Raw genomic sequence first — 53,501 nt, forward strand, 5'->3', positions numbered from 1 at the left:
GTGGTTCGCGGGTTTTTGGGGGGGGGGGGCGTGTGCGCGCGGGGGGGCGCGGCGGGCCCCCCCCGCCCGCGGGCGGGGGGGGGGCCCCCCCCCGCTTGCGGGGGGGCCCCCCGGGCCTCCACCACTTCTCCCCCCGTCGCAGGGCACCCTGAAGGCCGGGCGGCACGACAGGACCGCCGCCCGGCCCGACCGCCGACCACGGCCCGCCCGACCGCCGACCGCCCAACGGGGAGACCAGAGTGCCCAAGTCCCATCAGGCGCACAACTGGTGGCCCCCGCACCCCCGGCGCACCCCCCGCCCCCGCCGCGGCGGCCGCCACTACGCGAGCGCGCTCCGCCGCATCCCCCTCGCCCTGTGGCGTGAGGACGCCACCGACTGGGCCGCCGCCCTCACGTACTACACCGTCCTCGCGATCATCCCGGCCCTCCTGGTGACCGTCGCCGCCATCGGTCTCGCCGGCTCCCAGGCGACCAACGAACTCTCCGACGAGATCACCTCGCTCGTCCCGGCCCAGTCCCGGCACCTGATCCGCCAGGCACTGCGCGAGATGGCGCACCAGCGCACCGCGGCCTGGCTGCTGCTGATCTTCGGCGCGGTCGGCGCGCTCTGGTCCTCCTCCAGCTACCTCGGTGTCTTCCGCCGGGCGCTGCATCGGATGAACGGCGCCGTCGACCACCGCCCTCCGTGGCGCAAGGCCCCGCGCCTCGTGATCACGGCGATCGTCCTGCTCACGCTGCTCGTCACGACCGCGTTCACGCTGGTCCTGACCGGCGACGTGGTCCACGAGGTCGGTCCGGTGCTGGGCGTCGGGAGTACGGCGACCGTGGTGTGGACGGTGGCGAAGTGGCCGCTGCTGCTGGCGCTCGCGGCGGTCCTGGTCCTCATCGTCTTCCGTACGGGCCCGCCCGATACCCGCCATCTGCGGCGCGCGCTGCCGGGCGGGGTGCTCGCGGTGCTGCTGTGGCTGCTGGTGTCGGCGCTGTTCGCGGTGTACGCGTCCCACTCGGGGACGTACAGCCGGGTCTACGGCTCGCTCGCGGGCAGCGTCGTCTTTCTGGTCTGGGTGTGGCTGTCGAACCTGTCGCTGGTGGCGGGCGCCCAGTTCAACGCGGAGCTGGCCGCGGAGCGGGCGGGCCTAGGCTCTGCCCCTATGTCAGTCCAAGAAGCACTCCGGATGCGCTGGCTGCGTACCCTCGAAACGGCGCGGAACGGGAAGACCACCCCCGACGCGCTCCCCTACGCCGACAACCTCCTCGCCCGCTGGGCCGAGGACCAGCGCCGCTACCACACCACCGATCACCTCGTCGCGGTCCTGGACCACATCGACACCCTCGCGGACCACGCCGCCGACCCGCAGGCCGTACGCCTCGCGGCCTGGTTCCACGACGCCGTCTACCACCCCGAGCGCTCCGAGAACGAGGAACGCAGCGCAGCGGTCGCGGTGCGCGCGCTCACCGACGCGGGCGTACCGGCCGATCTCACGGAAGAGGTCGCCCGCCTCGTCCGCCTCACCGTCACCCACGACCCGGCTCCGGGCGACACCAACGGCGAGGTGCTGTGCGACGCGGATCTCGCGATCCTGGCGAGCGATCCGGAGGCGTACGAGGCGTACACACGCGCGGTCCGGGAGGAGTACGACTTCGTCCCGGACGACGCCTTCCGGGCGGGCCGGGCGGCGGTACTGCGCCAACTCCTGGACCTGGAAAGGCTGTTCCGCACACCGTACGGCGCGGCCCACTGGGAGCAGCGGGCCCGCACCAACCTCAACGGCGAGCTGACGCGCCTCTCCCACTGACGGGGTGGCGGAGCCGGGCGCGGACGTGTGGCCCTTGCCCCGGACTGTCCGGGGCAAGGGCCACACATCTATCCGGAAGGGACAACTCCGCTAGTGGCTGACCCGCTGAAAGCGGAGGGAGGTGAAGCCGTTGACGTCGGAGTAGATCTGACCGACGGTCGCCGTCCCCGTGGCGTCGGTCCGCTGGGCCTGCAGCCGGATCTTCGTCGGCTTCTTCACCTTGATCAGCTCGCTGATCGGTGCGGTCTGGTTGCTCCCCGTCTCGGCGTCACCCGTGTTGGAGTCGATGATCTGGTTGACGAGTCGCTCGCTCTCCGGCACGGCCGTGCCGGACGTGACGTTCCACAGCCGGGCGGTGATGAACGTGTTGATCGGTGGAACACCCGAGAGACGCCCGCGGACGTCTGCGTCGAGTTCGTAGGTACCGGCTCTGGGGAGGGTGACCTCCAGGGGAGTGCTGGTCCAGATGCCGGCGGGCAGGTCGACCTGGGTGTGCAGGTGCTTGATTCCTGTGACCGTTGACGCGTGCCCACCCGTGCTGGTGTCGCTCTGCGCAGCTACCGCCGCGGTGGCGCCCACAAGCAGTGTTGCCACTGCGACGGTGGTGAAGCCGGTACGCATGGTCGGCATGGTTCCTCCTCGATATAGACCGATGCGATATGCCTCCGTCAAGGTAGAAACCAACACATGAAGGTCATAGCCACTGAAAGGGTGATACCAGCTCCCGAGGCATCCCCTCACAAGCGGGCGCACGCCCCTGCGCCCCGTCGGCCCATGCGGTGGTCCACGGTGTGGCAGATGACCCGCCTGGGCCGGCCGCCCGTCATCTGACGCGCGGGGCAGCGGGGTCAGCGCGCCCGGCCCTCCCACCTCTTCCGGCGGCGCAGGCCCGCTCCCGTCAGCCTGCTGACCAGTTCGCGCGACCCCACCTCCACCGCGCCCGCGCGGACCGCGGCGCCGTAGTGGTGGGACGGCACGTCGTAGTGGTCGCGTTCGAACGCGCGGGGCGGGCAGCCGATGGAGGCCGCGAACGTGTGCAGTTCGTCGTACGACTCATCGCTCACCAGGTGCGACCACATCCGCCCGTGCCCCGCCCACGTCGGCGGGTCGATGTAGACCGTCACGTCACCCGGCCCCCAGCACCGCGCCCAGCGACCCCACCGGAGCCACCACGACCGCCGCCTTCCCGCACACCCAGTGCGGATCCGGGCCCAGCTCCGGCTCGATCTCCAGCGCGTGCGGGCCGCCCTCCGCCGCCAGTTCGGTCCGGGACTCGCCGCAGACGGGGCAGAGCGGCCACCGCCCGTGGCTCTCCAGGAGGGCGTCCTGTACGTCCTGGGCGATCAGCCCCGCGACGTACTCGGCCCCCTCCGGCCACTGCTCCACCCACCAGCGTCGATGCGACACGGCGTCTTCCACCAGTGAGACGATCTCGGGCCGCGCTACGTCACCCGCCGCGAGGTCGGCGAGGACCAGGGCGCGTGCGGTGTGCAGCGCCTGTTCCAGGGGGTTCATGTCTTCCATGCCCCCATTGTCGTACGCCGCCCCCGCGCCCCACCGCAAGCGACCGCGGCAACCCTTGACGCCCCCGCGCACTGAAATTATCTTTCAGTGGTGACCAGTGACGTGAAGGAAATTTACAGCGGCGGCGCCCCGCCGGCCCCCGCCGCCCTCGCGGCGAAGGTCCGCACCCTCGCGCCCTCCATGACCCGCTCCATGCAGCGCGTCGCCGAAGCCGTGGCCGCCGACCCCGCCGGCACCGCCGCCCTCACCGTCACCGGTCTCGCCGAGCTCACCGGCACGAGCGAGGCCACCGTCGTCAGGACCGCCCGCCTCCTCGGCTACCCCGGCTACCGCGATCTGCGTCTCGCCCTCGCCGGCCTTGCCGCCCACCAGGAGTCGGGCGCCGCCCCCGCGGTCACCGCCGACATCGCCGTCGACGACCCGATCGCCGACGTCGTCGCCAAGCTGGCCTACGACGAGCAGCAGACCCTCGCCGACACGGCCGCCGCGCTCGACACCGTCCAGCTCGGCGCCGTCATCACCGCCGCCGCGTCCGCCCGCCGTATCGACATCTACGGCATCGGCGCCAGCGGCCTCGTCGGCATGGACCTCGCGCAGAAGCTCCTGCGCATCGGCCTGATAGCCCACGCGCACAGCGATCCGCACCTCGCCGTCACCAACGCCGTCCAGCTCCGCGCGGGCGACGTCGCCATCGCGATCACGCACTCCGGCTCGACGGGAGACGTCATAGAACCGCTGCGCGTCGCCTTCGACCGGGGCGCGACGACGGTCGCCATCACCGGCCGCCCGGACGGCGCGGTGTCCCAGTACGCGGACCACGTCCTCACCACGTCCACGGCCCGCGAAAGCGAGCTGCGACCGGCGGCGATGTCCAGCCGTACGAGCCAACTCCTCGTCGTGGACTGCCTGTTCGTGGGCGTCGCGCAGCGGACGTACGAGACGGCCGCACCCGCGCTCGCCGCGTCCTACGAGGCGCTGGCGCACCGCCACGCGCCGCGCACGCGCTGACCCGCGCATCGCTGTACCGCGTCACCGCACATCAACGGGGCTTCCTCAGGTTTCTGCCAGCTCGCCAGAAAGAGCCGCTTCTCCATGACCTCCATGCCTTCGTACGGCGAACTCCGCGCCGAGCTCGCCACCCTCACCACCGAGGCGTTCCGCCCCGAACTCGCCGAGATCGACCGCCGCTCCACCGAGGACATCGCCCGCGTCATGAACGGCGAGGACCAGACCGTCCCCGCCGCCGTCGCCGCGCAGCTCCCCCGTATCGCCCACGCCATCGACGCCACGGCCGAGCGGATGGCCCGTGGCGGCCGGCTCATCTACGCGGGCGCGGGCACGGCCGGCCGCCTCGGCATCCTGGACGCGAGCGAGTGCCCTCCCACCTTCAACACCGACCCGTCGGAGGTCGTCGGCCTGATCGCGGGCGGCCCCGGCGCGATGGTCAAGTCCGTCGAGGGCGCGGAGGACTCGAAGGAGCTGGCGGCGGCGGACCTGGACGAGCTGAAGGTGGACGTGAACGACACGGTCGTCGGCATCTCGGCGTCCGGCCGCACGCCGTACGCGGTGGGCGCCGTCGAGCACGCGCACGCGTTGGGCGCGCTCACCATCGGCCTCTCCTGCAACGCGGACAGCCCGCTCGCGGCTGCCGCCGAGCACGGTCTGGAGATCGTCGTGGGGCCCGAACTGCTCACGGGATCAACGCGGTTGAAGGCCGGTACGGCGCAGAAGCTCGTCCTCAACATGATCTCCACGATCACGATGATCCGCCTCGGCAAGACGTACGGAAACCTGATGGTCGACGTCCGCGCGTCCAACGACAAACTGCGGGCCCGCTCCCGCCGCATCGTCGCGCTCGCGACGGGCGCGCCGGACGACGAGATCGAGGCGGCACTGGCGGCGACGGACGGCGAGGTGAAGAACGCGATCCTCACCATCCTGGGCGCGGTGGACGGCCCCCGGGCGGCGGAACTGCTGTCGGCGTCGCACGGGCACCTGCGGGTGGCGCTTGAGGCGTCGCGGGGCCAGGCCCCTGGGTACGGTGGGGTACGTAAGGAGACCGGTGAAACACTCGCGAATGCCCTCGTAGTTGAAGAGGCGCACGCTCTGGCCGCCTACCGGGAGCGGCAAGCTCGCGGCGAATCGCTCGGCGTCCCGCACGACGAGGCGTTCCGCCGCGTCTTCGGCGAGGACGACGCGGGCAACGCGTGATCCACCCCGGTCGCCTGCTCCGAGCGGCGTTCACGCGGGAAAGGCGGCGGTATCCAGCGTCGTCCCGAACGGCTCCGGCAGGGCAATGGACTTCCCGAACGGCACCTGCTCGGAGTGCTTGTACGTACCGTCCTCGTTGGGCTCGGTGAAGAGCGTGACGACGGGTCCGCGTGTGTCGAACCGGTCGATCAGCAGGTAGAGCGAGACCAGCGCGCGGGCATAGGCCCGGTACTTCTTGGTCCGGTCGTCCCGCGCGTTGCCCTTCGAGGTGATCTCCACGATGAGCAGGGCTTCGGAGGCGTCGACCGGGCCCTCCTCATCTGACTCTTCCGTGTTGATCATTTCTCGCGGCATTACCACCAGATCCGGGATGTAAAGCTTGTCGAGCGGTGCGATGTGCACGCCCTGGGTCTGGTAGATGCCGAGGTCGTCAGGAAGACCCCGATACAGGCGGGACTGGACGAGTTCCACGATGCCGTTGTGATGCCTGTGCGGCGGCGGTACCAAGACGATCTGCCCTTCGTCGATCTCGGCGCGCCACCCGTCGGGCACGTCCAGTTCACGCCATGTCTCCAGCAGGTACTCCCACGGGCGGAACTCAGATGACGGGTCCTTCTCGACCATCGCGGCGGTCATCGCGGGTCCCTTCTCTGTGGCCTGAGTAAGGCGAGCGTAGATCGACAGGTGGGCAGCCTCGCCCACCCCCGTCCAGCGTCCCACGATCGAGTGACGAACGCAGCGACCTGCCGTCCCCGCTCCCCCGGGCGGCCGACCCGCCCGGGGAAGCGCCCCCCACGCCGGCCTCACGGCAAGCGGCGGGCGCGGTTCAGTTCCGTGACCTTCGCGCGCAGCAGCTCGTTCGGCGGGGCCGGATGGATCCAGCCCGGTGGAACGTCCCATTCCACACCACCGCCCGGCGGCCGTAGCTGTACGCAGTCGTCCTCCAGCGCCATCACCTGCCCGACACGTCCGTCCCGGGAATCCACCGCGTACGTCCCGACCACCGGCACGAACCCACCGCCCGCGCAGCCGCTCATGGCCGGGCCCCTTCCTCCAGCGCCGCCGCCATCTGCCGCGCGGTCGCCAGGTTGCAACGCCCCAGCTCCACCAGCGGATTGGCCGGCTCGTTGCCCGCGCACGAGACCGGGTCGACCCGCAGCGACGGGAGCTTGATCCCGGCCGCCGCGAGCCCGGACTTCAGCTGCGCGACGGCTTCCTCGGCCGCCTTTACCTGATCCGCGGCCACTTTGCGCCGCTCTTTCGCAGTCTTGTCCACTGAACGCCAACCTCCACTCTGAGTGCCCTCTTTCACCACACAGCGTGGTTGGCTGTGGTTAGCCTGAACAGAGACATTCGGCCAACAAGCCCACGTGATTAACGTGCCGTTGATGGGAGTTGCCATGCCCGGCCCCAAGAAGCTCGACCCGTCGTCCTCACCACGAGCGCTGCTGGGAGCGGAGCTGCGGCACGCACGCGAGAGGGCGGGGATGACCCAGGAGGCGCTGGGCGCACCGCTGTTCGTGAGTGGGGCGTTCATCGGCCAACTTGAGGGGGGTACGCGGCGGATGCAACTGGAGTACGCGGTCAAGTTCGACGAGATCCTGGGCACGGCGGGGTTCTTCGAGCGGAACTGCGACGCGGCGACGAAGTCGAAGTACCCGGACCACTTCGCCGACGCGGCGGAGGCTGAGGCGATCGCGACGGCGATCAAGGAGTACGCACCGCTGCTGATTCCGGGGCTGTTGCAGACGGAGGCGTATGCGCGAGAGGTGTTCCGTGCGGGTCGTCCGACTGCCACGCAGGACGTGATTGACGAACTGGTCGAAGCTCGACTGGAGCGAGCCAAGCTGCTGTCGGATCCAACGACCCCACTGTTTTGGGGAGTTCTGGACGAGGCGACGCTGCGACGGCAGGTGGGCGACGCCACTGTAATGGCGGAGGCACTACGCCGGGTGGTGAGCCTGGCACGCCGTCACCGAGTCATTGTGCAAGTGCTGTCATTCAGCGCTGGCGCTCACATGGCTCTTGAGGGCGCACTGAAGCTGATGTCCTTCTCTGATGCCCCTCCGCTCGCCTACCTCCAGAGCATGGGCTCAGGCCAACTACTGGACGATCCAGCCTCGGTGGCGCAGTACGAGCTGGCATACGATCTGGTCGGGGCCAGCGCGCTGTCACCGCGCGAGTCCCTGGCCCTCATCGAACAGTTGGCGGAGGATTACGACCATGAAGCGCAGCAGCCTTGAGTACGACCTGAGCGCAGCGACCTGGCACAAGTCCACCTACAGCGGTGCAAGCGGCGGCGACTGCCTGGAGATGGCGACCTGGCGCAAGTCCACGTACAGCGGCGGCGACGGCGGCAATTGCCTTGAGGTCGGCGCCTGGCGCAAGTCGACCCACAGCGACGGCAGCGGCGGCAACTGCCTCGAAGTCGCAGATGGTCTCGCCGACATAGTCCCCGTACGCGACTCCAAGTCCCCCGAACTCCCCGGCGTCGTCTTCCCGGCCCAGGCCTGGTCCGCCTTCGTAACGAGCCTCAAGACAGGTACCGACGCCGCCGTGTGAAGACGCGGCAAGGCTCCGGTGCCGTCCAGCACCGGAGCTCCGCGCGACCTGGGCTCAGATACTCGATCCACCGTCGACGGTCAGCAGCGCGCCCGTGATGAACGCGGCCTCCTCGCTCGCCAGGAAGGCGACCGCCTTTGCGATGTCCTCGGTCCTGCCGAAGCGCCCGAGCGGCGTCATGGCCACCTGGGTGGCCGCGAACGGACCGTCCGCGGGGTTCATGTCCGTGTCGGTCGCGCCGGGCCGCACCACGTTCACGGTGATGCCGCGCGGGCCGAAGTCGCGCGCCCACCCGCGACCGAGCTGGTCGATCGCCGCCTTGCTCGCCGCGTATGCGGCGACGCCAGGGGTGGGAATCCGCTCAGCGACCGTGCTTCCCACCAGAATGACGCGCCCGCCGTCGGGCAGATACCGCGTCGCGGAATGGGTGGTGACGACCGTCCCCATCACATTGGTGGCGAACATGTTCTGGACCCCGTCGAGAAGGTCCAGGTCCAGTTGGTCGACCGTGCCCATCACGGCGACTCCGGCTGAGTTCACCAGCACGTCGATACGGCCGCCCAGGAACTCGGCGGCCTGTTCCACCGCGGTCGACGCCTTGTGGGGATCGGCCTGGTCCGCCCGCACGGCGACCGCCTTCGCCCCGAGGGCGGCCAGCTCGGCGACGACCTCTTCCGCCTTCTCACGCGACTTCCGGTAGGTGATGGCGACGCTCGCACCCTCGCGTGCCAGTTCACGGGCGATCCCCACACCGATGCCCCGTGACCCTCCGGTCACGAGCGCGGTCTTTCCTGTCAAGGCATTGGGGATGCAGTGTCTCCCTGCGCTGTTCAGCGGATTGCTCTACCCAGCCGAAGCTAAAGATTGACACTAGTGTGAAGGTCAAGCCCGGCTGCCATGCCGGCCGTCAGGGGACGTTCGCGCGCGGGACCTCATCGGCCGGCTGAGGCGTACCGGCCATGGCGTGCTCCCAGGTGCGCAGATAGACCTCGATCGCGCGCTGGTTGCGCTGGAGCACGTCAATGCGTCGCTTGACGTTGCTGAGTTGACGTCGCAGCCCGTCCAGGTCCTTGGCCGCCGGGCAGTCCTCGGGCGGCGGTTCGTCCTTCGCCTTCCCGAGACAGGGCAGCACCTCGCGGATCATCTCCGTCGTCAGGCCGACTTCGAGGAGTTCGCGGATCTGCAGGACACGGTCGATGGCCGGCTCGCCGTAGCCGCGGTAGCCGTTGGCGCTCCGGTACGGGGTCAGGATGCCGACCTCTTCGTAGTAACGAAGCAACCGCGTCGAGACACCCGTCTTCTCGGACAGCTCTCCGATCTTCATGCCGCTCTCCCTCAGCAGGAAATCGCGCGGACGGCGGCCCACGCCGGAACCTTCACATTACTGGAAAGGTTTAGCGTTCTGGAGCGGGGAAGCACGTTCGTATACTTCGCGACCGAGTCACGGCCGGGGGTGCGGTCATGGCCGCACTCGGGCTCCTGGGCCGGGCCCAGAACCGCGCCCTCGAAGCGCAGGCGCGGGCCGCGCGGCCCCTGTCCAACCCGCTCGGCGGACCGCCGCCCGCCCCCGCCTACGAGGACGCCGACGAGGGGGCCGAACAGTACGTCGCGCTCGCGGAGTTGTACGGCGGCGACCGGCCGGACCCGGGCGCGCCGGTACGCGAGTTCCCGCCGAAGTCGCGGCCGTACAAGGCGTATACGGACGGACTCGTACTCGTCACGCATGAGGGGAGGCTCGTGATCCCCTGGGATGCCGTACGAGTCGTCTGGCACCGCCAGGAGTTCACCACCCCCGGGGCCGCTCTCCCCGGCGTCGGCGCGAAGACCCACCCCGCTCTCTGCGAGCTGGCCCTGGCGGGCACAGGGGAGCGGTTGCCGCTCCTCGGGTCGCCCCGGCAGGAGGAGCTGTCGACCCTGATAGTCGACCGCACCCGGGAGGGGATCACCCGGCGTATCCGCGCCATGTACGAGCGGGAGGGCAAGGTGCGGCTGGGTGAGCTGACGCTGACGCGCGAGGGAATCTACGACGCGGACGGCGGCCATCTGCCCTGGAGCGCCGACTGGCGGGTCGCCGGGCTGCCGTTCCCGAGGGGCGGAACCGATGGTCCCTGCTACAACACGGTGTACGTACACACCCCGGACGGACAGACACTGGCCGCGCTGGTGCCGGAACTGACCGTGACGACGCGGGTGCTCAGGGACCTGTCGGGTTCCGCCGCGTCCTAGCGGCCGGTGTTCCTGCGGCCCCGGACGGTCAGGGCGATGACGGAGACGAGGAACCAGAAGGCGCCGAAGGCCGAGTATCCGGCGACGGTGGACAGGCTGCTCGTCTCCGACGCGGACATGGCGGCGATGCCGGCACCGGCGAGAACGGACTGTCCGCCACTGATGGCCATCGGCCACTGGGCACCGACGGTGCGCCAGCGGCGGATCGCCACGATGAGCTGGAGGGCTCCGGCGAGAAGGGCCCAGACGCCGAAGACGAGAAGCGCTGTCCCGATGGTGGAGAAGGCGGCGACGACCATTCCGGCGGTGGCGGCGAGGCCGAGTCCCAGGTTGATCGTACTGACGCTGTCCGTGGAGCCTGTGCTGGCCATACGGCGCTCAAGGAGCGTGGCGATGGCGTCCCACAGGGGGTAGACGAAGAGCAGCACGGCCGCGATCACGGTGGGTTCGTCCGCCGACACGAGCTTGGCGGAGGTCGAGAAGACGAGTGCCACCCAGATCAGGGAGAAGGCGACCCGGATCAGGTGGAGCGAGCGGAGCCCGGAGGGCGTCGCCGTTGCCAGGGTCGGAGTTACGGTGGTCTGAGTCATCAGGTGTCCCGTTGTGATGGTGACGGAGTGAGACGGTCGCCTCGACGACGAGTCTCAGCGGCCTCGGGAGGGGCCGCGTACTTCGAACGAAGTACTTCCGCGTCTACATCGTTCGAAGTACACGGCCACCGCTCACGCGAACGAGAATCGGCTCATGGTCACGTCGCAGAACAGTCAGGACGGGCCCGCGGCACCGCTGTGGGTCCGCCGCCCCGAGGTGCTGCACCGGGTCGCCTACGCGGTGGCCGCGCTGGTGTTCACCGGGCAGATCGTGGCGGCGATCGTGCGGGGGTCGGACTGGCCGACGGCCCTGTCCGTGCTCCTCGCCGGCGGCGGGGTGACCCTCTCGTGGTGGAAGCCGTGGGCGGGACTGGTCGTGACGAGCGGCGCGTCCTTCGCCGTGACGGCGGTGGGGCACGACCCCCTGTCGGTGTGGATGATGGCCGTGCTGGTGCTGTTCTCGGTCACCCTCAGGGGCAAGCAGCCGCTGGTCGGAACCGCCATCGTGGCGGCGTTCTTCCTGGGGGCGTTCATGACGCTCGGAGGATTCCGCGGTGGCGCGGTCGTGGGAGCCGCCGCCCTCTTCTCGGCTGTGGCGGGAGGTGCGACGGGGGCCGCGCTCCGTATCCACCGGGAGCACTGGTGGACGCTGGACGAACGGGCCGAGATCGCCATCGCCACCCGCGAGATCGAAGCCACCCGGCGGGTGACCGAGGAACGGCTCCGTATCGCCCGGGACCTCCACGACGTCATCGGCCACCAGGTCGCGATGCTGAGCCTGCACCTCGGTGCGGCGGAGATCGGGCTGCCCGATGACGCCGATTCCTCCCGGCAGGCCCTCGTGTCGGCCAGGGCCAGCGCCCGTACCGTCGTCGTGGAGACGCAGCGCATCCTCGCGCTTCTGCGCCTCGGGGACGACGCCTCCGGCGAGGAGGCGCTCCGGCCGACACCGGCGCTGAGCGGCCTGGAAGGACTCATCGCCTCTTTCGAGAGCATCGGCCTCGACGTGCGGCCGTCCCTCGACATCCCGGCCGGTTTCGTGGAGCCGAGCGTCGGTGTGACGGTCTACCGGGTCGTTCAGGAAGCGCTCACCAATGCCTACCGGCACGGGGAGGGGACGGCGACAGTGGATGTGCGGGAGCAGGACGGCAGGATCCGCGTCACCGTGGAGAACGGCGTGGGTCGCTCACCCCGTGGCGCCGACCCGGGCAGCGGGCTCGGGCTCGTGGGGATGCGGGAACGCGTCGAGTCCTCCAGCGGGCGGCTGACGATCGACAGCGACGACGGGCGGTTCCGGGTGCACGCGGAGTTCAGCCCGCTGGGGGCCGTCGTCCGATGACACGGATTCTGATCGTCGACGACCAGGCCGAGATCAGGGCCGGGATCCGGACGATGCTCCGGCTCGACCCGAGTCTCGTCGTCGCGGCTGATCTCTCGGACGGGCTCCAGGTGGTCCCCTATCTCCGGAACCACCCCGTCGACCTGGTGCTGATGGACATCCGGATGCCCGGCATCGACGGTGTCGAGGCCACGCGCCGGATCCGCGCGGAGCATCCGCCGGAGAAGACGCGGGTGATCGTGCTGACCACGTTCGACCAGGACGACATCGTTCTGGCCGCCCTGCGCGCGGGCGCCAACGGCTTCCTGAGCAAGACCGTGAGCCCTGCCGAACTCGTCGCTGGAATCACCGAGGTCGTGGCGGGCGGCGGCGCGCTGTCGGCCGCCGCGACGGCCGCGCTCATCGGTCACATGACGGACAGCCCGCCGCCGGTGATCGACAAGGAACTGCTCCGCCGCTTCGGCGCTCTGACGCCCAGGGAACGGGACGTGGTGATCCTGGTCGCGAGCGGCCTCGGCAACGACGAGATCGCGGCGCAGATGTCGGTGTCCCCGTTCACGGTGAAGACGCACGCGGTCCGAGCGATGACCAAGGTAGGCGCCCGCGACCGCGCCCAACTGGTCTCCTTCACCTTCCGGGCGGGCCTCTACCCGTGAGCCCGCCGGCCGGCGACGGGTGTCAACGCGCCGTGTCCGGGCGGGTGTTGAGGGACCAGGTGTGGGTGCAGTGGGGGCACTGGAGGTGGAGTACCGGGCCGTTGTTGGATATCAGGTAGCGCCAGTGGTCGCCGCAGTTGCGGCGGGACGCGCACGTTTCGCAGTGGCGGGCGTCGTCGCAGACCGGGCAGGGGAGCCAGGCGCGGCGGGAGGGGTCCGCCTGGGGGTCAATGGGTAGCCGCACGGCCCGGCTCGTCCCCTGGGAGGACACCGGCCGCCACGAGCCGGTCGTAGATGCGCTGCTGCTCGTCGTCCAGCCCCGAGTAGAGGAGCGCGTACGCCTCGTCCTCGCCGCGGAGGGCTTCCACCGGGTCCCAGTCGGGCCCCAGCGCGGCCAGGACCTCGGCCCGCCGCCGGGCTTCGTCGGGGGTCAGGTCGAACGTGAAAGGGGTGAGGTCGTTGTCGGGCTTTTCCTGGTTCATGGCAAGACTTCCGATGTGCCGATGGAACACTTCCATATGTACCAGGCATCCCCCGCAAGAGGAAAGGGTGCCCTAAGTAACCCCCGGTGACCTGGGGTGACGAGCCGCTCTCCGATGGCTAGGGTGCACCCTCATGGACGCTGCTGTTCTTGACCAACGGGCCCGGACCCAGTCCGGCTGCATTCCTCCGCTCCTCGTCGCACGGCTTCTGGAACTCGGTCATGAGGACGAGGTGGAGTACCAGGCCGGCCGCGGCGAATGGTTCTGCGCGCGTGAATGGGCGCGGCTGCTCGGGGACCGGGGCCGGCAGGCGGAGGCGTTGGACGTACTCGCTCCGTACGTCACCACCGGCTGGTGGCCCGCCGCCCGCGCCAAGGCGGAGTCGCTGGAGAGCTGGGGGCGCGCGGAGGAGGCCATCGAGCTGGCGCGGCCGTACGCCGCGGTCGGGGGGACCGCGCTGGAGTTCTTCGCGCGACTGCTGGCCCGGCACGGACGCGAGGACGAGGCGGTCACGTTGCTGAGCGCCGGGATCGAGGACTGGGTCCTCGCCACCGCCCTGGTCGACATCGCCGGGGGAACGGCCCACGACGAGGCCGTCGCCGCCCTCCTGACCGCCCGGATCCCGGCCGGGCACCGGTGCGACAGCCCTTGGTGCTGCCATGGCCTCCAACCCGACACGGCGATCGGGCTGCTCGCCACGATCCGTGAACGCCAGGGCCGCGTGGACGAGGCGATATCTCTGCTGCGCACCCGGCAGGAGATCACCTCCGTCAACAACCACGACCAACTGGCCGATCTGCTGGCCAGGCACGACCGGATCGGGGAACTGCGCGCGTACGCGGCGTCCGCGCCCCTCGATGACGCCGCACGGCGCCTCGCCGAGGTGCTGGAGGAGCGCGGCGACGTGGAAGGCGCGATCACCGTGTACCGGGAATCGGCCGACTCACCGCTCCGCCGGCATCACGCCGGGGTAGGACTGGCGCGGCTCCTGGCCCGGCACGGCCGGGGCGACGAGGCGATCGAGGTGATGGCCGCGCTCGTGGACTCCCCCGGCGGCGGCGCGGACGACTGGCTGGTCGACACGCTGTGCACCCTGTACGCCGACCACGGCCGCGCCCAGGACGGCTTGGCCCACCTGGACGCGCTGAACGCACGCCGGACTCTTCAAGACGGCGAAGAGGAATGGGAGTTGTTCCGGCTGCGGCTTCAGCTCATGGCCGACTGCGGCCGGATCGACGAGGCGATCGAGCGGGCGCGAACGCACCCCGAGCGCGACTCCCCGTACGCGGCGTGGACCATCTCCGACCTGCTCGCCGAGGCCGGCCGCACCGAGGAGGCCGTCGCCGTCCTCGAACCGTACGCCCCCGCCAACCCGGCCCCACATGCCGGCCACCTCATCACCCTCGGCCGGATCAAGGACGCCGTAACGCTCCTCCAACAGCGCGCCCCCGAGCCGTCCACCCACCTCTGGACGGGCACCTTGGCCGCCGAGCCGCCTTTCTGACACCGCTGAGGTGCACCGGGCTCGGGGCGGAGCCCGGTGCACGTCTTCTCGGTGAGGTTCGGCAGGCGCTGTCCGGTGCTTCTAGCGGAGCTGGACCGCGACCGCGTTGTACGTCGTCTCCGGTGTCGGCGTCGTCGTGAAGCGGGCGTTGACCAGGTAGAGGCGGTTGCCGATGCGCGCCGCCGTCGTCGGGACGTCGAAGCGCGGGTCGAGGATCGAGCGGCGCAGCGTCGCCTTGCGGGCGTCGGCTTCCAGTTGGAACACCGTGACCAGGTTGAGGCGGTTCTGCACCACGTACAGCAGGTCGCCGACGCGCAGGAGACCGTCGCCGTTGACGACGTCGGGCGCGCCCTTGAGGGTGATGTTCGTGGCGTGTCCGGTCTTCGGGTCCACCCGGAACAGCTTGCCTGTCGGGCTGTTGACGACGATCAGCGCGCGGCCGTCGGGCGTCGTCTCGATGCCGTTGGCGCTGATGCCCGTGGGCGCCTGCTCCCACTCGCCGCCGAGCGGCACGCTGCGCAGGTCGTCCTTGCCCCGGCGCCTGCCGCCGCGCGGGACGTTGTAGAGGACCGGCGCGTTCGAGTTCGTGAACCAGGCCCGGTCCCCATACAGGATCACGTCGTTGACGAAGCCGGACGTCGTCGGCTGATACGTGGCGGTGAGCCGGTCCCTGCGGGTGTCGAGCACCCGGATCGAACCGCTCACGCCGCCCGAGATGTAGAGCAGCCCGTCCCGGTCGAGCTTCAGACCGGTCGCGGCGCCGCCCGTCGCGCCCGCCAGGACGGTGCTGCCCTCGCCGGTACGCAGGTCGGCGCGGCGGATCGAGCCGTCCGCGAGCGAACCCATGTACGCGTACGGGCCGTTGCCGATGGCTATGCCCTCGGGGCGGAAGCCGTCGGGCAGCGGGAAGTCGGTGGGCCAGGACGGGCGGCCGGGGCGCGCGGGACGGTCGGCGCGCGGGTGCGCCGTGGCCGCGCCCGCACCGGCCGCCGCCGCTGCCGTCGCCGTCGCGGCGAGCGCCAATGTGGCGGCTGCCGCGCCGCCGAGCAGGGCCCGGCGCGAGGGGCCGGCGGGGCGGGAAGAGTCGGATGGTGTCAGAGACATGGCGTCGAGCCTCCGGGGCTTCGGGGTGCCTGGGGACAGGGACAACTCCGGTGCGCTATGCGCACAGACAACGCCCCGCACCCGCGGCCGAGTTCCCCGTGCCGATACCGCCCCCGCCCGGCTGTAGCCTCGGCGACATGTCAGCGAATGATCGCGAGACCCTGTCCGGCGAGGTGACGGCCTGGCTCTCGGAGAACGCCCTGCCCCTGAGCGGCGGTCTGACCGCCGGCGCGCCCACCACCGACCTCCGGCCGCTGAAGGAGGTGCTCGACGGCGTACGGGTCGTGGGTCTGGGCGAATCCACCCACGGCACACGCGAGTTCTTCCAGCTGAAACACCGGCTGCTGGAGTATCTGGTGACCGAGCTGGGCTTCACGACGCTGGCCATGGAGGCGAGCGCGTCCGCGGGACCGGCCGTCGACGCGTACGTACGTGGCGGTGTCGGCGACGCCGCGCAGGTACTGACCGGGCTGGGATTCTGGACCTGGCGGACCGAAGAGGTCCTGGACACGATCGAGTGGATGCGGACGTACAACGACGGCCGCCCGGAGAGCGAACAGGTCCGCTTCGCCGGCATCGACCCGCAGCGCGCCGGGGACTCGCTGGCGGTGCTGGAGGCGTTCCTGACCAGCGTGGCGCCCGATCGGCTGCCCGCCCTGCACTCCGCGCTCGGCGTGCTCGCCACCGCGTATCCGGGCTCGCGCCCGGACCCGGAGCAGAAGCTGATGCGCGACGCGGTGAATCTGCTGGAGTACGTACGCGGCCATGAGGACACCGCGGCCGGTGCGGTGGCGGTACGGCACGCCCGGATCCTGGTCCGCGCCGCCGATCTGGTGACGCGCAACGGACAGCACCCCGACCCGGAGCGCACGGTTCTCGCCGCGCGCGACCGGTACATGGCCGAGGCGGTCGGGGAGATCCTGGACCACCCGGCGGCCAAGGTGGTGCTCTGGGGCCACAACAGCCATGTGGCGAAGGGCCGTACGGACGACGCCGAGGCGCCGGCGCCGCTCGGCGGCCACCTGCGCGAGCGGTACGGCGACGCGTACTACGCCATGGGGCTCCTCTTCGGCGAGGGCACCTTCCGTGCCCACCGCCTCTGGCCGGGGCCCTGGAGCGGCGTCGGCGCGCTGACGGGCCGTATCGCCGATGGCAACCCGATCGGCCCCGCGCCGAAGACCACGGTGGAGGCCCAACTCGCCGCCGCCACACCGGCGGACCATCTGCTGGACCTGCGCGCGGCCGAGACGGACGACGCGCCCGCCGCCGTACGGGAGTGGGTCGGCGCCACGCACGGGACGCGGACGTTCGGCGCGCTGGTGACGCGCTGGTTCTACCGGCGCGAGGTCACTGCGGTCCGGCTGTCGGAGGAGTACGACGGCCTGGCGTACGTCGCGGTCTCGACGGACTCCCGCCCGATCCCGCCGTACCGCCCGGTGAGGCCATAGCGCCACAGGAAGGACCCCCGACACCACCCCGACAACACATTGGCGCCCGGTGGCGCCAGATGACTTGCCATGGCGCCACGATGGTGCCACTATTACGTCATGGACCTCGCCCCGTACGTCGACAACCTCCGCCATGAGCTGGGAGTCGGTGCCGAGGCGGGCGATGACGAAACCCTCGCCCTGACGGAACGGCTCATCGGCCCGCTCGAATCGGCCGTCCGGCTGGCGCTGCTCAACGCCCTGTCCGACGCGATGGACGAGGTCACCCGCGAGCTGGCACCCGGCTCGGTGGACCTGCGGCTGCGTGGACGCGACCCCGTGTTCGTGGTGACCGTGCCACCGGCCATAGACGCCTTCGACGCCGTCGACATCCCGGTACGGGCACCGGCACCTCCGGTTCCGCACGAGCACGAGACCGACGAGCGCGGCACCTCGCGCATCAACTTCCGCCCGCCCGCCCAGCTCAAGCACCGGGTCGAGGAAGCCGCGGGCCGCGAGGGCCTGTCGGTCAACGCCTGGCTGGTCCGCTCCGTCGCCGCCGCCCTGGAAACCACGGCGGACCGACGGCGTACGACGGGCCTCGGCGCGGCGGCCGGGCAGCGCTTCACCGGCTGGGTCGGCTGACGGCCCGAGGACCCGGATGGCACCTCAACTCACCCCCTTATCAACGCACTTCACTCATCAGAAGGACGGCACAGCCATGCCTGTTTTCGACACCACCGAAGCCATCTCCGCCACCGTCAGGATCGAGGTCGGACGGGCCCGGATCATCGCCGGCAAGCGCACCGACACCGTGGTCGATGTGGCGCCGAGCGACCCCGGCGACAAGCGGGACGTACTCGCCGCCGAGGACACCGAAGTCGCATACGCGGACGGCGAACTGCTCGTCAAGGGCCCCAAGAGCCACTCGCCCTTCACCAGGACCGGGTCGGTCGACGTGACCGTCCAACTGCCCGCCGGCTCGGAGCCGATCGGAAGCACGGGTCTCGGCGACCTCATCAGCGAGGGACCGTTCGGCAACTGCCGTCTGACGTCCGGCGCCGGGGACATCCACCTGGAAGAGGCCACGGCCGTACGGCTGAAGACCGCGCACGGCGACATCACGGTGGACCGCGTGACGGGCGGGACCGAGATCCACGGGTCGGGCCGGGTACGGGTCGGCCGGATCGGCGGGGACGCGACCGTCAGGAACAACAACGGCGAGACCACGATCGGCGAGGCCACCGGCGAGTTGGAGGTGACCTCCACCAACGGCCCCGTCTGCGTCGTACGCGCGGAGTCCTCGGTCACCGCCAGGACATCGAACGGCCCCATCCGTATCGACCAGGTGACACGGGGGCGGATCACCGTGGAGTCCTCGGCGGGAGGACTGGAGATCGGCATCGCCAAGGGCACCGCGGCCTGGCTGGACGTGGAGGCCAGGGCGGGCCGCGTCCGCAACGAACTCGGACGCGCGCGGGGCCCCGAGCAGTCCGAGGAGAGGGTCGAGATCCACGGCCGCACGAGCGTCGGCGACATCGTGATCCGCCGCGCCTGACGCTCCGCTCCGGGCCGGCGGCACGAGCCGGCCCGGACCCTCACACCACCCCAAAACCACGATGGCGCCACAATGACTCGCTATGGCGCCACTCTTGTGCCATCATGGTGACGCAAGCGCAGCACGACGCCAAACCCTGGCGCCACCCCACGCCCACCAGCAGTCCCGAACCCCTCAAAAGAAGGGCCCGCTCCCATGAACACCCCGACCACAGCGGCCGGCCCCACCCGCGCAACCGCCATCTCCGCGCTCGGCCTGCGTAAGTCGTACGGCGACAAGGTCGTGCTCGACGGCGTCGACCTGCGGATCCCCGAAGGCACGGTCTTCGCCCTCCTCGGCCCCAACGGCGCGGGCAAGACCACCACCGTGGAGATCCTCTCCACGCTGATCTCCGCCGACTCGGGCGAGGCGCGGATCGGTGGCCACGACGTGACCGCCGACGCCGACGCCGTACGCGACCGGATCGGCGTCACCGGCCAGTTCGCCGCCGTCGACGGCCTGCTGACCGCCGAGGAGAACCTGCTCCTGATGGCCGACCTGCACCACCTGAGCCGCGCCGAGGGCCGCCGCCGCGCCGCCGAGCTCCTGGAGCGGTTCGAGCTGACCGAGGCGGCCCGCAAGAACGTCGCGACCTTCTCCGGTGGTATGCGCCGCAAGCTCGACCTCGCGATGACCCTGGTCGGCCGGCCGCGCATCATCTTCCTCGACGAGCCGACCACCGGCCTCGACCCGCGCAGCCGCCGCGTCGTGTGGGAGCTCATCCGGAACCTGGTCACGGACCAGGGCGTGACCATCTTCCTCACCACGCAGTATCTGGAGGAGGCCGATCAACTCGCCGACCGCATCGCGGTGCTGGACCACGGCAAGCTCGTCGCCGAGGGCACCGCCGAGGAGCTGAAGCGGCTGATCCCGGGCGGCCATGTCCGCCTCCGGTTCACCGACGAGAGCCACCTCCACGCCGCGGCCTCCGCCTTCGGCGTCGCCACCCGCGACAACGAGTCGCTCTCCCTCCAGATCCCCAGCGACGGCTCGATCGCCAATCTCCGTGCCCTGCTCGACATCCTCGACAGCACCGGCCTACGGGCCGAGTCGCTCACCACGCACACCCCCGACCTGGACGACGTCTTCCTCACCCTGACCGGCGCGCAGAACGCCGGCACCACCCTCCCCGCCGCCCGCAAGGAGTCGAACCGATGAGCACCGCCACCCTCACCCCGGCCAAGTCCGCGAAGGCCGCCAACTCCGCCCGCTCGTACGCGATGCGCGACTCCCTGACGATGCTGCGCCGCAACATCAAGCACATGCAGCGATATCCGTCGATGACCATCTCGATCCTCGTGATGCCACTGCTGATGCTGCTGCTGTTCGTGTACGTCTTCGGCGGCGCCCTCGGCGCCGGCATCGGCGGGGGCGGCGACCGCGGCGACTACATCAACTACCTGGTGCCCGGCATCATCCTGATGGCCGCGACCTCCGGGGCCGTCGTGACGGCCGTCTCCGTCTGCACCGATATGACCGAGGGGATCGTCAACCGCTTCCGTACGATGTCGATCTCCCGCGGCGCCATCCTCACGGGCCATGTCTTCGGCAGCGTCCTCCAGGTCGCCGCGGTGCTCTTCCTGATCACCGGCGTCTCCCTCGCGATCGGCTTCCGGCCCGACGCCTCGGCCGTCGAGTGGGTGGCCGCCATGGGCCTGCTGCTCTTCCTGGCCTTCGGCATGGCCTGGCTGTCCGCCGCGATGGGCATGGGCGCCAAGACCGTCGAGTCCGCGAGCAACGCCCCGCTGCCGCTCACCTTCCTGCCCTTCCTCGGCAGCGCGGTCGTCCCCCCGGAGTCCATGCCGACGGCCCTGCGCTGGTTCGCCGAGTACCAGCCCTTCACCCCGATCAACGAGACCCTGCGCGGTCTGTTCCTCGGCACCGGGATCGGCAACGACGGCTGGATCGCGCTCGCTTGGTGCACCGGTCTCGCCCTGCTCGGCTACTTCTGGTCCCGCGCGGTCTTCAACCGCGAGCTCCAGCGCTGAACGCGCCAAGCCCGCTGCTGAGCCCACCGAACGCCCGAGGGCGGCACCCCCTTTCCAGGGAGTGCCGCCCTCGGTCCGTACAGCTACGTCATGAACCGCCGATCCGTCAGGATCAGAAGTCCATGTCACCGCCCGGCATGCCGCCCGGCGCGCCGCCGGCGGCGGCCTTCTCCGGCTTGTCGGCGATGACGGCCTCGGTGGTGAGGAACAGCGCCGCGATGGACGCCGCGTTCTGCAGGGCGGAACGCGTGACCTTCGCGGGGTCGATGATGCCTTCGGCGATCATGTCGACGTACTCGCCGGTCGCGGCGTTCAGGCCGTGACCGATCTTGAGGTTGCGGACCTTCTCGACGATGACGCCACCCTCAAGCCCCGCGTTGACCGCGATCTGCTTGAGCGGGGCCTCCAGCGCGAGCTTGACGGCAGCGGCGCCCGTCGCCTCGTCGCCTTCGAGCTCCAGCTTCTCGAACACCGAGGAAGCCTGGAGCAGAGCCACGCCACCACCGGCGACGATGCCCTCCTCGACGGCGGCCTTGGCGTTGCGCACCGCGTCCTCGATGCGGTGCTTGCGCTCCTTGAGCTCGACCTCGGTCGCGGCGCCGGCCTTGATGACGGCCACGCCGCCGGCCAGCTTCGCGAGGCGCTCCTGGAGCTTCTCGCGGTCGTAGTCCGAGTCCGAGTTCTCGATCTCGGCACGGATCTGGTTCACGCGGCCGGCGACCTGCTCGCTGTCACCGGCACCGTCGACGATGGTGGTCTCGTCCTTGGTGATGACGACCTTGCGGGCGCGGCCCAGCAGGTCGAGACCGGCGTTCTCCAGCTTGAGGCCGACCTCCTCGGAGATGACCGTGCCGCCGGTGAGGATGGCGATGTCGTTCAGCATCGCCTTGCGGCGGTCACCGAAGCCCGGGGCCTTGACGGCGACGGACTTGAAGGTGCCCTTGATCTTGTTGACGACGAGCGTGGACAGCGCCTCGCCCTCGACGTCCTCGGCGATGATCAGCAGCGGCTTGCCCGACTGGATGACCTTCTCCAGGAGCGGCAGGACGTCCTTGACGTTGCCGATCTTGGAGTTGACGATCAGGATGTACGGGTCGTCGAGCGACGCCTCCATACGCTCCATGTCGGTGGCGAAGTACGCCGAGATGTAGCCCTTGTCGAAGCGCATGCCCTCGGTGAGCTCAAGCTCAAGACCGAAGGTCTGCGACTCCTCGACGGTGATGACGCCTTCCTTGCCGACCTTGTCCATCGCCTCGGCGATGAGCTCGCCGATCTGGGTGTCGGCGGCGGAGATGGAGGCCGTCGAAGCGATCTGCTCCTTGGTCTCCACGTCCTTGGCCTGCTCAAGGAGGGCACCGGAGACGGCCTCGATGGCCTTCTCGATACCGCGCTTGAGGGCCATCGGGTTGGCGCCGGCGGCCACGTTGCGCAGGCCCTCGCGGACCAGGGCCTGGGCCAGGACGGTCGCGGTGGTCGTACCGTCACCGGCGACGTCGTCCGTCTTCTTGGCGACTTCCTTGACCAGCTCGGCGCCGATCTTCTCGTACGGGTCCTCGAGCTCGATCTCCTTGGCGATGGAAACACCATCGTTGGTGATCGTGGGGGCGCCCCACTTCTTCTCGAGGACGACGTTTCGGCCCTTGGGGCCAAGGGTTACCTTGACGGCGTCGGCGAGCTGGTTCATCCCGCGCTCGAGACCGCGCCGTGCCTCCTCGTCGAACGCGATGATCTTGGCCATGTGAAGTGGTCCTCCCGGACAGGGGGTGGATTGCTCCGGACCGTGTCGGCGCCCGCGACGGACGGCCGAAGAGCCTTGCGGTTCCTTGCCCCACAGGCTCTCGGGCCTCGCTGACCCGGTCCATAAGTTGTCACTCTCACCTGCAGAGTGCTAACGCCAATGATTAGCACTCGACCCCCTTGAGTGCAAGCGACTCCCGAGCGGCGCACCCCCCTGACCCCGCGCGCACAGCCCCGCGCGCGGACCGCGCGCGCACGAGGGGCCCGCATCCCCTCTTGGGATGCGAGCCCCTCGTGTGTGAGTGCGTCGTTGGCCGATCGCGCCGGAATCAGACGGCGAGCTTGACCATGTCCGCCTGCGGACCCTTCTGGCCCTGCGAGATCTCGAACTCAACTCGCTGACCTTCTTCAAGGGTGCGGTAACCGTCCATCTGGATCGCGCTGTAGTGGACGAAAACATCCGCACCACCGTCGACCGCGATGAAGCCGTAGCCCTTCTCCGCGTTGAACCACTTGACGGTGCCCTGAGCCATGCCCAACTCCCCTATTACTGGCCCCTGCGCGGGACCGCACTTCGCGCCGGAACGCGTCGACCGCGGCTGAATGTATCTGCCCAACTGCCCTCTGCAACAGGTCAATCGGACGAGAATTATGGGCATGCCACAACACGCAAAGAGGTGAAATGCCGGGCTACCAGGGGCAAGTCGGGCCGGGCAAAGCGCAAGGAACCGCGCAAACAGCGTCCACACTTTGACCGCATCTTGTCGCGAACTCATATGCTCGGGGCACGGTCGCGACACCGGCGGCGGCGGGGCTACCCCGACTCTATCGCGTTCAACCTCATGGAATTGCCCCCTCCACTTCTCTCGCGGAGGGGGCAACGCCGTTCACTGTGCGTGCCGTTCGGCCGGGCGCTGCCGTTCGGCCGGGTGCCGCTGTCCGGCCCCTCGCTCAGCCGCCGGCGACCGCCGGGATGATCGAGATCCCCGCGCCGTCCGGGGTGGCGGTCTCCAGGCCCTGCTCGAAGCGGACGTCGTCGTCGTTCACGTACACGTTGACGAAGCGCCGGAGCTTGCCCTGGTCGTCCAGGACACGGGCGGCGATGCCCGGGTGGTTCGACTCCAGGGACTCGATGACCTGGGAGAGGGTCGTGCCCTCGGCCGGAACCTCGGCCTTTCCGCCGGTGTACGTACGGAGGATGGTGGGGATACGGACGTTCACGCTCATCGGTTTCTGCCTTCCGGGGAGTAGCGGCTTCTTGAGGGGCTCAACGGCTCAACGCGCCAGGCCGGCGGCGCGGAACGCGTCGAGGCTCGGCGGAATCGTCGCGGTCGGCCCCGTCGTCGGCGCGACGGCGTCCAGCGTCTTGAGCCCGTCACCCGTGTTCAGTACGACCGTGGTGAGCGCCGGGTCGAGCAGCCCCGCCTCGATGAGCTTGCGCGTCACACCCACGGTCACCCCGCCCGCCGTCTCGGCGAAGATCCCCTCGGTGCGCGCGAGCAGCTTGATCGCGTCCACGACCTGCTCGTCGTTCACGTCCTCGACGGCGCCGCCCGTGCGGCGGGCGATGTCCAGGACGTACGGGCCGTCGGCCGGGTTGCCGATCGCCAGTGACTTGGCGATGGTGTTCGGCTTCTGCGGCCGTACGACATCGTGGCCCGCCTTGAAGGCGACCGAGACCGGAGAACAGCCCTCGGCCTGCGCGCCGAAGATCTTGTACGGCTTCTCCTCGACCAGGCCGAGCGCGATCAGCTCCTTGAGCCCCTTGTCGATCTTCGTCAGCTGCGAGCCGGACGCGACGGGGATGACGAGCTGGTCGGGCAGCTCCCAGCCGAGCTGCTCGCAGATCTCGTACGCGAGGGTCTTGGAGCCCTCGCCGTAGTACGGGCGGAGGTTGACGTTGACGAAGCCCCAGCCCTCGCCCAGCGGGTCCCCGATGAGCTCGGAGCAGAAGCGATTGACGTCGTCGTAGTTGCCCTCGATACCGACGAGTTCGCCGCCGTAGATCGCGGCCATGACGACCTTGCCCTGCTCCAGGTCGTGCGGGATGAAGACGCAGGAGCGGAGGCCGGCACGGGCCGCGGCGGCGCCGACGGCGCCCGCGAGGTTGCCGGTGGAGGAGCAGGAGAGCGTGGTGAAGCCGAAGGCGCGGGCGGCCTCGACGGCGATGGCGACGACGCGGTCCTTGAAGGAGTGCGTCGGGTTGCCGGAGTCGTCCTTCACGTACAGGCCGCCGGTGACACCCAGCTCACGGGCGAGGTTGTCGGCCTTGACGAGCTTGGTGAAGCCGGGGTTGATGTTCGGCTTCGACGCGACGTCGGCGGGGACGGGCAGCAGCGGCGCGTAGCGCCAGATGTTGTCGGGGCCCGCGGCGATTCGCTTCTTCAGGCCTTCGGGGTCGCCCACCGGGAGGTCGTAGGCTACTTCGAGGGGGCCGAAACAGCTCTGACAGGCGAAGATCGGGCCGAGCTCGAAGCGCTCCCCGCATTCGCGGCACGAGAGGGCGGCGGCGGGTCCGAGGTCGACAGCGCCGGAAGTGTTCTGCTGGACGGTCTGCACAGCCATGAAGGCGAGGCCCTTTCCTCATCTTCCTCGCGACGCATCTCGCCGCGAGACGGAATTGGCACCTTCCCCACCGTGACCTCGCGGTCGGCGGGAGGGTTGCCGGGGCTTCAACGGGCCGTTCCCTCTGCCCCTCTGGATGAGCGGTATTCGATTGTCGGCGTCCTGACCCCCGACATGCGACGGTCATTCGCGTTGTTCAAGACTGTAACCGAACCCCTGGACGGTTGAGACCTTCGTCCGATCCGCGAGATGGAGATCACGTGCTGCGAGAAGTGGAGCGCTGGCTGGCCCGGCGGTCCTGGCCTGCGGCGGAGCGGCCGGTCGACCGGCTGGCCGGCGCCAAGCAGGGAGCGCGGGTCAGCGTGGTGCTCCCGGCTCTGAACGAGGAGGCGACGGTCGGCTCGATCGTGTCGGTGATCCGGCGTGAACTGATGGCCGGTCCGGCGCCGCTCGTCGACGAACTGGTCGTGATCGACTCGGGCTCGACCGACCGTACGGGAGAGTTCGCGGCGGCGGCCGGGGCACGGGTGGTGCACCGGGACGACATACTGCCGAGGCTGCCGGCGGTGCCCGGCAAGGGCGAGGTGCTGTGGCGCTCGCTGCTGGTGACGAGCGGCGACATCGTCTGTTTCGTGGACGCGGATCTGAGGGATTTCTCGGCGCGGTTCGTGTCGGGGACGGTGGGGCCGCTGCTCACCGATCCGGACGTGCAGTTCGTGAAGGCGATGTACGACCGCCCGCTCGGCGACGAGCCGGGGCAGGGCGGCCGGGTGACGGAGCTGGTGGCGCGTCCGCTGCTGAATCTGCACTGGCCGCTGCTGGCGGGCTTCGTGCAGCCGCTGGGCGGTGAGTACGCGGTACGGCGCTCGCTGCTGGAGCGGCTGCCGTTCCCCGTGGGGTACGGGGTGGAGCTGGGGCTGCTGGTGGACGCGCTGCACACGGTGGGGCTCGACGCGCTCGGCCAGGTCGACGTCGGGGCGCGCAGGCACCGGCACCAGGACGGGCAGGCGCTGGGGCGGATGGCGGCGGCGATCTACCGGACGGCGCAGCTGCGGCTGTCGCGGGGGCATCTGGTGCGGCCGGAGCTGACGCAGTTCGAGCGGGGCAAGGGGGGCTTCGAGGCGCGTACGTACGCGGTGGACACCGAGGAGCGGCCACCGATGCGGGAGATCGCGGAGTACGCGGCGCGCCGCGCGGCCTAGCCGTCGGGTTCGTATGATCTAAGTATCGATTTGCCTATATTGCCCGGTATGTCGATGACTGTGATGAGCGCGTTGCCCGCGACGACCGCCATGAGCGCGATGGCCGTTTCGGCCCTGACCTCTGAACAACTCTGGTTGTTGGGTGGCATGGCCCTCGCCCTCGTCGGCGCGGGGGTGGTGGCGGTGGCGGCAGTCCATGGGAGGGGCAGGGGCCGTGGCTGATCCACGCCGACCTGAAACCGTACGTTTGAGCGTTTCCGCGAAGGGCTAGGTTTCGCCACATGGTCTCCGAGATGGTCCCCGAGCCGCCCGCCCAGGTCCTTGTCGCTTCCAATCGCGGTCCCGTCTCGTACAAGCTCGGTGAGGACGGCGCCCTGACCGCCGGGCGCGGCGGCGGAGGCCTTGTCTCCGGGCTCTCGGCCATCGGCCCCGACACGAACGCCGTGTGGGTCTGCGCGGCCCTCGGCGACGGCGACCGCGAGGCGGTCCGGCGCACCGGCGGCCGGCTGGACACCGCCGACACGGGCGGACAGCGCGTCAGGATGCTCGGGATCCCGCCGGATGTGTACGCGGACGCGTACAACGGCGTCGCGAACTCCACGCTCTGGTTCGTCCACCACCTGCTCTACCAGACACCGCTGGAGCCGGCCTTCGGCAGCGGGTTCCGGGCGCAGTGGGCGTCGTACGAGGCGTACAACCGCGCGTTCGCGGAGGCCCTGGCCGACGAGGCGGGCGACGGTGCGGCCGTCCTGATCCAGGACTACCACCTGGCCCTGGTGCCCGGCATGCTGCGGGCGCTCCGCCCCGACCTGCGGATCGGGCACTTCTCGCACACGCCGTGGGCGCCGGTGGACTACTTCCGGCTGCTGCCCGACGACGTCGCGCGCCAGCTGCTGCGCGGCATCCTCGGCGCGGACCGCGCCGCGTTCCTGACCCACCGCTGGGCCGACGCGTTCACCGCGTGCTGTACGGAACTGCTGGGCGGTACGGGCAAGACACGGATCGGCGTGCACGGTCTGGGCGCGGACGCGGACTTCCTGCGCGAGCGCGCGAACCGGCCCGACGTGGACGAGCGCCTCGCCGAGCTTCGCGAGCAGATCGGCGGGACCGCCGACGCGCCCCGCAGGACGATCGTGCGCGTGGACCGCACGGAGTTGTCGAAGAACATCGTGCGGGGCCTGCACGCGTACCGGCAGCTGCTGACCGAACGGCCGGAGTGGCGCGAGCGGGTCACGCACGTGGCGTTCGCCTATCCGTCCCGGCAGGACCTCGCGGTCTACCGCGACTACACGGCGCGGGTCCAGGAAGTGGCCGACGAGATCAACTCCGAGTTCGGGACGCCCGGTTGGACACCGGTGGTACTGCACGTCAAGGACGACTTCGCGCGCTCGCTCGCCGCGTACCGCCTGGCGGACGTGGCGCTGGTAAACCCGATCCGCGACGGCATGAACCTGGTCGCGAAGGAGATCCCGGTCGTCTCCGAGAACGGGTGCGCGCTGGTGCTGTCGCGGGAGGCGGGCGCGTACGAGGAGCTGGGCGAGGACGCGCTGGTGGTGAACCCGTACGACGTGACGGCCACGGCGGCGGCGCTGCACGAGGCCCTGACGATGGACGACGACGACCGCACGGCACGCACGAAGCGCCTGGCCGCCGCCGCGACGGCGCTGCCGCCGCAGCGGTGGTTCCTGGACCAGCTTGACGCGCTGGTGAGCGGCTGAGCGGGCAGAGCGGCTGGGCAGAGCGGCGCGGCGTTTGCGCCGCCCGTCAGAGGCGGGCCGCCACCGACGCGAGGAAACCGACCAGCGCGCCAGGGCCCGGCAGCACCAGGTCGGCCTGGTCGGCGAGTTCGGGGACGTCCCCCGTACCGCTGCACAGCAGCAGACCCGGACAGCCCTGCGCGCGCAGGGCGTTGACCGCGGCGAAGGCCGGGAGGTCGCCCAGGTCGTCGCCGCCGTAGACGACCGTCTCGGCGCCGGCCTCGCGGACGTACTCCTGAAGGGCCACGCCCTTGTCCACGCCGGGCGGGCGCAACTCCAGGACCATACGGCCCGGTTCGAGCACCAGGCCGTGCCGGGCCGCCAGGTCGGCGAGGGGTCCGCGCAGGGCGTCGAAGGCCCCTTGCGGGTCGGCGGCCCTGCGGGTGTGGACGGCGACCGCCCGGCCCTTCTCCTCGATCCACGTACCGCTCCAGGACGCGAACTGTTCGAGGAGCCGCGGGAGTTCGTCACGGGCGGCGGCGACCCCGGGGTGCGGCGGCGGGGCGGTCACGGTGCCGCTGACCGCGTCCCAGCGCTCGGCGCCGTAGTGGCCGAGCACCACGAGGTGTTCCAGGCCCGGTACGCCGGCGAAGCCGCCGTACCGCACCGCGACAGCGGCCGGGCGGCCGGTGATCACCGCGACCGAGGCGACGTGCGGGGCGAGAGCGACGAGCGCGGGGACCGCGCCGGGGTGGGCGCGGGCGCTCTCTGGGTCGGGGACGATGTCGGCGAGCGTGCCGTCGAAGTCGAGCGCGACGACGGCTTTCCCTGGCCGGGCGAGAAGCGCGGCCAGGCCTTCGGCGCCGGCGGAGGTGACGGGGGTCGGCAGGGGGTGCGAGTGGCTGCCCATGCTCCGAGCCTATCCGCGCCGGGCCGCCGGGGGGCGGCGAAAGACACCGCTCAGCGGCGGGCGCGGCGGGCGTCCCTGATCCGGCGCAGACGGTTGACGGTCACCGGGTCGTGAGCGAGGGCCAGCGGATCGTCGATGAGCACGCCCAGCAGCTGGTAGTAGCGGGTCGGCGAGATGCCCAGCCGCTCCCGGATGTCGCGCTCCTTGGCGCCGGGGCCGGGCCACGAGCGGGCCTCCACGGCGAGGACGGCCCGGTCCCGCTCGGTCAGTTCGGGCTCGGGCTCGGGCTCGGTCAGTTCTGGCTCCGGCTCGGGCTGCGGCTGGGGCTCGGGAGTAGGCGCGGGCGGTGTCATTGGGGTGACACGCTACTCGGACTTCTCCGCCGTGGTCGCGTCCCGGCCGATCCTCGCCAGGATCTCGGACGGCACCGCGCCGGGCTGCACCGCCTTGCCGATGTTCTTCTTGATGTCCTCGCTGACACCCGCCCACGACGTCTTGCCGAACGGATACAGCTCCGAGGTGGGCAGCGCCTCCAGGAACTTCCGCAGCTCCTTGTGCTCGGTGTCCGCCACCATCGTCTCGGACGCGCTGTAGGTGACGGGCAGGAGGTCGTACTGCCCGACGAAGTCCATCACGTTCTTGTCCTCGAAGGTGAAGTCGAGGAATCTGCCGGCCTCTTTGCGGTGCCCGGCCTGCTTGAAGGCCATGATCCAGTCGGCGACACCCATCGTGGACTTGGACTTGCCGGTGGCGCCCGGCAGCGGCACCATCCCGACCTGGACGCCGGCCTTCTCGGCCTCCTGCATCATCGTCGGGTGCCCGTTGAGCATGCCGACCTTGCCGCTGGTGAACGCCTTGAAGGCGTCGGCGCGGTCCAGTTCACCGGGCGGTACGGGACCGGTGAGGCCCTTGCCGACCAGCTCCGTCTGGAGCCACTCGAAGGTCTTGATGTTCGGCTCGGAGTCGAGCGCGTACGAGTCGTCGACCGTGTCCGTGTAGCCGCCGCCACCGCTGAGCATCCACATCATGGTCTCGGCCTGTGCCTCCTCGGCGCCGAGCGGGAGGGCGAACGGGGTCGGTACGCCCTGCTCCTTGAGCGCCTCGGCGTCCGACTTGATGTCGGCCCAGTTCTGCGGCGCCGAGAGACCGGCCTCCGCGAAGAGGCCCTTGTTGTAGAAGAGCAGCCGGGTGCTGGCGACGAACGGCATTCCGTACTGGGTCTGTTCGACCTTTCCGGCGTCGGCGAAGCGGGAGAGGAAGTTCGCCTGGGTGGGGATGGAGAGCAGCTCGTCCGCGCTGTAGAGCTCTTCCTTCTTCACGTAGTCGGCGTAGGCGCCGATCTGCGCGATGTCGGGGGCCTCGCCCTCCCTGACCATCTTCGCCACATCGGCGTCGACGGTCTTCCAGGAACGGACATCGATGTCGACCTTGATGCCCGGGTTGTCGGCCTCGAACTCCTTGGCCAGGCTGTTCCAGTACTTCTCCGAGCTGTTGGCGGGGCTGTTGCCGTAGTCCGCCGCGACAACTTTCAGGGTGATGTCACCTGATCCGCCGGAGCTGCCGCAGCCGCTCAGCGCCATTGTCATGCCCAATGCGGCTATCGCCGCGGAAGTCCTGAGGAAGCGCTGCTGCACAGCCTTTTCCCACCCTTGTTTTCGCTCGGCCGTCTGCACGGCGTTTCCCACCCAGTCGGTCCCCCGTGACGTCCTGCGTTGACGAGCTGCGATTTTCCACGATGCGCTGCCGGAGGTCTACGCCGGCCTTGTATCGCTTCGGCAACTTCTTTGCCAGAAGGGTTTGATGAAGGCTTTGTATGGACTGGCAACAATCCACCACAGTGGACTAGACCTTTCCCGGGTCTTCGCGCGAGAATGCGTTTGTGAGACACGTCATCGCCCTGGATGTGGGCGGCACCGGAATGAAGGCCGCCCTGGTCGGGACGGACGGCGCGCTGCTGTACGAGGCGCGCCGGGCCACCGGCAGGGAGCGCGGCCCCGACGCGATCGTCGAGTCCATCCTGGGCTTCGCGGCGGATCTGCGCGCCCATGGCATCGAGCACTTCGGCGAGGGCGCGGTCGCCGCCGGGGTCGCGGTACCGGGCATCGTCGACGCCGAGCGCGGCACAGCTGTGTACGCGGCGAACCTCGGCTGGCGTGACGTACCGCTGCGGGATCTGCTCGGCGCGCGCCTCGGCGGCGTACCGGTCGCCCTCGGACACGACGTACGCACCGGCGGGCTCGCCGAGGGGCGGATCGGCGCGGGCAGGGGCGCGGACCGGTTCTTCTTCGTACCGCTCGGCACCGGTATCGCGGGTGCCATCGGCATCGACGGCACCATCGAGGCCGGCGCGCACGGCTACGCGGGTGAGATCGGGCATGTCGTGGTCCGGCCCGACGGACCCGTGTGCGGCTGCGGGCAGACCGGCTGCATGGAGACCATCGCGTCGGCGGCGGCCGTGACCCGGGCATGGGCCGCGGCCAGCGGCGATCCCGAGGCGGACGCGGCCGACTGCGCGAAGGCGGTGGCCTCCGGCGACCCGAGGGCCGTGGCGGTCTGGGCGGACGCGGTCGACGCGCTCGCCGCCGGGCTGGTCACCGCGCTCACCCTGCTCGACCCCCGAAGGCTGATCATCGGTGGCGGTCTCGCCGAGGCCGGGGAAACGTTGTTCACACCCCTGAGGGCCGCGGTCGAGGAGCGGGTCACGTTCCAGAAGCTGCCCGAGATCGTCCCGGCGGCCCTCGGGGACACCGCCGGATGCCTGGGCGCGGGCCTGCTCGCCTGGGATCTACTCTCCACGGAGGTATCCGCCTGATGGCCGCACGCGCCGAAAGCACTGTTCTCGCCGGCGCCCGGGTGGTGCTGCCGACCGGGGTGGTGGAGAACGGACGGGTGAGAGTCGAGGGCGGACGGATCACCGAGGCGGGACCGACGGGCTCCGTGAGCGGGGCGGCCTCTGTGGGAGGGGACGCCGGGGCGCTCGATCTGCGCGGCCACTGGGTGGTGCCCGGCTTCGTCGACATGCACAACCACGGCGGCGGCGGCGCGTCCTTCACCTCGGGCGACGCGGACGCCGTCCTCAAGGGCGTACGTACGCACCAGGAGCACGGCACCACCACGCTCGTCGCCTCCACGGTCACCGGCGAGATGGACTTCCTGGCCCAGCGTGCCGGATTCCTCTCCGAACTGGTCGAGCAGGGCGACCTCGCCGGAATCCACTTCGAGGGGCCGTTCATCTCGCCGTGCCGCAAGGGCGCGCACAGCGAGGAGCTGCTGCGCGACCCGGACCCGGCCGAGGTGCGCAAGCTCCTCGACGCGGCCCGCGGCACGGCCAGGATGGTGACCCTCGCCACCGAACTGCCGGGCGGCATCGACTCCGTACGGCTGCTGGCCGAGCACGGCGTGATCGCCGCGATCGGGCACACGGACGCGACGTACGAGCAGACCGTCGAGGCCATCGAGGCGGGCGCGACCGTCGCGACGCACCTGTTCAACGCGATGCCGCCGCTCGGCCACCGCGCGCCGGGACCGATCGCCGCGCTGATGGAGGACGAGCGGATCACCGTCGAGCTGATCAACGACGGCACGCATCTGCATCCGGCGGCGCTGGAGCTGGCGTTCCACCGCGCGGGCGCGGACCGGGTCGCGTTCATCACGGACGCGATGGACGCGGCCGGTTTCGGCGACGGGGTCTACCAGCTCGGCCCGCTGGAGGTCGAGGTCAAGGACGGCGTCGCGCGGCTCGCGGTGGGCGGGTCGATCGCGGGCTCCACGCTCACCCTGGACACGGCGTTCAGACGCGCGGTGACGGTCGACCGGCTGCCGGTCACCGACATCGTGCGCGCGATCTCCGCGAACCCGGCGAAGCTGCTGGGCGTGTACGACCGGGTGGGCTCACTGGAACCGGGCAAGAACGCCGACCTGGTGATCCTGGACGGGGACTTCACGGTCGCCGGGGTGCTGCGCAGGGGCGAATGGGTGGTCAAGCCCCAGCTGGGTTAGGTCCTGCCGGGATCGCCTGGCGCCCGCGATCGCAAGGCGGACGAGGGAGTTATGGCGGAGTCATGGCGACCGACGACAACGGAGAGGCACCGCCCGTCCCCCCTAGGGGGTGTCCGGAAAGTAGCGTCATCCGCCCAACGGGCGGGGTTCACGGCGGCCGGCGCCCGCGATCGCAAGGCGGGGATCGCCCTCGTACCGGACGTACGTGGGCGACCCGACAACGCGGGGGGCGCCTCCCGTGCCCGGAGGGCTAGGGAAGGGCGCGCTTGGCAACGGGGCGTCAGCCGCTCCGGAGCGGGCGCGAACCGGACGGGGCTGTACGGGTCCGGGGCCGGTGCGTCGTGCGGCTCGTCGGGAGTTCGCGCGGGTGTTCGGGGGCGGCCCCTCCTCCGGACGCTTCGCGTTTGGCATGATCAGGTCCGGAACGGAGCGGGCAGGCGGGCCGGCTCCCCGACGTATCCCGGAGGGAGGGCACGGCGCATGATCCTCACCGTCACCCTCAACACCGCCCTCGACATCACCTACCGGACCCCCGCACTGACCCCGCACACCACCAACCGCGTCGCCGAGGTCTCCGAGCGGCCCGGCGGCAAGGGCGTCAACGTCGCCCGTGTGCTGTCGGCGCTCGGCCACGAGACCGTCGTGACCGGATTCGCCGGCGGCCGGACGGGGGACGCGGTGCGCGAACTGCTCGCCGCCGACGGCCCGACCGACGCGCTCGTGGCCATCGAGGGCACCACACGCCGCACCATCGCCGTCGTTGACGAGGCGACCGGCGACACGACGCAGCTGAACGAGCCCGGCCCGACCGTCACACCCGCCGAGTGGGCCGCGTTCCTCGCCTCCTACGAAGGGCTCGTCGCCCGCGCCGACGCCGTGGCGCTCTGCGGCAGCCTGCCGCCCGGCATCCACGTCGGCGCGTACGCCGAACTGGTCCGCGCCGCGCGGGCGGCCGGGCGGCCCGTCCTGCTCGACACCAGCGGCGAACCGCTGCGCCGGGGCATCGCCGCCCGCCCCGACCTCGTGAAGCCCAACGCCGACGAACTCGCGCAGCTCACCGGCTCGCGCGAGCCGGTCCGTGCGACCCGTGACGCGCGCAGGCGCGGCGGCCGGGCCGTGATCGCCTCGCTCGGCCCAGCCGGGATGTTCGCCGCGACGCCGGACGGCGCGTGGCGGGCGACCCCGCCGAGGACCGTGCGGGGCAACCCGACGGGCGCGGGCGACTCGGCCGTGGCCGGGCTGCTGTCGGGTCTGGTGGAGGGCCTGCCGTGGCCCGAGCGGCTCACGAGGGCGGTCGCGCTGTCGACGGCGACGGTCCTCGCGCCGGCGGCGGGCGAGTTCGACCGGGAGGCGTACGCGGACCTGTTGCGACAGGTCGAAGTGACCGAAGTGTCCGAGCAGTCCGAGCAGCCGGGGCAGGGGCCGCATGCCACTCGTCAGCACCGCTGAACTCGTCTCGGCAGCCGCTGCCGGTACGGCCTCGCCCGCCGACGCGGGCCAACGCCCGTACGGCGTCGCCGCGTTCAACGTCATCACCCTGGAGCACGCCGAGGCCATCGCCGCCGGCGCCGAACGCGCGGGCCGCCCCGCGATCCTCCAGATCTCCGAGAACGCGGTGAATTTCCACGGCGGCCGGCTCACGGCCGTCGCCGCCGCCACCGCCGCCGTCGCGCGCGCCTCGGACGCCCCGCTCGCGCTCCACCTCGACCACGTCGAATCGGCCGAGCTGCTGCGCGCGGCCGACGGCGAGGGCTTCGGTTCGGTGATGTTCGACGCGTCGAGACTGGCCTACGACGAGAACGTCGCCGCCACGGCGGAGGCGGTCGCCTGGGGCCATGCGCGCGGCATCTGGGTCGAGGCGGAGCTGGGCAAGGTCGGTGGCAAGGACGGCGAGCCCGCGCTGGGCGCCCACGCGCCCGGCGTCCGTACGGACCCGGCCGAGGCCGCCGCGTACGTACGCGCCACGGGCGTCGACGCGCTGGCCGTCGCCGTCGGCTCCTCGCACGCGATGACCGACCGCACGGCGGCCCTGGACCACGACCTGATCGGCGCGCTGCGCCGGACCGTCCCCGTACCGCTGGTGCTGCACGGCTCGTCGGGCGTCCCCGACGCGGAGATCCGGCGGGCGGTCGCGGCGGGCATGGTCAAGATCAATGTCGGTACGGCGCTGAACACGGCCTTCACGGGCGCGGTCCGCGCCTTCCTGGCGGCCGACCCGAGCACGGTCGACCCCCGGAAATACCTCGTCCCGGCTCGCGAGGCGATGACCGGGACGGTGGCGGCGTTCCTGAAAGTGATCGCCGGATGAGCCGGGGCGCCGCGGGGGCGCTGGCTCACCGGCGCGGGCTCAGCCCTTCGACTGGCCCTGCTCCAGCGAGACCTGGTCGAGGATGGCCTCGCACTTGTCGCCCGCCTCGCACGAGAGCTTCAGCGTGTTGCTGCCCTTGTCGAGGTTGACGTAGGCGTAGGTGGTGGTCCAGCCCTTCTCCCAGTCACCCTCCTTCGCCTTGGCGAAGTTGGACATGTTCACCGAGCGGGGCTTCTCGTCGTTGATCGTGAGCGACGTCTTGGCGTCCTTGCCGGGCACGCCGTAGGTGATGAAGAGCGTGTACTGACCGGCCTCGGGCAGGTCGACCGTCCAACTGGCGGACCCGCCGGGCCCGTTGAACGTCACATACGCGCCGTCCGCGCCCTTCGCACCGGGAATGTCCTTCGCCAGCACCGCAGGCGCCCCGAGCTTGAGCGTCGCCGCGTCCTGCTTCGGCAGCTCGACCGGCTTGTCCTCATCCGGATCCTGGTTGCCGGGTTCCTCGCTGGGAGCCGCCGACTCGCCCGTGGTCGGCCCGTCCGTCGGGCCGCCGTCGGCGTTCTTGCTGTCGTCATCGCCGTTGGTGAGCAGCGCCGCCGTGATTCCGATCACGACGACCGCCACCACGGCGACCGCGCCGATGAGCAGGCCCTTCGTGTTGGGCCCGCCGCCGCTGCCCCGGCCGCCACCGCGCTGGGCGGGAACCGTACGGGTCTGGGCACCGCCGGTCTCGGGCGCCGCGTAGTGCGCGTCGGGTGCCTGGCCGTAGGGGGACTGACCGTACGGTGCCTGGCCGTTCGGCTGCTGGCCCTGCTGCGGTCCTCCGTACTGAGGCTGCTGCCCGTAGGGACCCTGCTGCGGGACCTGGCCGTACTGGCGCTCGCCGACGGTCCTGACCTGGTTGTACGACGTTCTCGGCACACCTGGCTGGGAGGCGGGACCGGGGTAGCCGTAGCCGCCGCGCCGGGCCTGCGCACCGTTCGCCGCCGTCTGTCCGTCCTCGTACAGATAGCCGAACGGATCGTCGTCCTCGGGTGTACTCGCGCCGTTGTTCCCGGCCGTCATCCCTGGGTCACTCCTTACCATCTCGCCAGCGTCGCCGACCGGCCGAGCCTACCTCGATTGGGCAAGCATACGGACGGGCCTTGACGGGAGTGGGCGGTTGCCCGTTCCCACGATGAACTTCCGGGGACATCGGTGGACAGCGGTGATCCGCCGTACAGAGAGATAGGACACGGCGGGCCCCGGCACACCGCCGACGTTATCCCGCCCGGCGGTGGACCTTGCTCCGCGAGCGCTTCTCGATGTACATCCGCTGGTCAGCCGATTTGAGCACTTCCTCGACCGTCATGCCGCAACTCGCCCAGCCGATACCGAAGCTGGCGCCCACGCGGACCGCCCTGCCGTCCACCCTGATCGGCGGGATGATCGCGTTCCGCAGCCGAACCGCCAGGTCAGCGGCGTCCGTCGCGCCAAGCCCGTCGGCCAGGACGACGAACTCGTCACCGCCGAGGCGCGCGACGGTGTCGCCGTCCCGCACACCGGTGTTCAGCCTGCGGGCGACTTCGATGAGGACGGCGTCCCCGGTGTTATGGCCGAAACGGTCATTGATCGACTTGAAACCGTCCAGGTCGCAGAAGAGGACGGCGAGACCCTTGCTGCCGTCGTCGGGGTCGGCGCCCGGCGCGACGGTGTGCACGTGGTGGTCGAGCGGCGCGACTCCGGAGGACCGGTCGAAGCCGTCTCCGTGGAAGGCGCGCTCGCCGGAGGGGTCCGCACCGTACGGCTCATAGGGCTCGTATGGTTCGTAGGCCTCGTACGACTCATAGCCTTCGTAGCCGGCGCCGCCGGGGGGCTGGCCGTAGCCGGCGGCGGGCACAGGCGCGTAGGAGGCGCCGCTGGTTCCGTTGTAGGCCGCGGGACCGGAGCCGTACGGGACAACGCCTCCGTAAGAGGCTTCGTCGTAACCGCCGTTGCCGTTGCCCGCGTTGGGGTCGTACGCGGCGTCGTAACCGCCGAACGCCTTGTCCACGGTCTGTACTGCCGTCTCCCGCACCGAGATCGCGTTGGGCCGCTCACAGAGACGCGCGCTGAGGCGGGCGCGCAGTTCGGCGCTGTTGGGCAGCCCGGTCAGGGAGTCGTGCGAGGCGCGGTGCGCGAGCTGGAGCTCGTTGCGCTTGCGCTCCTCGATGTCCTCGACATGGGTGAGGAGGAAGCGGGGGCCGTCGGTGGTGTCGGCGACGACGGAGTTGCGCAGCGACACCCACACATAGGTGTTGTCCCGCCGCGCGAGGCGCAGTTCGGCGCGCCCGCCCTCGGCGGAGGTACGGAGCAGGGTGCCGATGTCCTCGGGGTGGACGAGGTCGGAGAAGGAGTAGCGGCGGATCGCGGAGGCGGAGCGGCCGAGCAGCCGGCAGAGCGCGTCGTTCGTCCGCAGCAGCCTGCCGTGCTGGTCCCCGCCCATCTCGGCGATGGCCATGCCGCTGGGCGCGTACTCGAAGGCCTGCCGGAAGGACTCCTCGCTGGCGCGCAGCGCCTGCTGCTCACGCTCAAGCCGGACCAGCGCGCGCTGCATGTTTGCTCTGAGGCGGGCGTTGCTTATCGCAATGGCGGCCTGCGAGGCGTACATCTGGAGCGCCTCACGGCCCCAGGGGCCCGGACGGCGTCCGCCGCGCGGGCGGTCGACGGATATGACCCCGAGGAGCTCACGTCCGCCCCCAGAGGCGTACATCGGCGCGTAGAGGCGGTCCTGGGGGTGCCACTCGTCCTCGAAGCGCGGATCGGGTCCCTCGGTGTACCACTGGGGGACGTCGTCCTCCAGCAGGATCCAGCCCTCGGTGTGGGGGATGTACCGCAGCTCGCCCCAGCTCTCGCCCATGCTGAGCCGACGTTCCCAGGAGGCGCGCGCGCCGACGCGGCCGGTGATCAGCGCTTCGGCCGAGGCATCACCGGAGAAGGCCGCGACGACCAGGTCACCGTCGGGCTGTACGAGATTGACGCAGGCCAGCTCGTAGCCCAGACCCTTGACTATGCCGTCGGCAACCGTCTGCAACGTGTCGGCCAGGCTGCGCGCGGTGTTGAGCTCGCCGACAACGTCGTGCAGCTGCCGCAGGGTCGCAAGGCGGACGTACGGCTCCGACTCGGTCTCCATCGTTCGCTCTCCCCGAGACCTCGACAGCAACTCCAGAATTCTCATCGGCTCGCTTGATGCGGTATCCCGGCCACTGAATCACAGCGAGCTGTGCAGTCGGTACACAGGGTCAACAATTCCCAGGCCCTGTGAGCCAAGTCACATGAGGGACAGGAGAGTTGGGTGGGAGCGTGGGAGCGCTCCAGAGGTTTCATGAACGCAAATATCGAGGTCGGAGGACGTACGGCGGGGGCGGGGGCGGAGATGAGGCGGGGGCGGTACGGGGGCAGGTCAGGGGCGCACGAAGGGGGCGCATCGAGGGTCCGCACGACGGCCCGCGGTCGCGGCGAAGCCCGCCGACGCGGTGCCGGATCCGGCCGGGACCTAGGTCCTGGCTGGTCCTGTGGCCCGATGCGGGTATGCCACCGCCGGGGCTAGCGTGGACGACGTGCTGCAGAAGACAACCGCCCCCGGTACCGAGGCCGTCCTTCCCGAGGCCGTCCCCCATCCTGAGGGAGTGAGTAACGACGAGTTCCGTGCCGCGCTCTCCCGGCTCGCCGCCGGGGTGGTGCTGGTCACCGCGTACGACCCGGACGACGGCCCGAACGGCGCCGACGCGGGGATGACGGCCACGTCCTTCATGTCCGTGTCCCTGGACCCACCTCTGGTGGTGGTGAGCCTGCGCACCGGCTCCCGGATGGACGACCTGCTGGACGAGCAGCCGATGTGGGCGGCGTCGATGCTCTCCGAGAAGCAGGTGCAGATCGCGGGCCGCTTCTCCATGAAGGGCCGGATCAGCGACCGGCTGCTCTTCGAGGACATCTCCTACCGACGTGGCGAGGTGAGCGGGGCGCCGCTGATCGACGGGGCGCTGACGGTGCTGGAGTGCCGTACGGAACAGCGGATCGTGACCGGCGACCACACGCTGGTGGTGGGGCGGGTGCTGACGGCGTCGGTGCCGGGCGGGACCGGGGACGCGGGGCCGCTGACGTACTTCCGCGGGAAATACCGGCAGTTGGGGAAGAGCTGAGCGGGGACTGCCGTTGGGGGCGGGGGCTACTTCGGCTGCGGGTGTGGCCAGGGATATGGCTTGCTCTAGGACCAATCCCGGCCGTTGCGCCCGCGCTTCGTCTCCGCGCGCTGCTTCTTCTGGCGCAGCCTGCGCTCGTTGATGCCACGCGGGATCTTCGTGGCCCTGCGCGGCCGGGGCGGCGGTGCCGTCGCCTCCGCGAGGAGCGAGGCCATCCGGACCATGGCCGTCTCACGGTTGCGCCACTGCGAACGGTGTTCGGACGCCCTTACGGTCACGACGCCGCCCACCAGCCGGCTCGCGAGCCGCTCCAGCGCCCGCTCCTTCCACACCTGGGGCAGCGCCTCCGTCTTACCGAGGTCGAAGCGCAGCTCCACCTGCGAGTCGCTGGTGTTGACGTGCTGCCCGCCCGGTCCCGAGGAGCGCGAGAAACGCCACATGAGCTCGGCCTCGGGAAGCGAGACGGAGCCGCGGATGACGTGCGGGGAACCGGACATGTGTCCATGGTCCCGTGTCCGCACAGACAAATCAAAGGCGTTAAGGAACCTCTGAGTCCTCTGTCTGCGTTATGCGGGGTGACGGTAGCTTCGGAGCCGATCGAAGCCCGCACCAGAGTTCGTAGACAACGAAAGGGACCATCCCCATGGCTGTAAGCCTGTCCAAGGGCGGCAACGTCTCGCTGACCAAGGAGGCACCGGGCCTGACAGCCGTCACGGTCGGCCTCGGCTGGGACGTCCGCTCCACCACCGGTACGGACTTCGACCTCGACGCCTCGGCGATCGCGGTCAACGCCACCGGAAAGGTCGTCTCCGACGGTCACTTCGTCTTCTTCAACAACAAGTCGACGCCGGACCAGACCATCGTCCACACCGGTGACAACCGCACCGGCGAGGGCGCGGGCGACGACGAGGCGATCAACGTCAACCTGGCGGGTCTGCCCGCCGACGTCGACAAGATCGTCTTCCCCGTCTCGATCTACGACGCGGAGACCCGCAGCCAGAACTTCGGCCAGGTCCGCAACGCGTACATCCGCATCGTCAACCAGGCGGGTGGCGCCGAGATCGCGCGCTACGACCTGAGCGAGGACGCCGCCACCGAGACCGCGATGGTCTTCGGTGAGCTGTACCGCAACGGGGCCGAGTGGAAGTTCCGCGCCGTCGGCCAGGGTTACGCCTCCGGCCTGTCGGGCATCGCCACGGACTTCGGCGTCAACCTCTGAGTCACCGACGTCCCGGCCGGTGACCGAGTGGGTTCACCGGCCGTGTGAGTGCGAAGGGCCTCCGGCTGCGGCCGGGGGCCTTTGGCGTGTCTTGGCCTGTCCTGGCCTGTCTTGGCGTTGTCTTTCGCGTGCCTTTGGCGTGGGGCAGCGGACGGTGCGGTCCGCGGCACGTCAGTCGCCCGGTCGCGGCGGTTTCCCGGAGCCGTACAGCCAGGTGTCCCAGAGAGCCGTCAGATCGCGGTCCGTCCGCTTCTGGGCGAAGGCGGTGAAGTCGGCGGTGGAGGCGTTGCCGTGCCGGTACGCCCGCGCCCAGCCGCGTACGAGCGCGAAGAACTCGTCGTCGCCGACCGCCCGCCGGAGCTGATGCAGCACCATCGCGCCACGCCCGTAGACCGGCCGCCCCAAGAGCTGGGCTGCGTTCGGCGGCTTGGCCGGCGGGAAGCCCCAGTTCTCCGGGTCGTCGTACGCCCGGTCGAAACTGGTCTTCGCCGGGACCCGGTTCATGGACTCGGCCCAGAGCCACTCGGCGTACTCCGCGAAGCCCTCGTTGAGCCACATGTCCCGCCAGGACTTGGGGGTCACGGAGTTGCCGAACCACTGGTGGGCCAGCTCGTGGACAAGGATCTCGACCCCGTTGGGGCTGGGGAGGAACGGCCTGTTCTGGGTCTCCAGGTTGTAGTCGGCGTCCTCGGGACGCCCGATGATCACGCCGGCGGAGGAGAACGGATAGGGGCCGAAGGTCTTCTCGCCCCACTCGACGACCGCCGGAATCCGCTTGCGCAGACTCTCGCCCGCGTCGGCCACGGCCGGATCGACGGCGGTGTGGATCTGGATGCCCGCCCGGCTCGACGTGCGCGCCCGTGAGGTCTTGGTCCGGTACGGGCCGACGGCGACCGTCGCGAGATAGCTCGCCATCGGTTCGGCACAGTGCCAACTGAAGGCGGTACGGCCGCCGACCGTCCGCTCCCTTACCAACTCTCCGTTGGAGATGGCCTGTTGGCCCTTCGGCACGGTGACCTTGATGTCGTACGCCGCCTTGTCGCTCGGATGATGGTTGCCGGGGAACCAGGCCATCGAACCCCTCGGCTCGCCCAGCGCGACGGAACGCTTCCCCGACCGCAGCCAGCCCTCCCGTACCCCGTCGCCGTCGAGCATGGTCCGGGGGACACCGGAGTAGCGGACGACCGTACGGAAGGTGGCACCGCGCCCGATGGCCGTGTGCGGCACCAGCGTCAGCTCCGCGCCGGCGCGCCGTACCCGGGCCGGCTCGCCGTCGACGGTCACGCGGCCGACGGTCAGCCCGGCGAGGTCGAGGTTGAACGAGCTGAGCCGCTGCCCGGCACGGGCGGTGATCCGGGCGGTGGCGTCGAGGCGGCCGGTGGAGGGGGTGTAGTCGAGGGTCAGGCCGTAGTGCGTGACGTCGTAACCGCCGTTGCCGAGCTCGGGGAAGTACGGGTCACCGAGGCCGGCGGCGCCCGGAGTGGCGGGACCGGACGGGCCGGCCGACTCGCTCTGTCCCTCGCAGGCCGTGAGGCCGCCGAGGACGGGGGCGAGGATCAGAAGGGCGGCTGCGAGGGGGGTGGCGGCGGTGCGGGGCGGGCGCCGCGCGGGTGGGCGCTGCCGCCGGCGCGGGCTCTGGTCCTGGTGCACGCGGTGATCGTAGGCCGCGCTCGCCCCGCTCCCCGGCGGGCGGAATCTCCTCCGCGCGGCGCGGCATCGTGCTCACTAGGGCGCCGTGCTCTCGACGGCACTGTGCTCACCATGGCGCGGTGCTCACCACCGCGCCGGGGCGCCACGGCGCCGTGACACCATCGGGCGCGTGCTTGACATCGGCTACTCCCTCTCCCGTCGCTTCCCCGATCCTCCGCAGACCGATTACCGCAGCGCGGACGTGCGGACCCTGCGGCACGATCTCTTCTGCGGGGACGTGTATCTGGCCGACACCAAGGCCGACCGTGAGGTGTCCACCGGCTGGGGATGGGTACCGGTGCTCGACTTCGCGTGGGCGCTGTGCGACATCGTGGAGCAGCTGGACCGCGACCCGCGCGGCAACCGGTCGGCCCACCGCCAGTACGCCGAGCTGGACTTCACCGAATCGACCGACCGCCTGCTCTTCGAGCGGCGCTTCGGCTGGGTGGACGTGACCGCCGACTGGATGCCGGCCGACGAGGCCCCGCTCACCTTCGGGCACCGGCTGCTGCGCCGTGAGGCGCGCGACTTCCTGAACGATCTGCTGGCCGATCTCGGCGACATGCACGAGGGGCTGATGGACAACCCGATGATCTGGGATGTCCAGGCCCGCTTCCCCCGCGTCTGACCGCTCCCCGCTCCCCCGCCCCCTCCTGCTCCTGGCCCCTCACTCCTCATGCCGATCGAGCTGCTACGACGTGGTCCGACATCACCTCATGTGGTGGGAGATGGGCGGACCCGCGCGCCCCTGTCGGATGTTTTCGGATTGGCAGGAGTACAACCACCGAAGCCGGGCAGACGCACCTCTGCCGGGACGCCACCAGGAACCGGACGCGCCAGGTTCACCCCCCACATGGCCGCGCCCCCGGAGCACATTGAGGACCCCGGCCCACCCCCCACGGTCGGGGTCTTCCGCCTTCTCCGCCGAGGCCGCGTCACTGGCCGCGCCAGATGTTGTCGAAGGCCGCCTGCTCGATGGATCGCCGCTGCCGTTCCGCTTCCAGGTCCCTCAGCGCGTTGTGGACGACGGCGAGGACCGTCTCCACCGGGTCGTCGGCCTCACCGGAAGAACCTTCGGGCTCGGGCGGGCCTTCGGCATCGGTTGAGCCTTCGGGCTCGTCACGTATTCGGAGGGCCGCACCGAGCGAGGCGAGGACCGGCTCGTTCGATCCCCAGCGGTCGAGTGCGGAGCGGCGGGCCGGCGTACCGGTCAGCGCAAGCCGGCCGGCTCCGAAGGGGATCCAGCGTGAGCGCCGTCGCTGGGTGATCTGCCCCTCCGACCTGAGGGCCGCGAGGTGGACTGCCGCCAGGCCACGCCCCCTTCGCCACAGCCAGTCCTCGACCGTCTCGTACGGTGCCCGCCGGTCGAGCGCGGACGACGCCTCGTCCAACAGACGGTCACCGGTCGTCCCGTTCGCGCCCGGAGAGATCTCGCCCGGCACGATGCGATCGTCCTCCAGCGTCGCCGCACCCGCGTTCAGGAGGTCGATCAGCTCGGCTCCGGCGAGGGCGAGCGACAGATCACCCTGTCCTGGAGGGTGGTCGGCCGCCACTTCCAGGGTGGTGATCAACAGGTCCCGTGGTGTGGTCATGCACGGCTCCACGTCGGGTAAGCGGTCGCTGTCGGTGACTGTGCGACCGGGTGGCCGGCCCGCGCCCTGTCGGCGCGCCCGCCACCTTCCACCGTACGGAGCAAGGGCGACCCCCGCATCCCGCGCCCCCTTTCCTCTCTCCCCCTTCCCCGGTCCCGCGCCCGCGCCCCCCCTCAGCCGCCCGGCGCGTCCTCCACCCGTACGCCGATCTGCGCCGCGAACGCCGGTGCCAGATCGAGCAGCTGCGACGTACTGATCACCGCGCCCGCCAGTCTGTCGACCCCGCGCGCGATGCCCAGCTCGGCGACGGTCCGCAGGTCGACGTTCTTCATCCGTACGCCGCTGAGGTCCGCCTCCTTCAGGACGCAGTCACGGAACTCGACGCGCTCCAACTCCGCTCCCCCGAAGTCCGGTTCGGCGAGGACACAGCCCTCGAACACCACGTCCGTCAGCTTCGCCTTCCGCAGATTCAGATAGTCGATCTTGCCGCCCCGGATCAGCACCCGCTCAAACACCGAGCCGTGCAACTGCACCCCGCCGAGCCGCGCGTCCACCACCTCGACATCGCGCAGCGACGCTCCCCCGAGATCCGTGCCCACCCCCCGGACGCTCTCCAGGACGCAGTCGATGAAGCGCGCCCGGCCCAGATCCGTCCGGTCGAGCCCGCACTCGCGCAGCGCGCAGTCGATGAACCGCGCCCCCGGACCCTCCTGGTCGGCCAGATCGAGCCCGCCGAACTCCTGTCCGTCGTACTCCCCGTCGGGCTCCAGCTCCCCTTCGTACGACACCAGTGGCGGCAGCCGCACCTCCGGCCGCCGCGCCGACAGCACACCCCTGCCGGCCGTTCCCGCCTTCCCCGTCCTACCCGCCGCTGTCTTCCCTGCCGCTGTTCTCCGAGCCATGACCCCATCGTGACGTACACCACTGACAACGCCCCCGAACAGGGCCTCCGCGGTGTCACAAACAGCCCCTCCGTTCCGTCACTTACTGGGAGACCTCTGCACACATGGAGAGCGTGAACGAGCGAAGGGCATCAGCCATGGACCACATCACCGTCGTCGGCGGCGGCTTCGCCGGACTGACCGCGGCCATCTCGGCGGCCGAGTCGGGCGCCAGGGTGACCGTCTTCGAGGCGCACCACACCTTCGGCGGGCGGGCCCGCACCTCCGAGGGGCCGTACCGCGCGAACGAAGGCCCGCACGTCTTCTACCATCGCGGCCCGCACTGGGCCTGGCTCCGGCAGCGCGATCTCCTCGGCCCTATGGCGCGCGTGCCGGCCCTGGAAGGCGCCCGCCTCCGCTTCCGCCGCGACGGCGCCCTCCGCAAGGCGCCGCCCTTCGGGCTGCTCAAGGCGAGCCGTATGAGGGCCGAACGGGCGCCCGTGGACGTCGACTTCCACACCTGGGCCACCGAACGGCACGGCCACGACGCGGCCGTGGCCGCCGCCCGGTATTCCGCCGTCGCGCTCTTCCACCACGACCCGGGCTCGCTCTCGGCCGCCTTCGTCCAGGAGCGGCTCCGGCGCGCCGCGACCATCCCGCCGGAGGCCCATGTCGCGGTCGGCGGCTGGAGCCAGGTCATCGACCGGATGCTCGGCCGGGCCTGGAATCTGGGCGTACGCATCGAGACGGTCGCCCGCGTCGACACCCTCCCCGAGGACGGGCCGGTGATCGTCGCGACGTCGCTCGACTCGGCCCGGCAACTGCTCGGTGACGACAGCCTGCGGTGGGAGAGCGGGCGCACCGCCCTGCTGGATCTCGCGCTGACCACGCGCAAGGGCGATCCGTTCGTGATCTGCGATCTGGACGCGCCGGGCTGGCTGGAGCGGTTCACGGCCGCCGACCCCTCCCTCGCGCCGGCCGGTGAACAACTGCTCCAGGGCCAGTTCCCGGTCGGCCCCGACGAGTCCTCGGCCGTGGGCATCGCGCGCGCCGAGGGCCTGCTCGACCTCGGCTTCCCCGACTGGCGCGAACGCGCAGTGTGGCGGCGCCAGTCGCTCGCCGCCGGCCGTACGGGCGCGGTCGACCGGCCGGGCACGACCTGGCGCGACCGGCCGCGCATCGACCGGGGCGACGGTGTGTTTCTCGTCGGCGACCAGGTCGCGGCGCCGGGTGTGCTGTCCGAGGTGTCGTTCAACAGCGCGATCGGGGCCGCCTCGCTCGCTATGCGAAGGGTCGCGTCGGTACGGCTCCGCCGCTCGGCTTGACCTCAAGTCCGCTTGAGGTCGGAGGCTGGCTTCCGTACACAGCACCGAGCACCGCACCGGGACACGCACACCGGTCACGCGCCGCGCCCGGACACCACGAGGGAGCCAGCCATGCACGCCATCCGCCTCCACGCCTTCGGGCCCGCCGAGAACCTCCTCCACGAGCGGACGGACGACCCGGTCCCCGGCCCCGGCCAGGTCCGGATCGCCGTCGCCGCTGCCGGGGTCCATCTCCTCGACACCGCCCTGCGCGAGGGCATGCCGGGGCCGTTCCCCGCGCCCGTCGAACTGCCGACCATCCCCGGCCGCGAGGTGGCGGGCACGGTCGACGCGCTCGGCGATGGCACCGACCCGGGCTGGCTCGGCAAGCGGGTCGTCACCCATCTGGGCATGGTCCCCGGCGGTTACGCGGAACTCGCCGTCGCCGACGCCGCCAGGCTCCACGAGATCCCGGACAACCTCGACGCCGCCGAGGCGGTCGCCATGATCGGCACCGGCCGCACCACCATGGGCATCCTCCAGTTCACGACCCTCGGCCCCGAGGACGTCGCGATCGTCCCCGCAGCCGCGGGAGGCATCGGCACGCTCCTCGTCCAGTACACGAAGAACGCGGGCGCCACCGTCATCGGGCTGGCCGGCGGCCCCGCCAAGGTCGCGCGCGTCGCCGAGAACGGCGCCGACCTCGCCGTCGACTACACGCTGCCCGACTGGCCCGAGCAGGTCCGTGCCCACCTCGCGGAACGCCACGCCGGACACCTCGCCGGACGCCACGCCGTACGCCACGCCGTACGCCACGCCACCGTCGTCTTCGACTCGGTCGGCGGCGACACCGCCCGCGCCGCGGTCGACCTCCTCGGCAAGGGCGGGAAGCACATCGTCTTCGGCTGGTCGGGCGCGGGCCTGCACGACGGGGAACCGCTGAGCTACTCGGAGGAGGAGCAGGCGGCGCGCGGCATCACCTCCGAGGGCGTCCTCGGCCCCGTGATGCTCCAGAAGGCGGGCGGCGACGTACGCGTACTGGAGATCCGCGCACTGGAGGAGGCGGCGGCCGGCCGCCTCCGTCCCGCCGTACAGCGCTTCCCCCTCGCCGAAGCGGCCCGAGCGCACCGCGCGCTGGAGACACGCGGCACGATCGGCAAGGTGGTCCTGGAGCCGCCGGTCGACGGAACCGGCGCCTGAGCCCGCCGGGCGCGCTCGGCCCCAACGGGCGCCCTTCCGGGCTCAGTCCGACGACGGGCCGGGCCCCTCCAACCGCTCGGCCAGCCGGTCGAGCCCGCCTCTGATCAACTGCCCGTACCCGTCGTCGCCCAGCGCCCCCACCGCGCCGAGCCCGCGCGCCAGATGCTCCCGGGCCGGCTCCAACTCGCCGAGCCGCCGGTACACATCGCCGAGGTTCAGATGCAGCGACGGGTAGAACGCGGCCACCGGACTCACCACCCCCGCACGCCGTACCCGCTCGTCCGACACCAGATCCGCCGCCTCCAACGCCCGTAGATCCCAGACCAGTTCCTCCCGCGGATCGTCCTGGACATCAGCCATCGAGTGGGCGAGCGCGCATATATGGAACGGATCGCCGTCCGCGCCCAGCCGGTCCCAGACACCGGCGAACACCCCCCGGGCGGCGTCCCGTTCCCCCCGCTGCGACAGCTCCATACCGCGCCCGATCTCGGCCATCACGGGATCGGGATCGGGCTGCTGCTCCACGGTCTCGGTCGACTCGGACACGGGTCCCCCACTGGAAAATCGGCGACATCTGCACTCGTCACCGAGAGTAAAGGCACCCACTGACAATCGAGCCGCGGATCACCGGCCTCAGCCGCCGAGCGCACCCGGCGGGCCCGCCGCATCTGCGGCGCCGCCCCCCGAGCCCGGAGCACTCGCGGCGCCCGCCGCATCCGCGGCGCCCGTCCCGCCCAGCTTCGCCAACTCCCCGTCCGTCAGCCGGAACACCGTCCACCCGTCCTGCGGCCGAGCCCCCAGCGCCCGGTAGAAGGCGATCGACGGCTCGTTCCAGTCCAGCACCGACCACTCCAGCCGCTCGTACCCGCGCTCCACGCAGATCCGCGCCAGCTCCGTCAGCAGCGCCTTCCCGTGCCCGCCGCCGCGCAGCTCCGGGCGGACGTACAGGTCCTCCAGGTAGATGCCGTGCACCCCGCGCCACGTCGAGAAGTTCAGGAACCACAGCGCGAACCCGGCCACCGCGCCCCCGTCCGTCTCCGCGATGTGCGCGTACGCGGCGGGCCGCTCCCCGAACAGCGCCTCCCGCAACTGCGCCTCGGTCGCCCGCGCCTCGTCCGGGGCCTTCTCGTATGCCGCCAGTTCACGGATCATCGCGTGGATCACCGGAACGTCAGCGGCCGTCGCCGTACGAATCATGACCGCAGCCTGCCCGCTCGGCGGCTACCGCGCCAGCAGGGTCCGGCCCATGGCCGCCCACGTCGGCGCCAGCGCCCGCTCGCCCTCGCGCAAGCCCCACAGACAGTTCTGGAGCACCCGCCCCAGCGACCACGCCCGCGCGCGCTCCCGCTCCAGTCCCATGACCTCCGTCATCAGGTCGAACCTCCAAAGGATGTCGCCCTCGTCGAACCGGTTCACGATCGCTGGCAGCAGCTCGAACCCCGGATCCCCGCCAAGCGGCTTCGGATCGATCGCCAGCCAGGGCCCACGGTCCTCACCCCTACGGGGTGTTGGCGCCAGCACGTTCTCGAAGTGCAGATCCCAGTGCAGCAGCCGGTCCCCCGGCTCGCCCGCCACCTCACGTACGGATGCCGCGCAGTCCCGGAGCAGCCGCCGCTCCGCGCTGTCGGCGAGCAGACGCACCGCAGTCGGCGCCTCGTCGAGCATCGCCTCCGCGATGTTCCCCAGCCCGCGCAGCCCGGCCGGCGCGGGCCGCGCGGTCAGCCGGGCCAGCAGCTCCGCGATGACCCGGACCCCGTCCCGTACGCCGACGGCGTTCAAGTCCCTTGCCTCGTCCAGCCGTTCGAGCAGGAGCGTGCCCGACTCCTCGTCGTACTCCAGCAGCCGTACCGCGCCGTCGCCGTCCCACGCCCGCAGCGCGAGCGGCTCACCGGCCGTCTCCGCGTCAAGGCTCTGCAACTTCAGCACCGCCGGCGTACCGTCCGCCCGCTCCACCGGCAGCACGAGCGCGCACATGCCGTGCATCGCCGGGCCCGTACGCCGCAGCTCCCACTTCTTAAGGAAGTCCGCGGCGCGCTCCGGGAGCGCGGCGATGAACGCACGCCCCCGCGCACCCAGAAACATCGACTGCGTCCGCACCAACTCCGCCGGGATCTCCACCGCACCGAGCCTACGGGCGCGACGCCCCGCCCGGAATGTCGATCCCCGCGAAGAACCCGCCCCCGTGCGTGAATCACCCCATGCGCCGCCATCTCCGCAAGGCCGCCCACCTCTTCCGGCCCGCGGCCCTTGTCACCACCGCGGTCGCCGCACACCTCGGCGCCACCCTCGTCAGCGAGGCCGCCCTCGACCGGGCCATCCGGCAGGGCCGCGCCCATGAGGCCGCCGCAGGCACCCTCGACGTCGGCGGCGGCTACGCGCTCGCGGGCGTCGTAGCCGTCCTCACCTACCGGATCGCCCCGCCGTGGCGGCCTCCGTACGGAGGAGCCGTCGTCATCCTCTACGGCGTCCCGCTCATCGCGGGCCCGGACTTCACCGACATCGGCCGCTTCACCGCCGTCCTCATCGGCCTCGCCTGCTATCCCCTCACCCGCCGCCGCCCCCGTACCCGGGACCTGGACACAGGCACGGAGCGAGGTGTACGAACACCCCCATGAGCAGCACCATCAACGGCGGCATCTCCTTCTGGTACGCCCAGGACGGCATACCGGCGCCCCGCGAACCCCTCTCCGGCGACGCCACGGCCGACGTGTGCGTCGTCGGCGGCGGCTTCACCGGCCTGTGGACGGCGTACTACCTGAAGAAGGCCGCGCCCTTCCTCAACATCACCGTCCTTGAAGGCAGGTTCTGCGGATACGGCGCCTCCGGCCGCAACGGAGGCTGGCTCTACAACGGCATCGCGGGCCGCGACACCTACGCCCGCACCCACGGCCACGACGCGGCCGTCCGCCTCCAGCAGGCCATGAACGCCACCGTGGACGAAGTCGTACGCGTCGCCGCCGAAGAGACCATCGACGCCGACATCCACCAGGGCGGCGTCCTCGAAGTCGCCTACACCCCGGCCCAGCTCGCCCGGCTCAAGGACTTCCACACCGCCGAGACGGCCTTCGGCGAGACCGACCGCGTCCTGCGCGGCGCCCGCGAGACGGCGGAGCGCGTACGGGTCACCGGAGCCGTCGGCTCCACCTGGACCCCGCACGGCGCCCGGCTCCACCCCGTCAAACTCCTCAAGGGCCTCGCCGGGGCCGTCGAAGCGCTCGGCGTCACCATCCACGAGTCGACACCCGTCACCGAGATCAAGCCCAAACACGCGATCACCCCGTACGGCACGGTCCGCGCGCCCTACATCCTGCGCTGCACCGAGGGCTTCACCGCCAACCTCAAGGGCCAGAAGCGCTCGTGGCTCCCCATGAACTCCTCGATGATCGTCACCGAACCGCTGTCCCCCGAGATCTGGGACACCATCGGCTGGGAGGGCCGCGAAACCCTCGGCGACATGGCGCACGCCTATATGTACGCCCAGCGCACCGCCGACGACCGCATCGCCATCGGCGGCCGGGGCGTCCCCTACCGCTACGGCTCCCGCACCGACAACGACGGCCGCACCCAGCCCGCCACGATCACCGCCCTGCGCGACATCCTGGTCCGCTTCTTCCCCACCGCGGCGGGCGCCCGCATCGACCACGCCTGGTCCGGCGTCCTCGGCGTCCCCCGCGACTGGTGCGCCACGGTCACCCTCGACCGCGCCACGGGCCTCGGCTGGGCGGGCGGTTACGTAGGCTCGGGCGTCGCCACCACCAACCTCGCGGCCCGCACCCTCCGCGACCTGATCCAACAGGACTCCGCCCAGGGCGGCCCCACGGACCTCACGACCCTGCCCTGGGTCAACCACAAGGTCCGCAAATGGGAACCGGAACCCCTGCGCTGGCTCGCCGTCCACACCCTCTACGCGGCCTACCGCACGGCGGACCACCAGGAGTCCACGTCCCACACCCCCACAACCCCCCGCCTGGCCCGCCTGGCGAACCGCGTCTCGGGCCGCCACTGACATTCCGGCTCAGCCCAACGTGTCCATCAGGAGGGTGACGTAGGCATCCAGCCGCTCCTCCACCGCCCGCGTCGTCAGCTCGGCCCTCCCCGTCTCCCGCCATGCCCGTGCCACCAACCGCACGTCTTCTGAGAACGCCAGCGCGTCCCGCACCTGCCAGTACAACCGCTCACTCGCGCCCGCCGCCAGGACCCCGCCGGCCTCCTCGTACGCCTCGGCGAACCGCGGCCCCCACGCAGGGCCGTGCAGCAGGGCGAGGTTGGTGGAGCAGTGCGCCACATCGAGATCCGCCGGACCCCAGGAGGCCCCAGCCCAATCGACGACTCCGCTGATCCGGACACCTGCCCGCCCTGCGGGCGGCACGTCGAACAGCACGTTGCCGGGGTGGAAGTCCCTGTGCAGGAACCGCCCTTCGTAGGAGGGCGCCGGCCTGCGGATCACGTCGATCGCCGCGGCCCATGCCGCCGCGTCCGCGCCCTTCGGAGTCACGACGGTGTCTGCGGTCGTCAACGTCACGTACTCCGGGGGCCGTTCGGCGGGCCGCAACGCGTGGATCGCCACGAGCTGACGGGCCAGCAGAGGAACGTGCGTCTCCAACCCCTCGTCATCGAGGACCGTCCGCCCCGCGAGATGTGTCATGAGGAGCGACGGATACTCACAATGCGCCCCGCCCGCGTCCACCGCGACCAGCCCAGGAGCCGTCACCCCGCTCCCCACGAGCAACCCCAGAGCACCGGCTTCCCTCTCCAGAGAGTCCTCGGCATCCTCCACGCCGACGAAGGTCCGCAGCACCAGCTCACGGGTACGCCCGCCCCGCGCGCCGATGGTCAACCGCCGCATCTCGGCGGTGATCCCACCCCGCAGCGCCTCGACCCCGACGACCCGCTCACCGACCTCCAGGTGTTCGCCCACCCAGGCCAGAGTCAACGGCCGGACAGCGTGCTCACTCACCGCCCGCCTCGACGCCTCCTCGCAGCCCCCACTCGTCAAGCCCCGAGTAGACCAACGCGACTCGGCCTCTAGGGAAGCCGAGGGATTCCGCCTCCCCGTTGTAGAACGCCACCAGGGAGTCAGGGCCTCTCCACCAGGTGTCAGCAAGACCCGTCGTCTCGCGCACCGGCTCGTAGCCGTCCAGCGCGACCCCGTCGACGTCATCGCCGACGAGTTTGGTGACCTGCTTCGCCCACATGGAAGCGTGGTAGGCCAGCGCGAGCGACTCCACCCAGCCCTCGACGGTCGCGTGGAGAGGCACCCACCCATCCCCATGGATCCCGAACTCACCACGCGGACCGATCATGAACGAGTAGGGAACCGAGGCCCGCTGCGGCCCGGCCTCGAACCACGACCCCGCGGAATCCGACTCGGGCGAGTCCGGATCGAAGTACTTGGGCCCTCCGTCGTAGCGCGGCGCGGGCGGCAGCACCAGACCGCCCCACCTCTCCTGGTAGGCCACCATCCGGTCGATCACCGCCGCAGGAACGCCCCGCTCAAGCCACCACTGCCTGTGCTCCTTCACGGGCCGGACATCGGCCTTGACGCCGTGCGCGCGGACGAACGATCGGGCTCGCAGGGTCAAGCCATCAGGCACATCGTCGAAGAGGTGGAGGTTCACGACCACGACGCTACCCACCACCCCGAAGGCCGACGGCCTCCGGCCCTCAAAAAACCCCAGGCCACGACCAAGGTGGCCTGGGGTTCCCGTTGAGCCCCCTGTCGGATTCGAACCGACGATCTACGCATTACAAGGGCCTGCAAGATCATCCCGAGTGGTGTCAGGGGATACCACCGCAACTCGTTTCGCCTGATCAGAGACATACGGCTGTGATCGTTGTGATGCGTGGTCCACCGCGTATCACGCCGTCCGCTCACGCATCGCGCACACATGCGTCCCCGCGGAGGCGCGCCGCTGGGACGATCGTCGCGAGCCCTCCAAGGCTGATGACGACAGCGGCACCGCATCGGCATCGCCCGCTCCGGCGTGTCGTTGCGAGCCCTCCAGGGCTGATGACGACCTGGTCACCCGCCT

At 70.8% G+C, this 53,501-nt stretch carries 58 protein-coding genes, 1 pseudogene and 1 riboswitch; of the genes and pseudogenes, 29 read left to right on the top strand and 30 right to left on the bottom strand.

Translation table 11 applies throughout. The features are described from left to right. Positions 1-239 precede the first annotated feature (239 nt). A pseudogene (locus tag ACFWV8_RS25085) lies at positions 240-1,064 on the top strand (YihY/virulence factor BrkB family protein); the annotation flags it as partial. 87 nt (positions 1,065-1,151) lie between these two features. Further along, complete coding sequence (locus ACFWV8_RS25090; RefSeq protein ID WP_384207681.1) at positions 1,152-1,796, top strand: hypothetical protein; 645 nt, start codon at positions 1,152-1,154, stop codon at positions 1,794-1,796. A gap of 90 nt (positions 1,797-1,886) precedes the next feature. Here the strand turns inward: ACFWV8_RS25090 and ACFWV8_RS25095 are convergent, their stop codons facing one another. From ACFWV8_RS25095 to ACFWV8_RS25105, 3 genes are all read right to left on the bottom strand, one after another. Beyond that, on the bottom strand, positions 1,887-2,426 hold the full coding sequence (locus ACFWV8_RS25095) for a hypothetical protein (protein ID WP_384207373.1): 540 nt from the start codon (positions 2,424-2,426) through the stop codon (positions 1,887-1,889). Between the two features lie 218 nt (positions 2,427-2,644). Continuing rightward, positions 2,645-2,920: a DUF4031 domain-containing protein gene (locus tag ACFWV8_RS25100; RefSeq protein WP_384207376.1), complete on the bottom strand. Its 276-nt coding sequence runs from the start codon at positions 2,918-2,920 to the stop codon at positions 2,645-2,647. A 1-nt stretch (position 2,921) separates the two neighbouring features. Next, positions 2,922-3,320 (bottom strand): hypothetical protein, encoded by a 399-nt coding sequence (locus ACFWV8_RS25105; RefSeq protein WP_384207379.1) that lies wholly within the window; start codon positions 3,318-3,320, stop codon positions 2,922-2,924. Positions 3,321-3,410: 90 nt separating this feature from the next. Here ACFWV8_RS25105 and ACFWV8_RS25110 point away from each other — a divergent pair, with 90 nt between their 5' ends. After that, positions 3,411-4,328 (top strand): MurR/RpiR family transcriptional regulator, encoded by a 918-nt coding sequence (locus ACFWV8_RS25110; protein WP_329386164.1) that lies wholly within the window; start codon positions 3,411-3,413, stop codon positions 4,326-4,328. A 93-nt stretch (positions 4,329-4,421) separates the two neighbouring features. Further along, complete coding sequence (gene murQ / locus ACFWV8_RS25115; RefSeq protein WP_384207687.1) at positions 4,422-5,531, top strand: N-acetylmuramic acid 6-phosphate etherase; 1,110 nt, start codon at positions 4,422-4,424, stop codon at positions 5,529-5,531. Positions 5,532-5,561: 30 nt separating this feature from the next. Here murQ and ACFWV8_RS25120 read toward each other — a convergent pair whose 3' ends face one another. The 3 genes from ACFWV8_RS25120 to ACFWV8_RS25130 all read right to left on the bottom strand — a co-directional run bounded on the left by ACFWV8_RS25120 (position 5,562) and on the right by ACFWV8_RS25130 (position 6,777). Further along, a complete protein-coding gene (locus tag ACFWV8_RS25120; RefSeq protein ID WP_384207692.1) occupies positions 5,562-6,167 on the bottom strand; it encodes a Uma2 family endonuclease in 606 nt (201 codons plus the stop codon). Between the two features lie 167 nt (positions 6,168-6,334). Continuing rightward, positions 6,335-6,568: a hypothetical protein gene (locus ACFWV8_RS25125; protein ID WP_384207386.1), complete on the bottom strand. Its 234-nt coding sequence runs from the start codon at positions 6,566-6,568 to the stop codon at positions 6,335-6,337. After that, positions 6,565-6,777: a hypothetical protein gene (locus tag ACFWV8_RS25130; RefSeq protein WP_384207389.1), complete on the bottom strand. Its 213-nt coding sequence runs from the start codon at positions 6,775-6,777 to the stop codon at positions 6,565-6,567. Before ACFWV8_RS25130 ends, ACFWV8_RS25125 begins: the two co-directional genes overlap by 4 nt. A 154-nt stretch (positions 6,778-6,931) precedes the next feature. On the opposite strand from ACFWV8_RS25130, the gene ACFWV8_RS25135 reads away from it, so the two are divergent. Together ACFWV8_RS25135 and ACFWV8_RS25140 are read left to right on the top strand one after the other, a co-directional pair. Further along, the gene (locus ACFWV8_RS25135; protein ID WP_384207392.1) at positions 6,932-7,774 is read left to right on the top strand and encodes a helix-turn-helix domain-containing protein; all 843 of its coding nucleotides are present in this window, start codon (positions 6,932-6,934) and stop codon (positions 7,772-7,774) included. Further along, on the top strand, positions 7,755-8,093 hold the full coding sequence (locus ACFWV8_RS25140) for a DUF397 domain-containing protein (protein ID WP_384207395.1): 339 nt from the start codon (positions 7,755-7,757) through the stop codon (positions 8,091-8,093). Before ACFWV8_RS25135 ends, ACFWV8_RS25140 begins: the two co-directional genes overlap by 20 nt. A gap of 54 nt (positions 8,094-8,147) precedes the next feature. Here the strand turns inward: ACFWV8_RS25140 and ACFWV8_RS25145 are convergent, their stop codons facing one another. Both ACFWV8_RS25145 and ACFWV8_RS25150 read right to left on the bottom strand, forming a co-directional pair. Next, the gene (locus tag ACFWV8_RS25145) at positions 8,148-8,870 is read right to left on the bottom strand and encodes an SDR family NAD(P)-dependent oxidoreductase (protein ID WP_384207399.1); all 723 of its coding nucleotides are present in this window, start codon (positions 8,868-8,870) and stop codon (positions 8,148-8,150) included. Between the two features lie 130 nt (positions 8,871-9,000). Continuing rightward, on the bottom strand, positions 9,001-9,417 hold the full coding sequence (locus ACFWV8_RS25150; protein WP_384207402.1) for a MerR family transcriptional regulator: 417 nt from the start codon (positions 9,415-9,417) through the stop codon (positions 9,001-9,003). Between the two features lie 137 nt (positions 9,418-9,554). Between ACFWV8_RS25150 and ACFWV8_RS25155 the strand changes: the two genes are divergently transcribed. Next, a complete protein-coding gene (locus ACFWV8_RS25155; RefSeq protein ID WP_384207407.1) occupies positions 9,555-10,319 on the top strand; it encodes a hypothetical protein in 765 nt (254 codons plus the stop codon). Here ACFWV8_RS25155 and ACFWV8_RS25160 read toward each other — a convergent pair. Continuing rightward, on the bottom strand, positions 10,316-10,909 hold the full coding sequence (locus tag ACFWV8_RS25160) for a hypothetical protein (protein WP_384207410.1): 594 nt from the start codon (positions 10,907-10,909) through the stop codon (positions 10,316-10,318). The genes ACFWV8_RS25155 and ACFWV8_RS25160 overlap by 4 nt on opposite strands. Before the next feature lie 154 nt (positions 10,910-11,063). On the opposite strand from ACFWV8_RS25160, the gene ACFWV8_RS25165 reads away from it, so the two are divergent. Together ACFWV8_RS25165 and ACFWV8_RS25170 are read left to right on the top strand one after the other, a co-directional pair. Further along, the gene (locus tag ACFWV8_RS25165; RefSeq protein WP_384207414.1) at positions 11,064-12,248 is read left to right on the top strand and encodes a sensor histidine kinase; all 1,185 of its coding nucleotides are present in this window, start codon (positions 11,064-11,066) and stop codon (positions 12,246-12,248) included. Continuing rightward, positions 12,245-12,904 (top strand): response regulator, encoded by a 660-nt coding sequence (locus ACFWV8_RS25170; RefSeq protein WP_384207419.1) that lies wholly within the window; start codon positions 12,245-12,247, stop codon positions 12,902-12,904. Before ACFWV8_RS25165 ends, ACFWV8_RS25170 begins: the two co-directional genes overlap by 4 nt. Before the next feature lie 22 nt (positions 12,905-12,926). On the opposite strand, the gene ACFWV8_RS25175 is transcribed toward ACFWV8_RS25170, so the two are convergent. Next, complete coding sequence (locus ACFWV8_RS25175) at positions 12,927-13,148, bottom strand: hypothetical protein (RefSeq protein ID WP_384207422.1); 222 nt, start codon at positions 13,146-13,148, stop codon at positions 12,927-12,929. Continuing rightward, complete coding sequence (locus tag ACFWV8_RS25180; protein WP_384207425.1) at positions 13,132-13,386, bottom strand: DUF6400 family protein; 255 nt, start codon at positions 13,384-13,386, stop codon at positions 13,132-13,134. The genes ACFWV8_RS25175 and ACFWV8_RS25180 overlap by 17 nt, the downstream gene beginning before the upstream one ends. A gap of 133 nt (positions 13,387-13,519) precedes the next feature. On the opposite strand from ACFWV8_RS25180, the gene ACFWV8_RS25185 reads away from it, so the two are divergent. Beyond that, the gene (locus ACFWV8_RS25185; protein ID WP_384207431.1) at positions 13,520-14,890 is read left to right on the top strand and encodes a tetratricopeptide repeat protein; all 1,371 of its coding nucleotides are present in this window, start codon (positions 13,520-13,522) and stop codon (positions 14,888-14,890) included. An 81-nt stretch (positions 14,891-14,971) separates the two neighbouring features. Here ACFWV8_RS25185 and ACFWV8_RS25190 read toward each other — a convergent pair whose 3' ends face one another. Beyond that, positions 14,972-15,994, bottom strand: coding sequence for a superoxide dismutase (locus tag ACFWV8_RS25190; RefSeq protein WP_384207437.1), 1,023 nt, complete (start codon positions 15,992-15,994; stop codon positions 14,972-14,974). Positions 15,995-16,131: 137 nt separating this feature from the next. Here ACFWV8_RS25190 and ACFWV8_RS25195 point away from each other — a divergent pair, with 137 nt between their 5' ends. The 5 genes from ACFWV8_RS25195 to ACFWV8_RS25215 all read left to right on the top strand — a co-directional run bounded on the left by ACFWV8_RS25195 (position 16,132) and on the right by ACFWV8_RS25215 (position 21,006). Next, positions 16,132-17,442, top strand: coding sequence for an erythromycin esterase family protein (locus tag ACFWV8_RS25195; protein ID WP_384207443.1), 1,311 nt, complete (start codon positions 16,132-16,134; stop codon positions 17,440-17,442). Positions 17,443-17,541: 99 nt separating this feature from the next. Then, a complete protein-coding gene (locus tag ACFWV8_RS25200; protein WP_384207448.1) occupies positions 17,542-18,066 on the top strand; it encodes a hypothetical protein in 525 nt (174 codons plus the stop codon). A 76-nt stretch (positions 18,067-18,142) separates the two neighbouring features. Then, positions 18,143-18,979, top strand: a complete 837-nt coding sequence (locus ACFWV8_RS25205) for a DUF4097 domain-containing protein (RefSeq protein ID WP_384207452.1) — start codon at positions 18,143-18,145, stop codon at positions 18,977-18,979. 195 nt (positions 18,980-19,174) lie between these two features. Next, positions 19,175-20,176: an ATP-binding cassette domain-containing protein gene (locus tag ACFWV8_RS25210; protein WP_384207458.1), complete on the top strand. Its 1,002-nt coding sequence runs from the start codon at positions 19,175-19,177 to the stop codon at positions 20,174-20,176. Next, on the top strand, positions 20,173-21,006 hold the full coding sequence (locus tag ACFWV8_RS25215) for an ABC transporter permease (RefSeq protein WP_384207465.1): 834 nt from the start codon (positions 20,173-20,175) through the stop codon (positions 21,004-21,006). Before ACFWV8_RS25210 ends, ACFWV8_RS25215 begins: the two co-directional genes overlap by 4 nt. A gap of 112 nt (positions 21,007-21,118) precedes the next feature. Here the strand turns inward: ACFWV8_RS25215 and groL are convergent, their stop codons facing one another. The 4 genes from groL to thrC all read right to left on the bottom strand — a co-directional run bounded on the left by groL (position 21,119) and on the right by thrC (position 25,308). Next, positions 21,119-22,744: a chaperonin GroEL gene (gene groL, locus ACFWV8_RS25220; protein WP_189110057.1), complete on the bottom strand. Its 1,626-nt coding sequence runs from the start codon at positions 22,742-22,744 to the stop codon at positions 21,119-21,121. 328 nt (positions 22,745-23,072) lie between these two features. Next, positions 23,073-23,276, bottom strand: coding sequence for a cold-shock protein (locus ACFWV8_RS25225; protein WP_005315736.1), 204 nt, complete (start codon positions 23,274-23,276; stop codon positions 23,073-23,075). Between the two features lie 418 nt (positions 23,277-23,694). Then, a complete protein-coding gene (locus ACFWV8_RS25230; RefSeq protein WP_189110058.1) occupies positions 23,695-23,970 on the bottom strand; it encodes a ubiquitin-like small modifier protein 1 in 276 nt (91 codons plus the stop codon). A 48-nt stretch (positions 23,971-24,018) separates the two neighbouring features. After that, a complete protein-coding gene (gene thrC / locus ACFWV8_RS25235) occupies positions 24,019-25,308 on the bottom strand; it encodes a threonine synthase (RefSeq protein ID WP_384207474.1) in 1,290 nt (429 codons plus the stop codon). 15 nt (positions 25,309-25,323) lie between these two features. Then, a riboswitch (SAM riboswitch) is annotated at positions 25,324-25,451 on the bottom strand. Positions 25,452-25,568: 117 nt separating this feature from the next. Here thrC and ACFWV8_RS25240 point away from each other — a divergent pair. From ACFWV8_RS25240 to ACFWV8_RS25250, 3 genes are read left to right on the top strand one after another with little or no spacing between them, the layout of a single operon-like run. Next, positions 25,569-26,510: a glucosyl-3-phosphoglycerate synthase gene (locus ACFWV8_RS25240; RefSeq protein ID WP_384207477.1), complete on the top strand. Its 942-nt coding sequence runs from the start codon at positions 25,569-25,571 to the stop codon at positions 26,508-26,510. A 48-nt stretch (positions 26,511-26,558) separates the two neighbouring features. After that, complete coding sequence (locus ACFWV8_RS25245; protein ID WP_384207480.1) at positions 26,559-26,732, top strand: hypothetical protein; 174 nt, start codon at positions 26,559-26,561, stop codon at positions 26,730-26,732. Between the two features lie 59 nt (positions 26,733-26,791). Beyond that, on the top strand, positions 26,792-28,228 hold the full coding sequence (locus tag ACFWV8_RS25250; protein WP_384207485.1) for a trehalose-6-phosphate synthase: 1,437 nt from the start codon (positions 26,792-26,794) through the stop codon (positions 28,226-28,228). A gap of 46 nt (positions 28,229-28,274) precedes the next feature. Here the strand turns inward: ACFWV8_RS25250 and otsB are convergent, their stop codons facing one another. Genes otsB through ACFWV8_RS25265 form a run of 3 tightly spaced genes read right to left on the bottom strand, consistent with a single transcriptional unit; the run spans position 28,275 to position 30,703 of the window. Continuing rightward, positions 28,275-29,117, bottom strand: coding sequence for a trehalose-phosphatase (otsB, locus tag ACFWV8_RS25255; protein WP_384207488.1), 843 nt, complete (start codon positions 29,115-29,117; stop codon positions 28,275-28,277). Between the two features lie 50 nt (positions 29,118-29,167). After that, complete coding sequence (locus tag ACFWV8_RS25260; RefSeq protein WP_384207492.1) at positions 29,168-29,470, bottom strand: DUF3263 domain-containing protein; 303 nt, start codon at positions 29,468-29,470, stop codon at positions 29,168-29,170. A 12-nt stretch (positions 29,471-29,482) separates the two neighbouring features. Further along, complete coding sequence (locus ACFWV8_RS25265) at positions 29,483-30,703, bottom strand: extracellular solute-binding protein (protein ID WP_384207496.1); 1,221 nt, start codon at positions 30,701-30,703, stop codon at positions 29,483-29,485. A gap of 332 nt (positions 30,704-31,035) precedes the next feature. Between ACFWV8_RS25265 and ACFWV8_RS25270 the strand changes: the two genes are divergently transcribed. The 4 genes from ACFWV8_RS25270 (at position 31,036) to ACFWV8_RS25285 (ending at position 35,424) form a co-directional block, all read left to right on the top strand. Continuing rightward, positions 31,036-31,929, top strand: a complete 894-nt coding sequence (locus ACFWV8_RS25270; protein WP_384207698.1) for an ROK family protein — start codon at positions 31,036-31,038, stop codon at positions 31,927-31,929. Then, a complete protein-coding gene (nagA, locus tag ACFWV8_RS25275; protein ID WP_384207500.1) occupies positions 31,929-33,116 on the top strand; it encodes an N-acetylglucosamine-6-phosphate deacetylase in 1,188 nt (395 codons plus the stop codon). The genes ACFWV8_RS25270 and nagA overlap by 1 nt, the downstream gene beginning before the upstream one ends. Before the next feature lie 480 nt (positions 33,117-33,596). Continuing rightward, complete coding sequence (locus tag ACFWV8_RS25280) at positions 33,597-34,565, top strand: 1-phosphofructokinase family hexose kinase (protein ID WP_384207505.1); 969 nt, start codon at positions 33,597-33,599, stop codon at positions 34,563-34,565. After that, on the top strand, positions 34,543-35,424 hold the full coding sequence (locus tag ACFWV8_RS25285) for a ketose-bisphosphate aldolase (RefSeq protein ID WP_384207512.1): 882 nt from the start codon (positions 34,543-34,545) through the stop codon (positions 35,422-35,424). The genes ACFWV8_RS25280 and ACFWV8_RS25285 overlap by 23 nt, the downstream gene beginning before the upstream one ends. A gap of 39 nt (positions 35,425-35,463) precedes the next feature. Here the strand turns inward: ACFWV8_RS25285 and ACFWV8_RS25290 are convergent, their stop codons facing one another. Continuing rightward, complete coding sequence (locus ACFWV8_RS25290; protein WP_384207518.1) at positions 35,464-36,489, bottom strand: carbohydrate-binding protein; 1,026 nt, start codon at positions 36,487-36,489, stop codon at positions 35,464-35,466. 196 nt (positions 36,490-36,685) lie between these two features. After that, positions 36,686-38,575 (bottom strand): diguanylate cyclase CdgB, encoded by a 1,890-nt coding sequence (gene cdgB, locus ACFWV8_RS25295; protein ID WP_384207524.1) that lies wholly within the window; start codon positions 38,573-38,575, stop codon positions 36,686-36,688. Positions 38,576-39,005: 430 nt separating this feature from the next. On the opposite strand from cdgB, the gene ACFWV8_RS25300 reads away from it, so the two are divergent. Beyond that, on the top strand, positions 39,006-39,584 hold the full coding sequence (locus tag ACFWV8_RS25300) for a flavin reductase family protein (RefSeq protein ID WP_384207704.1): 579 nt from the start codon (positions 39,006-39,008) through the stop codon (positions 39,582-39,584). 65 nt (positions 39,585-39,649) lie between these two features. On the opposite strand, the gene arfB is transcribed toward ACFWV8_RS25300, so the two are convergent. Beyond that, the gene (gene arfB, locus ACFWV8_RS25305) at positions 39,650-40,081 is read right to left on the bottom strand and encodes an alternative ribosome rescue aminoacyl-tRNA hydrolase ArfB (protein ID WP_329386093.1); all 432 of its coding nucleotides are present in this window, start codon (positions 40,079-40,081) and stop codon (positions 39,650-39,652) included. 146 nt (positions 40,082-40,227) lie between these two features. On the opposite strand from arfB, the gene ACFWV8_RS25310 reads away from it, so the two are divergent. Next, positions 40,228-40,803 (top strand): TerD family protein, encoded by a 576-nt coding sequence (locus ACFWV8_RS25310; protein ID WP_384207536.1) that lies wholly within the window; start codon positions 40,228-40,230, stop codon positions 40,801-40,803. 171 nt (positions 40,804-40,974) lie between these two features. On the opposite strand, the gene ACFWV8_RS25315 is transcribed toward ACFWV8_RS25310, so the two are convergent. Next, on the bottom strand, positions 40,975-42,453 hold the full coding sequence (locus ACFWV8_RS25315) for a M1 family metallopeptidase (RefSeq protein WP_384207540.1): 1,479 nt from the start codon (positions 42,451-42,453) through the stop codon (positions 40,975-40,977). 169 nt (positions 42,454-42,622) lie between these two features. Here ACFWV8_RS25315 and ACFWV8_RS25320 point away from each other — a divergent pair, with 169 nt between their 5' ends. Beyond that, complete coding sequence (locus ACFWV8_RS25320) at positions 42,623-43,120, top strand: hypothetical protein (protein ID WP_384207545.1); 498 nt, start codon at positions 42,623-42,625, stop codon at positions 43,118-43,120. A gap of 307 nt (positions 43,121-43,427) precedes the next feature. Here the strand turns inward: ACFWV8_RS25320 and ACFWV8_RS25325 are convergent, their stop codons facing one another. Then, positions 43,428-44,084 (bottom strand): GPP34 family phosphoprotein, encoded by a 657-nt coding sequence (locus tag ACFWV8_RS25325; protein WP_384207547.1) that lies wholly within the window; start codon positions 44,082-44,084, stop codon positions 43,428-43,430. A gap of 173 nt (positions 44,085-44,257) precedes the next feature. Continuing rightward, positions 44,258-44,986 carry a pentapeptide repeat-containing protein gene (locus tag ACFWV8_RS25330; RefSeq protein ID WP_384207554.1) on the bottom strand — a complete coding sequence of 243 codons (729 nt, stop codon included), beginning with the start codon at positions 44,984-44,986 and terminating at the stop codon, positions 44,258-44,260. 137 nt (positions 44,987-45,123) lie between these two features. Here ACFWV8_RS25330 and ACFWV8_RS25335 point away from each other — a divergent pair, with 137 nt between their 5' ends. Together ACFWV8_RS25335 and ACFWV8_RS25340 are read left to right on the top strand one after the other, a co-directional pair. Then, positions 45,124-46,290, top strand: a complete 1,167-nt coding sequence (locus ACFWV8_RS25335; RefSeq protein WP_384207557.1) for an NAD(P)-binding protein — start codon at positions 45,124-45,126, stop codon at positions 46,288-46,290. Positions 46,291-46,401: 111 nt separating this feature from the next. Then, on the top strand, positions 46,402-47,469 hold the full coding sequence (locus tag ACFWV8_RS25340) for a zinc-binding dehydrogenase (RefSeq protein WP_384207565.1): 1,068 nt from the start codon (positions 46,402-46,404) through the stop codon (positions 47,467-47,469). 42 nt (positions 47,470-47,511) lie between these two features. Here the strand turns inward: ACFWV8_RS25340 and ACFWV8_RS25345 are convergent, their stop codons facing one another. The 3 genes from ACFWV8_RS25345 to ACFWV8_RS25355 form a co-directional block, all read right to left on the bottom strand. Continuing rightward, positions 47,512-48,015: a hypothetical protein gene (locus tag ACFWV8_RS25345; protein ID WP_384207571.1), complete on the bottom strand. Its 504-nt coding sequence runs from the start codon at positions 48,013-48,015 to the stop codon at positions 47,512-47,514. An 87-nt stretch (positions 48,016-48,102) separates the two neighbouring features. Further along, positions 48,103-48,666, bottom strand: coding sequence for a GNAT family N-acetyltransferase (locus tag ACFWV8_RS25350; protein WP_384207576.1), 564 nt, complete (start codon positions 48,664-48,666; stop codon positions 48,103-48,105). A gap of 24 nt (positions 48,667-48,690) precedes the next feature. Next, positions 48,691-49,551: an aminoglycoside phosphotransferase family protein gene (locus ACFWV8_RS25355; protein WP_384207708.1), complete on the bottom strand. Its 861-nt coding sequence runs from the start codon at positions 49,549-49,551 to the stop codon at positions 48,691-48,693. Positions 49,552-49,667: 116 nt separating this feature from the next. Here ACFWV8_RS25355 and ACFWV8_RS25360 point away from each other — a divergent pair, with 116 nt between their 5' ends. Next, the gene (locus ACFWV8_RS25360) at positions 49,668-50,084 is read left to right on the top strand and encodes a rhomboid-like protein (RefSeq protein ID WP_384207580.1); all 417 of its coding nucleotides are present in this window, start codon (positions 49,668-49,670) and stop codon (positions 50,082-50,084) included. Further along, positions 50,081-51,475: an NAD(P)/FAD-dependent oxidoreductase gene (locus tag ACFWV8_RS25365; protein WP_384207585.1), complete on the top strand. Its 1,395-nt coding sequence runs from the start codon at positions 50,081-50,083 to the stop codon at positions 51,473-51,475. The genes ACFWV8_RS25360 and ACFWV8_RS25365 overlap by 4 nt, the downstream gene beginning before the upstream one ends. 9 nt (positions 51,476-51,484) lie before the next feature. Here ACFWV8_RS25365 and ACFWV8_RS25370 read toward each other — a convergent pair whose 3' ends face one another. Together ACFWV8_RS25370 and ACFWV8_RS25375 are read right to left on the bottom strand one after the other, a co-directional pair. Beyond that, entirely contained in the window at positions 51,485-52,426 is a 942-nt protein-coding gene (locus ACFWV8_RS25370) for a phosphotransferase family protein (protein WP_384207591.1), read from the bottom strand. Continuing rightward, positions 52,419-53,087, bottom strand: a complete 669-nt coding sequence (locus tag ACFWV8_RS25375) for a hypothetical protein (RefSeq protein WP_384207596.1) — start codon at positions 53,085-53,087, stop codon at positions 52,419-52,421. Before ACFWV8_RS25375 ends, ACFWV8_RS25370 begins: the two co-directional genes overlap by 8 nt. Positions 53,088-53,501: the final 414 nt, after the last annotated feature.

It is taken from the genome of Streptomyces sp. NPDC058665, from assembly GCF_042714995.1.
Classification (GTDB): domain Bacteria; phylum Actinomycetota; class Actinomycetes; order Streptomycetales; family Streptomycetaceae; genus Streptomyces.

What these genes read in the sequence shown, in the direction of transcription:
- ACFWV8_RS25090 (WP_384207681.1), top strand. Translation starts at nt 1,152, where the DNA reads ATGTCAGTCCAAGAAGCACTCCGGATGCGCTGGCTGCGTACCCTCGAA.
- ACFWV8_RS25095 (WP_384207373.1), bottom strand. Translation starts at nt 2,426, where the DNA reads ATGCCGACCATGCGTACCGGCTTCACCACCGTCGCAGTGGCAACACTG.
- ACFWV8_RS25105 (WP_384207379.1), bottom strand. Translation starts at nt 3,320, where the DNA reads ATGGAAGACATGAACCCCCTGGAACAGGCGCTGCACACCGCACGCGCC.
- murQ (WP_384207687.1), top strand. Translation starts at nt 4,422, where the DNA reads ATGCCTTCGTACGGCGAACTCCGCGCCGAGCTCGCCACCCTCACCACC.
- ACFWV8_RS25120 (WP_384207692.1), bottom strand. Translation starts at nt 6,167, where the DNA reads ATGACCGCCGCGATGGTCGAGAAGGACCCGTCATCTGAGTTCCGCCCG.
- ACFWV8_RS25125 (WP_384207386.1), bottom strand. Translation starts at nt 6,568, where the DNA reads ATGAGCGGCTGCGCGGGCGGTGGGTTCGTGCCGGTGGTCGGGACGTAC.
- ACFWV8_RS25135 (WP_384207392.1), top strand. Translation starts at nt 6,932, where the DNA reads ATGCCCGGCCCCAAGAAGCTCGACCCGTCGTCCTCACCACGAGCGCTG.
- ACFWV8_RS25140 (WP_384207395.1), top strand. Translation starts at nt 7,755, where the DNA reads ATGAAGCGCAGCAGCCTTGAGTACGACCTGAGCGCAGCGACCTGGCAC.
- ACFWV8_RS25150 (WP_384207402.1), bottom strand. Translation starts at nt 9,417, where the DNA reads ATGAAGATCGGAGAGCTGTCCGAGAAGACGGGTGTCTCGACGCGGTTG.
- ACFWV8_RS25155 (WP_384207407.1), top strand. Translation starts at nt 9,555, where the DNA reads ATGGCCGCACTCGGGCTCCTGGGCCGGGCCCAGAACCGCGCCCTCGAA.
- ACFWV8_RS25160 (WP_384207410.1), bottom strand. Translation starts at nt 10,909, where the DNA reads ATGACTCAGACCACCGTAACTCCGACCCTGGCAACGGCGACGCCCTCC.
- ACFWV8_RS25165 (WP_384207414.1), top strand. Translation starts at nt 11,064, where the DNA reads ATGGTCACGTCGCAGAACAGTCAGGACGGGCCCGCGGCACCGCTGTGG.
- ACFWV8_RS25170 (WP_384207419.1), top strand. Translation starts at nt 12,245, where the DNA reads ATGACACGGATTCTGATCGTCGACGACCAGGCCGAGATCAGGGCCGGG.
- ACFWV8_RS25180 (WP_384207425.1), bottom strand. Translation starts at nt 13,386, where the DNA reads ATGAACCAGGAAAAGCCCGACAACGACCTCACCCCTTTCACGTTCGAC.
- ACFWV8_RS25185 (WP_384207431.1), top strand. Translation starts at nt 13,520, where the DNA reads ATGGACGCTGCTGTTCTTGACCAACGGGCCCGGACCCAGTCCGGCTGC.
- ACFWV8_RS25190 (WP_384207437.1), bottom strand. Translation starts at nt 15,994, where the DNA reads ATGTCTCTGACACCATCCGACTCTTCCCGCCCCGCCGGCCCCTCGCGC.
- ACFWV8_RS25195 (WP_384207443.1), top strand. Translation starts at nt 16,132, where the DNA reads ATGTCAGCGAATGATCGCGAGACCCTGTCCGGCGAGGTGACGGCCTGG.
- ACFWV8_RS25200 (WP_384207448.1), top strand. Translation starts at nt 17,542, where the DNA reads ATGGACCTCGCCCCGTACGTCGACAACCTCCGCCATGAGCTGGGAGTC.
- ACFWV8_RS25205 (WP_384207452.1), top strand. Translation starts at nt 18,143, where the DNA reads ATGCCTGTTTTCGACACCACCGAAGCCATCTCCGCCACCGTCAGGATC.
- ACFWV8_RS25210 (WP_384207458.1), top strand. Translation starts at nt 19,175, where the DNA reads ATGAACACCCCGACCACAGCGGCCGGCCCCACCCGCGCAACCGCCATC.
- ACFWV8_RS25215 (WP_384207465.1), top strand. Translation starts at nt 20,173, where the DNA reads ATGAGCACCGCCACCCTCACCCCGGCCAAGTCCGCGAAGGCCGCCAAC.
- groL (WP_189110057.1), bottom strand. Translation starts at nt 22,744, where the DNA reads ATGGCCAAGATCATCGCGTTCGACGAGGAGGCACGGCGCGGTCTCGAG.
- ACFWV8_RS25225 (WP_005315736.1), bottom strand. Translation starts at nt 23,276, where the DNA reads ATGGCTCAGGGCACCGTCAAGTGGTTCAACGCGGAGAAGGGCTACGGC.
- ACFWV8_RS25230 (WP_189110058.1), bottom strand. Translation starts at nt 23,970, where the DNA reads ATGAGCGTGAACGTCCGTATCCCCACCATCCTCCGTACGTACACCGGC.
- thrC (WP_384207474.1), bottom strand. Translation starts at nt 25,308, where the DNA reads ATGGCTGTGCAGACCGTCCAGCAGAACACTTCCGGCGCTGTCGACCTC.
- ACFWV8_RS25245 (WP_384207480.1), top strand. Translation starts at nt 26,559, where the DNA reads ATGTCGATGACTGTGATGAGCGCGTTGCCCGCGACGACCGCCATGAGC.
- ACFWV8_RS25250 (WP_384207485.1), top strand. Translation starts at nt 26,792, where the DNA reads ATGGTCTCCGAGATGGTCCCCGAGCCGCCCGCCCAGGTCCTTGTCGCT.
- otsB (WP_384207488.1), bottom strand. Translation starts at nt 29,117, where the DNA reads ATGGGCAGCCACTCGCACCCCCTGCCGACCCCCGTCACCTCCGCCGGC.
- ACFWV8_RS25260 (WP_384207492.1), bottom strand. Translation starts at nt 29,470, where the DNA reads ATGACACCGCCCGCGCCTACTCCCGAGCCCCAGCCGCAGCCCGAGCCG.
- ACFWV8_RS25265 (WP_384207496.1), bottom strand. Translation starts at nt 30,703, where the DNA reads ATGACAATGGCGCTGAGCGGCTGCGGCAGCTCCGGCGGATCAGGTGAC.
- ACFWV8_RS25270 (WP_384207698.1), top strand. Translation starts at nt 31,036, where the DNA reads ATGAAGGCCGCCCTGGTCGGGACGGACGGCGCGCTGCTGTACGAGGCG.
- nagA (WP_384207500.1), top strand. Translation starts at nt 31,929, where the DNA reads ATGGCCGCACGCGCCGAAAGCACTGTTCTCGCCGGCGCCCGGGTGGTG.
- ACFWV8_RS25280 (WP_384207505.1), top strand. Translation starts at nt 33,597, where the DNA reads ATGATCCTCACCGTCACCCTCAACACCGCCCTCGACATCACCTACCGG.
- ACFWV8_RS25285 (WP_384207512.1), top strand. Translation starts at nt 34,543, where the DNA reads ATGCCACTCGTCAGCACCGCTGAACTCGTCTCGGCAGCCGCTGCCGGT.
- ACFWV8_RS25290 (WP_384207518.1), bottom strand. Translation starts at nt 36,489, where the DNA reads ATGACGGCCGGGAACAACGGCGCGAGTACACCCGAGGACGACGATCCG.
- cdgB (WP_384207524.1), bottom strand. Translation starts at nt 38,575, where the DNA reads ATGGAGACCGAGTCGGAGCCGTACGTCCGCCTTGCGACCCTGCGGCAG.
- arfB (WP_329386093.1), bottom strand. Translation starts at nt 40,081, where the DNA reads ATGTCCGGTTCCCCGCACGTCATCCGCGGCTCCGTCTCGCTTCCCGAG.
- ACFWV8_RS25310 (WP_384207536.1), top strand. Translation starts at nt 40,228, where the DNA reads ATGGCTGTAAGCCTGTCCAAGGGCGGCAACGTCTCGCTGACCAAGGAG.
- ACFWV8_RS25325 (WP_384207547.1), bottom strand. Translation starts at nt 44,084, where the DNA reads ATGACCACACCACGGGACCTGTTGATCACCACCCTGGAAGTGGCGGCC.
- ACFWV8_RS25330 (WP_384207554.1), bottom strand. Translation starts at nt 44,986, where the DNA reads ATGGCTCGGAGAACAGCGGCAGGGAAGACAGCGGCGGGTAGGACGGGG.
- ACFWV8_RS25335 (WP_384207557.1), top strand. Translation starts at nt 45,124, where the DNA reads ATGGACCACATCACCGTCGTCGGCGGCGGCTTCGCCGGACTGACCGCG.
- ACFWV8_RS25340 (WP_384207565.1), top strand. Translation starts at nt 46,402, where the DNA reads ATGCACGCCATCCGCCTCCACGCCTTCGGGCCCGCCGAGAACCTCCTC.
- ACFWV8_RS25350 (WP_384207576.1), bottom strand. Translation starts at nt 48,666, where the DNA reads ATGATTCGTACGGCGACGGCCGCTGACGTTCCGGTGATCCACGCGATG.
- ACFWV8_RS25355 (WP_384207708.1), bottom strand. Translation starts at nt 49,551, where the DNA reads ATGTTTCTGGGTGCGCGGGGGCGTGCGTTCATCGCCGCGCTCCCGGAG.
- ACFWV8_RS25360 (WP_384207580.1), top strand. Translation starts at nt 49,668, where the DNA reads ATGCGCCGCCATCTCCGCAAGGCCGCCCACCTCTTCCGGCCCGCGGCC.
- ACFWV8_RS25365 (WP_384207585.1), top strand. Translation starts at nt 50,081, where the DNA reads ATGAGCAGCACCATCAACGGCGGCATCTCCTTCTGGTACGCCCAGGAC.